Here is a 51,685-nt window from a genome sequence, read left to right on the forward strand (position 1 = left end):
ATTTCCTTGGGGGTGTAATCCAGCAGAAACAGGATGTCGCACGTCACCATGGTCGAAGCCGTATCCAGCGGAATCAACAACGGACGATGCTCCACGCCAGGGGCAAACGCCAGGCCGCAACCCCGCAAGACTTTCTTGTTCGGCACATGCGTCTGCGCCTGCACCACGAAGACGGGGGGAAGCGCCGCCGGCAGCGCCAGCGTGAAGCCACCGGACGACTGGGTGAAGACCCAGGCCGTCAGCAGATTGCCTTCCAGGTCGAGCGCCCGGACCAGGGTTTGTTCCGGCCACAGCATTTCCGTGACGCCGCCAGCCGTGTCTCGCTGCAGCGGCACCGCCGGCAACTCGCTCAGCAGGCCAAACTTGGCCAGTCCGACCATCTGCGCGGGGAAGTAGGGATAACCGGCCATGGCGGCCATGCCGGACGTCCCCGGCCGCAGCGTGGCACCATCCTGCCCGATCAAGGTCGAAGCGTCCTGCCCGATCAGGGTGGCGACATCCAGGCCGATCAGCCCGCTGCCTTGCGGGCCGATCAAGGTCGCGCCATCCAGGCCGATCAGCCCGTTGCGGCGATCGCCCACCAGGGTCGAGCCATCCAACCCGATCAGCCCGTTGCCACGATCGGCGATCATGGTGGCCCCATCCAAGCCCACCAGCCCCCCGGCAGCCGAGGCCTTCAGGGTCGCCCCGTCCATACCGATCATCCCCGCCGCCGACCCGGTCACACTCGGGCCGGCCACCAGCCCGCTCGCCTTCACCGTGCCAAATAAGCTGGTGGCCAGGCCAGGCCCCCCCTGCGCGGCAGCGCCCGATTGAGCCCCAGGACCCGCTGGTGCCAACGGCCCCGCCGCGACGATCGCGCCGCGCGCCGTGTCGTATCGGAGCGAGCCCGGCGCCGTCAGGAGGTCGCTCAGCGGGCGGGTGCCGCCGGGTTCCCCGGCCAGCTGAAGCGAGAGGCCCTGGTCGCCCTGAGCCACCTGAGCGGCGAGGCGGGTCAGGCCATCGCCCGCCTTCAAATGGCCCCCGGCCGTGAGGCGGAGATCGGCCAAGCGCAGGGCATCCGGCGCCGGCAGCTGCGAGCCCAGCTGAGGCGAGACGGAACCAGGGCGTGACATCGTCGCCTGTTGAGCTATGCCAGGCTGGGAAGGCTTGCTCACCAGGCGCAGGCGTCCGACGCTGGGATTGGCCAGGTCCACCTCGAGCGGCTCGAAGCCCTCCACGGCGACCAGATGCCGCGCGCGAGCCGCCAGCTGCTTGCCGGTCAGGCTCAAGGCCCCGTCGCGAATGACCATGTCGACATCATCGAAGCGCACCCGGGTGCCATCGGGAAGAGGGCCTTCCGCACTTTCAAGAACCAGCCGCCGACCCGCCTCCAGGCCCACCGGTGCTCCAGCCGCCGTTGTCCCGGCCCGCAAACGAAGCGTTTCCTGCTCGTTGTAAGTCGTGGGGACAAGCTGACACGCTGAGACGGCAGTGGCCAGCACCCACCCGCACATCCGACGGGAAACCCGGCGAGCGCCTGGATTCCAATCAGGCATTTACGCGCCCCTCCATCCCCACAGTTCCCGGAGAACTTCTAGCAACATACCCCGAAGTTCAAGTGTGCGAGGGCACGCCAGCAAAACCCGCAAGCGCAGCCGCTGGAGCCGTCGGAGCAGACAGCCGGCAGTCGGCGACGATTGACGCCAGCCCCGCCGGGGTGGTTCAAGTGAAAGGCAGGCCCGCATGCTCGGCTTGCCACCAGCAAAGGAGTGAAATCGAGATGAGCGCCACGACCGACACCACGCGTCCCGGCACCGGCCCCCTGAACGACCAGGTCATGCCGTTGCTGCACGACATCTACAAGGCCGAGATGGCCGGCATCAACCGCTACCTGCACTACTCGTTCATGATCATGGGGCACAATCGCATCCCGATCCAGGCCTGGTTCCGCTCGCAGGCCACCGAGAGCATGGACCACGCCACCATCATCGGCGAGAAGATCACCTCGTACGGTGGTCATCCCCCCATGGTGGCGGCCGTCGCGGAGGAAACCAACCTCCACACGGTCGATGCGATCCTGCGCGAAAGCCTGCAACATGAGGAGGCCACGCTGGCCATGTACCGCCGTCTGGTGGCGGTGGCGGGCGACGACATCGCCCTGGAAGAGCTGGCGCGCGGCTTCGTGCGGACCGAGACCGAGCACATCGACGAGGTCAAGAAGATGCTGCGGAGCCCGCACTAGCCAGCCTCTGGCAGGCCTGGCGGCGAATCGCCCCAAGACCCGAAAGCCCCTCGCTTGCGCGAGGGGCTTTCTCGATTTCAGGGCCAAGCCCACCGCGACGCTCCAAGGAGCCTGTTGCGATTGGCGCCAGCGTCCCGCGTGAGTTTCCGCGGGAACGTCTGGCGGCGCGCTATTGAATCGCCAGCAACTCCACGTCGAACTCCAAGGTGGCGTTGGGCGGAATCACCCCGCCAGCCCCACGCGCGCCATAGCCGAGCTCCGGCGGAATGGTCAGCTTGCGCGTCTCGCCCACTTTCATGCCGGCCACCCCCTCATCCCAGCCCCGGATCACGTCGCCGCGACCGAGGTCGAAGCGGAAGGGCTGGTTGCGCGAATGCGACGAATCGAAGACCTTGCCATCCATCAGCCGACCGGTGTAATGCACCGACACAACCTGACCGGGGGCGGCCACGGCGGCATCCTCCGCGCCGGGGGTGAGAATCTCGTAAGACAGGCCACTGGGCAATTCGGGCACGGGAACTTCCTTTCTGAAAGGGGAGCCGACGCACGACCGTCAGCGGGCGTAAGCGAGGGGTCATGGTAGCAGATCCCTACACTTAGACAGGCACGCGCAGCCGGATGGCGGAGGTCCCGGCAGGACCCTGCCCAATATCCTTGACTTAAGATAAAATTGAACTGAAATTAACTTTATGAGCGGGCCCCATGGGCCTGTCAGGAGCTTTCCTATGCGCCGCTTCCCGACCCCTGCCCTGCTCGGGCTGGCGATCGCCCTCTCCCTGCCGGCCTGCGGGCAGCGGCCCACGCCGCTGGCCCAGGCCGCCGCGACCGGCGCCACCGTGGCGCAGCGCGCCGATGGACGCAGCGAATGGCTGGTGAAAGTGGCGCCCCAGGCAGACCTGGCCGGCCTGGACGTGCTCGACCGCGACCTGGCCGCGCTGGGCTGGCTGACGGTGGCGCAGCCCGCCGGGATCTCCGCCAGTGAAGCCCGGCGGCGTCTGACGCGCCTGCCGGGGGTGCTGGATGCGCAGCCCAACCACGTCTACGGGCTGGACACGCCCGTCTCCGTGACGGCTCAGGCCCCGCGCTTGCCGGGCCTGTTGCAGGGCGACCCGGAGCTGGGACGCCAGTATCACCTGAACCTGATTCACGCCCCACAGGCCTGGGCCGTCACGCGTGGCAGCCGCCAGGTGCGCCTGGCCCTGCTCGACACGGGCGTCGACCCGGCCCACCCGGAACTGCGCGACCGGCTCGACCCGGAGGTGGGGCTTTACAACGCGGTGATGCGAAACAAGGACGTCCGGGACGGTCACGGCCACGGCACCCACACCGCCGGCATCGCGCTGGCCTCGCTGGACAACGGTGCCGGTGGCGCCGGAGTCGCCCCAGGCGTCAGCCTGATGGGCATCCAGGTGCTGTCATCGAACGGCAACGGCACCACCAAGAGCATCGCGACAGGGTTTCTCTATGCCGCCAACAACGGCGCCCGCGTGATCAACGCCAGCCTGGCGGTCTACCGGCGCGACAAGGTGCTCGAAGCCGCCATCCAGCAGGCCCTGGACCGGGATGTCTGCATCGTGGCGAGCGCCGGGAACGTGGGCAAGGAGAATGATCCCGAAACCGCCCCACACCTGCCGTCGACCTATCCGGGCGTGATCGAGGTGGCCGCCACCGATGCGCAGGACCGCGTGGCGAGCTTCAGCAACTTCGGCAAGACCGTCAGCGTGGCTGCCCCCGGGGTGGATGTCTGGTCGACCTTTCCAACCAAGAACGGGATACCTGGCTACGGGCTGGCCTCCGGCACCAGCATGGCCGCGCCTTGCGCGGCCGGCGTGGTGGCGCTGATTCGCAGCCAGCATCCGGACTGGAAGCGGGCCCAGGTCAAGGCCCACCTGGAGGCGCGCGCGCAGGATCTGGGGCTGGCCGGCTTCGATCCGCGCTTCGGCCACGGGCGCATCGACGCGGGCCGGGCCGTCGCCCTCTGAGGCGAACGCCGACAGGAACGCCTGGCCGGAGGCTTGCCCCCCGGCCAGCGGGCTCCCAGCACACGCGAGCTTCCGCGCCGGAGAGGGCCAGGGCCCCGACCGGCGCGAACGCGCGGCTCAGTTGAGCGAAAGGGCCTTGCCCGCGTCGATCAGGCCGTGGCCGTGGTAGGGGTCGAAGCCAGCATCGCCGAGATCCCGCGCGCCGGCTTCAATCCGACGACGCACCTCGTCCCGCTTGAGCCCGGGGTTCTCGCCCCGGATCAGGGCCGCGACCCCGGCCACGAAGGGCGCCGCCATGCTGGTGCCGCTGGCCGTGGTGTAACTCTTGGGCGCGGTGGGACCCAACCCGGCCCGCGGCCAGGTCGAGAGGATTGTCTCCCCCGGGGCGATCACCGAGACCGTCTTGCCGAAGTTGGAATACTTCGAGCGCACGTTGTCGGAATTCGAGGACGCCACCTCGATCACGCCCGGATAGGTCGACGGCAGGTGCGGGGCGTACTGCGGATCATTCTCCTTGTTCGAGTTGCCCGCCGAGGCCACCAGCACGCAGTCGCGATCCAGTGCATATTGCAGCGCCTCTTCCAGCACGGGCGAGTACTGGTACAAACCGATGCTCATCGACATGACCTTGGGCTGGTAGGTCATCGCGTTGACGATGCCCTTGGACACGCCTGAGGCTGTTCCCTGGCCCCGGCTGTTGAAGATCTTGACGGGCAGGAACTGGACCCCGGGCGCCACGCCCGCGATGCCCTCGCCGTTGTCGGCGGTCGCGCCGATGATACCGGCACAGTGGGTGCCGTGGCCGTGGTCATCCTGTGGGAACTTGAGCGGATCAATGACGTTGACGCCGGTCTTGTTGACCCGCCCTTCGAACTCGGGATGACCGAGGTCGATGCCCGAGTCGATCAGAGCCACCAGCACACCCTTGCCGCGCTTGGGCGCCCGACTCCAGGCCTCGGCCACGTTGCCGGCGCGCAGGGAATACTGCTGACCGACCATGGGATCGTTGCTGATGGCCTCCAACGACACCGGCCAATCGGGGGTCACGGAAGCCACGCCGGGATCGGCCGCCAGGGCGAGCAGGGCCTGACGCCCCGCGCCGTTGCTGGCCTGCACCACCAGCGCGCGCAGTTCCGGCAGGCGATCGACCACCGTCAGACCGGCCCGGTTGGGGGCCGCCAGCACACCGGGCAGCGCCTCGCCGCGCAGCATCACCACGGCGCGTTGCCCGCTCACGGCGAGCCCCGCCACCAGTCCTGCCCCACGCGTCTGGGGCGCGGCCGGCGCCTGCCGGCCGCAGCCGGCCGCGACCAGCGCGGCCAGGATCAAACCAGAAACCAAACGAGCTTGGCGCACGATTCGAACCTCCCGCCTCGCCTAGCGCACCGAGCGCTTGATGAAGACGTAGCCGCCCTTCTCGGCGCCCCAGACCTGCTCCCCGTTGGCGTCGTAGCCGCGGTCCCAGCTCTTGAGGGTGCTGCCCGAGACGACCACCTCACTGGTGGCATAGGCCGCGCCATACAGTTCGGACGGGCACTCCCGTCCGACCGTGCCGCCGGCCCAGATGCCGGGCGAGGTCTGGCGCAGGACCACCGCGCAGCCCGTGCGGGGCGTGAGGTCGGCTGGCTTGAGGTCACCCAGCGGGTTGGCCTGACGCCAGGCCCCCGCATACTTCAGGACGGGTTCCGGCAGCGTGTACACCTCGGAGGCCACCCGGCCGTCCGTGCGGGGCAACAGCCGGTAAACGCGCTGGCGATAAGGCAGCTGCACCTGCTTCGACAGGGCCTGCTCGATGTACAGCCAGGGGCCATCCTTGCGCTCAGGCCACACGCGCACCATGTGCAGGGTGACGTCACGGTAGTTTTCGGGATCGGCCAGGGCCTGATCCTTGCTGTCATAGACGCCGATCATCTTGTTGGCCAGCGCGTTGAGGGTGGCCTGGGTGGCCATGCCCTGCGCCTGCACCGTGGCTTGCCCCTTGAGCGAGGCGGTCGGGGTCGTGCCGCAGGCCGAAAGCGCGGTCAGCAGCGCAAAGAGGGGCAGGCTGCGGGTCATCGGATGGGAGAAGGTGAACATGGAATCAGGTTCCTCGGATGATCAGCGCTTGGTCCGCTTGGCGGCGGGGGTGCGCAGGGTAAAGACGTGAATCTGGTGCTTGTCGTAAGCGGGCGCAAAGATCTCCGGCGCGCCGTCCGCATCGAGGTCGGCCACGGCCAGCTGCCCCACCGTGCAACCGAGGTTGGCCAGGTCGATCAGCTGGTAATTCCAGTCGCTGCGGTCGGTGCTGCGCGGCGCCAGCAGGTGGACCCGCTGCGAACCGTCACCGGCCAGCAGGATCAGGGCCTTGCCGTTGGGTGCGGCCCCCGGCACCACCACTGGGGCCCCGGGAGAGGCCTGGTTGGGACCGCCGTTGCGGGTTTCGATGCCCTTGGCGATCACGTGCTTGGGCCACAGCGTGTTCTTCCAGTCCTGAGGAATTTCATAGGCAAAGGCGCCGGCCTCGAGGTTGGCCTCGTGGTTGGTCAGCACGACATCACGACGGCCGTCGCCATTGAGGTCCGCCACTTCGAGGTCGAAGGCCGAGCCGCACTTGGTATCGATCACGCGGTTGCGCCAGGTGTCGCCTTCCTGCCAGAGCACCGTGAAGCGCTTGGAGAAGAACTCGGAGGCCAGCACCTCCTCGCGGCCGTCGCCATCCAGGTCGGCCAGGCGGAAGTGAACATCCGGGCCCTGCGCGATCACGTGTTCTTCCCAGAAACCCGCGCGGTTGCGGCCTTCGCTGAACCAGACCAGCTCACCCAGCGCAGGGCCCATCATGGGCTTCTTGGCCCGCGCCGTCAGGATGTCCAGGCGCCCATCGCCGTTCATGTCACGCCACACGGCGCGGTGGTAGAACCAGCCGGGCTTCTTCTCGGTGACCACGCCCGGATCCGTCAGCACGCGGCTCGCCCCGCCCGCGTTCACCAGGGTCAGGGCGCCGGTCTTGCCAGGCACCAGGAAGCCGCCGGCCACCAGATAGCCACCCGGCATGACCGAACTCGGTACCGCCTTGACCTCGTTGGGCCAGACCGCATCCTTGGTGATCAGCTCGGGCGTCAGGCTCCGGCCGGCCAGCACCGCGTCGATCCCGCGAATGCGACGCACCGCATCGCCGCCGAAAACGCCAAAGGAGCTCACGATCAGGGTGGGCTGATTGCGCTCTTCACCTTCGATGTGCAGGAAAGCGGGGTGATCGATGGCGATCGTCGCCCGCGGTTCAGCCCGGTAGCCACGCGCCAGGGCCGACAGGTCCGAGGCGGCCGCCCGTGGGGTCGCCACCCCGGGCAAGCGCCCGCAAGCCGACGAGGCGGCCACCAGGGAGCCCAGCAAGAGCGAGGCCAGGATGGGTTTTTGCACGGTCAGGAACCTCCTAGGGACAATCCGGCAGGGGCCGGCCAATCACGGCGAAACGAGAGGGAGAACGGAACCCGCCGCGGCGGGACGAGACGATTGAGGGGGCAGGCTCAGGGGCACGCGGCCCTGGAAGGCCAGGCTGGTGAGCACGTACTGTGCCTCCGGCCAGCCCAGCGGAAACGCACTGGTGAAGCGGCCCGTGCGCTCGTCGAAGACCTCGCCGAGCTGCAAGGAACCGGTGGTATGGGCCTTGTCGGTGTTGCTGGCGTGCAGGCGCTTGGCCAGGGCCGTGTCGCCGGCCTGATGGGCCACCAGCGCCAGCCAGTCGGTCAGCTCGCACCAGCCCTGCGCGCCGTACCAGTCATCGCCCTCCCAGCGGCGCACGCCGCCACCGGGTTGCAGCAGGCGTTGCTGGATGCGGGCCATGGTGGCGCGGGTGATCGGGTCCTGCGGACTGACCACGCCATAGGGCCAGGTGGCGCCCAGCACCGAGGCGTCGATGATCGGGTCGGGGCGCGTCGCGCCAGGGCGCACGCCCTTGCCCCAGTAACCCTCGGGCGCCACCACCGCCTGCACGCGCAGCGCTTCCCGCAGGCCTTGCGCGGCCCTGCGCCATTCGCCGGCCTGGGCCGAGCGACCGGTGCGATCGGCCATGCGCGCCGCCGCTTCCAGCCCGCCCACGAACGAGGCGTTGGTCAGCGTCCAGCTCTTGTCCTTGAAGGTTTCCCAGAGGTCCATGTTGGGGCCGATCAGGCCCGAGGGCGTGATCTGGGCCTGCATGAAGCGACAGGCCCGCTCGATCTGTGGCCACCACGCAGCGATCGCCGCCTGATCCCGGCTGGCCGCCACGTAGGCATCCACGGCCGAAACCCAGTAGCCGCCCATCCACTCGGAGCCGTGCTCCCAGGCCAGGAAAGGTTTCCCGTCGCCCCGGTGGGTCACCCACCAGTCGCCGTCGGCCTTCTGGGTGCGGGCCATGAAGTCGAGGGCCGCACGCGCTTCCACGTGGTAGCCGCACAGGGCCAGGGCGCGCACGTCCACGACGAGGTCCTGGATCCAGACGTACTTGTAGGCCGGGCTGATGGTCGAGGCAGCCGCCAGAATGCCGCCCGTGTCGGCCTGCAGCTGCTTGATCACGATCAGGGCACGCCGGAAGACGGCTTCTTCCCGGGCGTCCCCGCCCGAGCGTGGGGCCCTCGCGAGGTGATCACGCCAGAAACCGGCATCGGCCTCAGCCAGCCGCGTGAAGCCCTGCCGCCGGGCGTGGGCGATCGCCGCCAGCGCGGCCTCCGGCTGGGCGCCCACGCTCAGGTAAAGGTCCTGGCTATGGCGTGCGCCCGGCGCCAGGGCCGGCACGTCGAAACTGAGCGCGCCTTCGGTACCGGCCACGCCCTGGGCGCTGCGATGGCCGCTCAAACGCCCGTCCCGCGCGTCGATCCCGGCGGCCACGGCCGGCCCCAGGGCCAACCCGGCCGCACCGCACTGATAGCCGCTCGGCTCGTCGTCGCCGGCCATGGCGGTGGCACAGCCGGCTTCGGGGTTCTGCACCAGCAGGGCCTGTTCGGCCGGGCGCCAGCTCAGGCGATCGTCGCGGCCTGTCAGGGTCAGGGCGAAATCGGCCAGCGCCATGAAGGAGCCGCCGTTCAAGGCCTCCACCCCCGTGTTTTCCAGGGTCACGCGCCGGGCGATCACGTCGACGTCGCGCACGGCCAGATCCTCGATCACCAACCGATAGCGCCCCTTGGGCTCCGCAAAGGTGGAGATGACCCGCCCCGTATCCGGCACGACGCGCTGGGACACCAGGCGCAGCTCATCGGCCCAGCGCAGGCTCCGGCCGTCGTGGAAGCCCACCGTGGCGACGCGCAAACGATTCTCAGCGTAGCTGGGCCAGAGCATGTTGATCAGCGCGCCCGGCCGCGCGAGGCGACCGAATTCGCGCGAGACTGCGCTCATGACCCGACCATTGGAGACCTGGGAAAAGTTGGGGCACACGCCGAAAAGCCAGGAGCCAGGCCCTGACATATCGAGCCCGCTGGCGCTCATGCCCAGGCGATCGACCGGCGTGGCCTGCGCGGGGCGCAGGGGAGACAGCCCGCAAGCGCTCACCAGACTGGCGGCCAAGCCGATCCCGATCAGCCCACGGATCCATCCGAGACGGCGAGACCGGCGCCCCAGCAGGGCACCTGGTAGCTGGTTCCAAGTGGAGCGACGGTGATCCACGCGAGCTTGCTTTCCATGGTCTGAACGGGCGCGACGACGTGATCCCAGTATGCAGCCCAGGGGTTTCCCGGGGGTTCCAAAAGACCAAGGTTAGGTTAAGGATGAATTAAAGATCGTTGAACCCCATCTCAAATAATTACCAAAGCTTAAGCTCTGGTTCCAGGCGTGGAACCGGGACGGAACCGGGCCGTCAGACAACCCCTCCAGAGAGCAGCGCCCGAGAGACGCGCTGAAGAGAGAGGAACACCCGATGCCCACCGCCCCCTTGCCCGAGGTCACCTTGCCTGCCCGGCGTCGCCCCGTCGAACGCCTGCGCGTGGGTCCGCCATCGAGTCCGCCCAAGGTGCCCGTCTACTACGATCACCAGCAAGGCACCCTGGTCCGCCAGGGCAGCGGCCTGCCCGTCACCTGGGAAGAATGGAACAATCTGGACCGCCACCAGCGGCAAGAAGCGCTGCGCCTGGTGCCGGCCGCCAAGCGCGCCAGCATCGATGCGGCCATCACCATGCGGGCCCGGGCTCGCGCCTGGGTCGGTGAAGGGCTCGAACCCGAAGCACGCGACCGTTCTTTCCGTCTGCGCTTGCGCCATGCGGCCCGCCTGGCCCGCAAGACGTTGGGCGGCAGTCACGCCACGGCCGCCACGCTGGCGGAGCTGGCCGGTGGCATCGACCCCCAGCAAGCCCCGCGGGACACCCGCGCCAAGGGGCTGACCATCGCCCGCCTCGGCGAGGCGATCCGGCGCGGCTTGCTGCGCCCCGGCATGGTGGTCCACGCCTCGCAAAATCCCCGGGCCATTGCCGCGGGCGAATCGGCCCAGCCGGTCTGGCTGACCTATCTGGGTCCCGACCGCCAGCACGGGCCGCGGTTTGCCGATACGCAGAACGATGCCTGGACGATCGAAGCCCTGGCCCGGGCCTATGAGAGCCACCAGATCGACTGGATCGCAGACCCTTATGCACCGGTGTCTGCCGGCTGAACGTTTCGGGTTCAACCTGGGGAGAGGGTCTCTCTCTCTCTCTTCCTCTCCCCACACCAGCGCCCCTGGACCTGCCGTCCGGGGGCGTTTGGTTGCTCGCATCAGGAAAGCGCGCCCTGCACAGGAAGGGACGGGCGTGCGCGGGTATAACCGGGGCGTGACCCTTGATGCCTGGATCATCCCGAGCAAGCTCAGCCCGCCCGCCTTGCCGCCGGACATCCTCCCGCGCGAGGACCTCTGCGCGACGGCGCGTGAGCCTGCGGTGACGATCCTGCAAGCCGGCCCCGGTGGCGGCAAGACCCTGACCATGGCCCTGCTGGCCCAGCGCATCGGGGGTGAGCTGGCCTGGGTGTCGCTGGACCAGGACGACTGCGACCCGACCACCTTGTTTGCTTATCTGGTGGCTGCCATTCGCGCCCACGTGCCCCCCTTCGGAGACGAGGTGCGGGCCATGGCGGGGCAGGGCGCGCCCGCCAAGGCAGTCTGGTCGCGGCTGTTCCAATCATTGGGGGCGTATGATCCGCCGGCCCTGACGATCGCCCTGGATGATGTGCATGGGCTGATCCAGCAGACGCCGGAGGTGATCAGTGGCCTGACCTACTTCCTCGACAAGCTGCCGCGCGGCGTGCGCCTGCTCCTGAGCACGCGCAAACGTTACCCGGGCGCCCTCGGCCGCCTGTCCGCCGCCGGCACCGTGCGCGTGATCGATGAGGCGCGCCTGCGCTTCAACCCGGCCGAAGTGGACGCCTACATGCGGGCCCGGGTGCCCGGCCTGGCCGATGACCCGGCCTTTCGCGAGCGGGCGCACGCGCTGGAGGGGTGGCCGCTGGGCCTGGATCTGCTGACGGCGGACCCGGGCCGGGCGATCGCCCTGGGCGGCAGCGGTGGCAGCGACCCGGAAATCGAGGCCTACATCGCGGAGGAACTCTATCAAGGCCAGCCGGCCCTGCGCCGCAGTTTCATGCTGCGCGCGGCCATTCTGGAGGAACCGACGGCCGAGGCCTGCCGCGAGGTGCTGCAGCTGGCGGACACGGACACCACGCTGGCCGCGCTGGAGGCCGACCACCTGGTCACGCGGCGCGGCGAGGCCTACGTCTTTCCGAACCACTTGCGTCAGTTCCTGCGCACCGAGGCCGAGCGCGTCGTGCCGGCGGAGGAACGCCGCGGCTGGCATCGCTGGGCGGCCGAACATTACCGCGAACAGGGGCGGGACGAGCTGGCCATCCCGCACCTGATTGCCTGTGGCGACTGGCGCGCCGCCGGCCAGGCTTGCCGGGAAAGCTTTCCACGCATGCGTCACGATGGTCGCCTGGCCCTGATCGGTCGCTGGCTGGACGCCTTTCCCGAGGCGGCCTTCGACCAAGACCCCTACCTGCTGGTCTGGCACGGCTCGGCCCTGGCCCGCGACGGCCGTCTGCCAGAGGGCCTGGCCGCCTTCGATCGCGCCCTGACGAGCTTCACCGCCCGAGAGGACCGGGCTGGCCAGTTCAAGGTGCGGGTGCGTCAGGCCAACATCGCGCTGGCACGTCAGGAGGCGCGCGACTACGCCAACTACCTGCTGGCGGCCCAGGCGCTGGCGACGGACGGCGAGCCCGAAGACCTGGCCGACCTGGCCTTGATTCGCGGGCATGCGGCCGAGCAAAAGGGCGATCTCGAGGGCTTCCGCAACTTCAACGAGCAGGTGCTGGCCCAGCGGGACGACGGCGGACTCGAACTCGCCGCCAGCCGCTACATCGCGCATGTGAACCTGTACACCTACCAGCTGCATCGCGGCGCCTATCGCGAGGCCCACGGGCATCTGGAACGGGCGATCGCGATCGCCGATGAACGCAATTTCTACCCCTACATGCTGGCCGCCAAGCTGCAGCGCATCCACCTGTGGGCCTGCGAGGGCAAGGTGGATGAGGCCGAATCGGCCCTGAAAGCCCTGCCGGCTGGCTGGCGCGAGGTGCTCGACTGGCACGACCTGGCCTGTGCCCACGCCGTGGCGGGCAACATCGCGATGCTGAGGGGACAGTGGCGAGAAGCCGATGATCGACTCAAGGCCTCCCTGAACCTGTTCGATCGGATCGGCCTGCAGGAAGGCAAGAAGATCCCGCTGGAACTGCAACTGTGGGTATGCGTTCGGCGCCACACGCCGCAACGCATGTCGGCGCTGCTGGCCGAGGCCAACGTGCCGGCCGGCAAGACGATCTACGACCTGGCCCTGCTGCTGCCGCGGGCGCGGGCCGCGCTGCAGCTGGACGATGCGGCCGGAGCCCTGGCGCTGGCGGGCGAGGCCGTCACAGGCCTGACGCCTCTGAATGCGGCCCGGCACCTGGCCCATGCGCACGCCATCATCGCGGCCGCCCGGCTGCGCCTGGGGGAACGGGGGGCCGCGCGGGCGGCCTTCGAGCAGGCCGAACAGCTCTTGCAATCCCGGCAGATCGCCTTCCTGCGCAACATGGATGCCGAACTGTGGAACGAGCTCTCCACCCTGGGCGCCGCCGCGCCGGTGGCCAGTGCGGCGGCCGCCGTGGCGCAGCAGGTGCGCACCGCCCCCTCGCTCGCCGAGACGGAACAGCAAGCCGGCGGCACGGCCCCCTTGGGCCTGACGCTGCGCATGCTCGGTGGCTTCGAAGCCCGCGTGGACGGCAGCGCGATCGACCGCTGGCCACGCCAGAGCGCCAAGCTGATCCTGGCCTCGCTGGCGATCTACCCGCGCGGCCTCACGCTGGTGGAACTGGCCGAACACGTGGGAGGAGGGGAAGCCTCCAACCTGACGCGCTTCAAGGTGGCCGTCTCGACCCTGCGTCGCATCCTGGAACCGGAGGTGGAACACGGCCGCGAATCCCGCTTCGTGCAGTTCGCCGACGAGCGTTACTTGCTGGCCCCGGACGCGCTGGCCAGCGTCGACGTGCGGGCCTTCGAGAACGGGCTGACCACCGCCGAGCGCCTGTGGGCCGAGGACCCCAACGCCGCGGCCGGGCGGCTGGCCGAAACGCTGGCGCTCTACCGGGGCAATCTGCTCGATTGCGCGCCCTTCAACGACCGCTTCCTGCCGGAACGCGAGGCCCTGCGCTTCAAGGCCTTGCAGGGCTTCCTCAGGCTGGCGGCCTGGCAGAAAGCCTCGCCAAACGCCGCGGAGCAAACGCTGACGCGCCTGCTCGGGCTCATGCCGTGGGAAGAGGAAGCGGCCCTCGCCCTCATGCGGCACCACGCGGCGATCGACCGACCGGATCGGGTCCGACAGGTCTATTGGGACTGCCGCAAGGCCCTCAAGGCGGCCTTCGGCGGCACACCCTCCGAGGAGTTCGAGCAGGCCTATCAGGCCCTGCTCAAGGCCTGAGATCGGGTTCCATCGGGGCAGTCGGCGGTTCCGGTGCGGCGAGGACGTCTCCGCGCTCTTGAACGGGACAGAACCCAGCGGTCTTCAAGCAACCTTGGTTTTCATTAACAAGCACTTAACGATCAGACTTCCCGCTGGAACCGGGACGGAACCGGGGGGCGGCATAACCTCCTTACGCGATGCAGGTTCGCGCCCCAGAGAGGATCCGCCATGACCACCGTCCCGACTCGCCCCACCGCCCCAACACCGGCACCGGTCCGCACGGGCGCCATGCTGCTCCACGGCAGCCGTGGCGAGGGTGTGCGCGAACTGCAAGCGGCGCTCAAGGCCCTGGGCTTCAACGCGGGGGACGTCGATGGCGTGTTCGGCGAACGGACCGGCATGGCGCTGCGCGACTTCCAGGTGTCCCACGCCCTCCCGGCGGATGGCGTGGCCGGTCCCCAGACGCTCAAACTCCTGAACGCCAAGCTGGCCGCCCGTCAGAAGGAAGAGACCAGCATCGACACGCGTTCCACCTGGAGCGGTGTCACGGGCAACGTCTACATGAACTTCGGCCACCGCCTGGTGGACGATTCCTTCGTGCATCTCTCGCGGGACAAGCGGCTGGTCTGGAGTGACACCGGCACGCTCGTCAGCCCCCACCAGTGGGCGGCCATCGGTAATTTCCAGCGCGAACATTTCCTGAAACAGGTTCCCGTGGCCGAGCGTGAAGCCGTGATCAAGAGCCTGATGGGCGGCAGCGCGGCCAAGATCAAGCGCGAGGCCCCGCCCACCCCGGCGGTGGGTCGCAACCAGCCCCCCATGCCCGGCAGTTCGGCCGACCAGCAAATGAAGAACATGCTGGAGGTGGCCAAGCGCCACTCCGTCGGCAAGCGCCCGGATGGCTGGTGCTACATGCACGTCTGGAACTACATCGAGCGCTCGGGCTACGGCAACATGCCGGGTGAGGGCATCCCGGACTCGCATGCCACTTATGCCAAGCAGTTCGCCGAGTATGCGGATGCCAACCTGGCGCGGCTGGGGCTGCGCAAGCTGGCCCTCGATAATCCCTACAAGGCGCCCCCGGGTGCGATCGTGGTCGTGCGTCCCGGCACGCCTGGCACGGCTCACCCGATCGCGGGTGACATCGCCATCGCCACCGGCCAGGGCTGGTTCGCCAACGGCGGCGAGATGGGCTACGGTGGGCCCGGCAACTTCCCGCCCGGCAACAAGCTGGTGCTCGGCATCTACGTGCCGGCCTGATTCCTTTTCTTCTTCCTCTCCACTCCTCTCTCTTCACACACCGCCGAGCCCTGGACCCGCCCCAAGCGGAACCGGGGTTTGGTGGTGTTTTTGGGGGGCATGAAGCCACTGACGCGTGGCGCTACCAGCTTCCGTAAGGCTGATTGAGCGCGCTCAGGCGATAGCCACCGGGCGTGGCCGTCAAGGTCGAGAGCGAGAGCGGCTCCACGTCGAGGAAGGCGGCCCTGCGCGTGCGCACGCCCAGCGCCGAGGCGACCAGGCAGCGAATCGGGCCGGCATGGCAGACCACCACCAGGTCTTCAGCCGGAAAGGCCGCGGTGGCCCGGGCGATCGCCCGCGTGACGCGGCGTCGCACATCCCCGAGGTGTTCCCCACCGGGCGGACGTCGGCGATCGAAGGCTTCCAGATAGGCCGCCGCCTCAGGGTCAGAAGCCAGCACGTCCGCCCAGGTGCGGCCCTCCCAATCGCCGTGGCTCTGCTCCCAAAGATCTGCCTCCTCGACCCACCGGGTCGCCCCGAGCCAGCCTGCCGTCTCGCGCGCGCGTCGGGCCGGGGAGACCAGCCAGCGGGCCTCAGGCCCCCAGGGCATCGCTCCGACGGCCGCGGCGGCCGGCAGCTCGGCCGCCACATCGAGGCGCCCCACGATCCGGCCGCGGTACGCCGCCTCGATCGGCGCATGGCGAATCAGAAACAGGCGCATCAGGGCCGCCAGACAGGGGCACCCAGGACCACCGCGGGTTCGATCGCCAGCCAGGCCCCGAGGGCGAGCAGGGCGACCAGCTCGCCGACCTGCTGGGAGGCCCCGAGCACGTCCCCGGTCACGCCCCCGACCTGCTCCCGCGCGTAACGATCCATGCCCAGCGCGCTCAGCAGGCACAGTGCCAGCACGCCCAGGGCCGCGGGCAGGGGCAGGCAGAGCAGTCCCAAGAGCAAGGCGGTCGCCAGCGCCACGAGGGGTTCCCGCCAGGAGAGCCCGACCGTGTCGGCCCCCAACCCCTCCGTGCGGGCCCGCGGTGAGCGCCAGAGCATGCCGACGATGCCGGCGCGGCTGGCGGCATGCACCGCGACCAGCGCCGGGAGGGCCACCGCGAGCGGCAACCCGGCGATCGCCTGAATGCGCAGCAACAGGGCCCCGACCAGTGCCAGCACGCCATACGTCCCGAGCCGCGAATCCTTCATGATCTCCAGCTTGCGGGCCACGCTCATGCCGCCGCCAAAGGCGTCGGCCACATCCCCCAGGGCATCCTCATGAAAAGCGCCCGTCAGCACGGCGGCACCCAAGGCGGCCAGCGTCGCGGCCAGCAGGGGAGGATAGTAGCCGCCCGCCAGGACGAACATGCCCCCGACGGCAGCCCCGACCAGGCCCCCGACCAGCGGGTAATAGCGGCTGGCCGCGGCGATGTCGGCCGGCGTGACGTCGCCGGCCAGACGCAGCGGCACGCGCGTCAGGAAGATCACGGCGATCGCCATGCGACGCGGCTCCTCCTGCCAGAAGGGGCGCTGGATCGGTGCCACGGGCACGACCACGGCCGCATCGGTCGGCGCAGGTTCCGGGTTCACGTCTGGCCTCCGGCCGCAAGCGGCTCTTCGAGGTTGGCTTCCTCGTAAGTCGATACCTCGGCCGAGACCCGCACGGCGGCCTTCAACAAGCCGAAGGCCAGGGCCGCGCCGCTGGCCTCGCCCAGACGCAGGCCCCAATCGAGCATGGGCACCAGTTCCAGGGCCGCGAGCACGCGGTCATGCGCGGGCTCCGCGGAGCGCGTGGCGGCAATCAGGGCCGTACGGCAGGCCGGTGTGCGCGCCGCCGCGATCAGCGCGGCCGCCCCGACAATGAAGCCGTCCAGCAAGACCGGCACCCCACGCGCCGCCGCCGCCTCGATCGCCCCGACCATGCCGGCGATCTCATAGCCACCCAGACAGCGCAGGGCCTCGCTGGGATCGAGCCGGGCGGCCGCCCCGTGCAGGGCCAGCGCGCGGGTCAGCACCTCCTGCTTGCGGGCCAGGCCCCGCGGCCCCAGCCCGGCGCCGGGCCCCAGCACCTCGGTCGGCGTCAGCCCCAACTGCACCGCCACCAGCGCCGAGGCGGCGGTGGTGTTGCCGATGCCCATCTCGCCCAGCACCAGCAGATCCAGCTCGGGCAAGCGCGTGACCGTTTCAGCCCCGGCGGCGATCGCCTGGGCCAGCTCGGCCGGGGTCATGGCCGCTTCCTGGCAGAAATTGCGGGTGCCGCGCCGCACCTTGGCATCCAGCAGCGCATCGGCCGCGCCGAAATCATGGTCGACGCCGAGATCGGCCACCAGCAGACCGGCGCCGGTTTCGCGGGCCAGCGCGTTGACCACGCCGCCGCCACTGAGAAAGCGATAGACCATCATGGCAGTGGCCTCGGGCTTGTAGGCACTGACGCCCTCCTCGCGCGCCACGCCGTGATCGCCGGCCATCACCACGATCCAGGGCGCCCGCAGGGTCGGCCGCATGCGCCGCTGCACCTCGGCCAGCTGCAGCGCCAGCGCTTCCAGCCGCCCGAGTGCGCCGCGCGGGGTGGGCAGGCGGCGAAAGCGGCGACGCAACAGGTCAGCCCCCAGCACGCCCTCGGCCGGATCGTCCGGCGGATGCCAGGAGCAGGGGGCCGGGGCCAGCACGACCGGCAGGTCCGGTGCGGGCAGGCCGGTCGGAGGGGGGGGCGCCCCGGCCGGCGCCTCGGCGAAGGGTCGCGCCACGCCCCAGCGATCCGCAAACACCAGCGAATCCAGCGGCAGGCTCTCGCGCCAGCCGACCCGCCCCAGCAGCGGACTGGTCGGCAGCTCGACCGGATGGCCCAGGCACAGGTAGGCCACCGGCACCACCCCATCGGGCAGACCGAGCAGGGCCGCGATGTGCGCAGGTTCCATCAGGCTCATCCAGCCAACCCCCAGGCCCTCGGCCCGTGCCGCCAGCCAGAGGTTCTGCACGGCCAGGCAGGTGCTGTAGAGGTCCATCTCACGCATGGTCGCGCGCCCGAGCACATGCTCGCCGCCGCGGCCGCGATCGCACGTGACCAGCAGATTCACCGGCGCATCCAGGATGCCCTGCAGCTTCAGCGCCTGGTAGGCGGCCTGGCGATCGCCGGCATGCAGCTGCGAGGCGCGGGCGTTGACGGCGCGAAAGTGGTCATAGACCTCCTGACGCAGGGTCGGGTCTTGCACCAGGATGAAGTTCCAGGGCTGCATGCGCCCGACCGAAGGGGCCTGGTGGGCGGCCTCCAAGATGCGCCAGAGCGTGGCCTCCGGCACCGGGTCGGGCCGATAGGCGCGCACGTCGCGACGCTCGCGGATGGCGCGATAGACCGCCTCGCGTTCGGCGGACGAGAAGTGAGGGTCGTGCATGAAAACCTAGAAGGTGGGCAACTTGTCGCCGAGCCCCTTGACCCAGCGGCGCACGCTGTTGGGGTCGGTTTTGACGGCATCATACGCCTGGCTCATCCGCTGCACCAGGGCCAGTCGGTCGAAGACCGGCCGGAACGGCACGAACTGATAGACGAAGTCCGCCGTCTGCAAAACCACGTGGGCCGGGCCATCCAGCGCCCTGGCCGTGCGGCCGAGGTCGCGGCTGGCGGCGCGCACCAGCGGTCCATTGGAGAACTGTTCCAGATTCTTGCGGGCCGCCACCACGCCCTGGTTGTGGCGCACCACGCCGGCCCGCCCCTCACGGGCCATCCAGGTGCGGGCGCGGGAGAGCCCGAGGCGATCGCCAGCGCCATCCATCGAAGGGCTCATGCGACGCATCAGGCGCTCCTGGCGCTGCCAGCCGGCTTCCACCCAGCCCACCTTGCGACCGATCTCGCGCACGCTGGCGGCAGGAGGCAGCAGGGCGATCGGCTTGACGGCCTGCTCGGCCGCCCGAGCGGCCACGGGCGCCAGTTCCTCGCCGACCTCCCGGCTCGTGCGCACCGCGGCCTGGCGAGCAGTCGGCATCGCGTGCTTGACCGTGCTGGCGACTGCTTTCGAAAGGATCGACATGGCAGGGATTCCTCACACACCACCCCGGGCGCCACCCGACCAGGGCTCACATGAAAGGAGATGGTCAGCCCGGGTTTCACCCCAGTTCCAGCAGGAACATCTCCTCATTAACATCGGATTAATTTCCGGAAGTCGATCTGGATGCGCCGTTAGCGGCCAGGGATCCGTGCTGACGGGCCCAGTTCAGATTTGGGCCTTCAAAATCCCAGCATCAGTGACCGAAAATCAGTCCCCAGCTTGAATTGAGACCCTATCGCCGCGTCTGAAAATCAATTTAAACAAAACACAAAGTCGGACGGGCGAGTTCGGAACCGACCCGGAACCAGGGCGATGGAAACAGAAGGTGGTTGGTCGTTCACCGACCGTGTGTGTGAGAACCAGCTTCGCCCCCGCGCCGGTGGCGCCCGCGAAGCGGATGTGAGAGAAGGAATCCGACCCATGCCCATCACCAGCCAGGTTGTCCGCCAGCTCGCCGCCAAGCCAACCGCCCAGGCTGCCCGCCAGGCGGCCAAGCGCACCAGCCAGGCGGCCACCCGCGTCGCCGGGGATGAGTTGGCCACCCGCAGCGCCACCAAGGTGGGTCGCACGGTCGCGGCCAAGGCGGCGGCCCAGGCCGTCATGGCGCCGCCGGTGCTGACCAAGAAGGCCACCCAGCTGCTGACCGGCGCGGGCGTCACCAAGCTGGTCGCCAGCGAAGCGCTGACGGCCGGCGATCTGGTCTTCCAGCAAGCCATCAAGCAGGGCCTCAAGCAAACGGACGCGCTGGCCCTGGCCAGCCAGCGCATCGCGGAAAAGCTCGGCACCGCCGGCGTGAACACGGAGCTGGTCACGGCGCTCACCAACGGCCTGCGGCCGGCCACGCGCGCCCAGCTGGGCAAGTCGGCGGCAGCCGGACGCGTCACGCGCAGCGTCAAGAAGGCCGCCGGCAAGACCAAGCCGGTGGTGAATCCCGTCCCCGGCAAGCCGGTCCCCGTGGCCCCGCAACCGCCTGTGGCCACCAAGCCGGCTCCCAAGGCACCGCCCGCGGCCAAACCGATCGCCAAGACGCCCCCCCGGCCCACCGGCACCCCCGCCCCGATCCGGCGGGCCGCCGAAGACCTGGCCCTGCTCGGCACCGCCGCCTACGAGGCCGGTCGGCTCACCCGGCGGGCGGCCGATGCCACCTACCGCGCTGGGCAGGCCACCCGCGCCTACGTCGCGGAGGGCGGCATCACCCGGAGCTGGCAAGGCGCCTGGGCCCGCCACGACCAGGCCTATCAGACCATGCAGCGCGAACTCACGGAAACGACGCAGGCCGCCGGCCAGTGGGTGAAGCAGCTGGCCACGCGGGTGATCAGCGGCTAAACCCGATCCACTGCTCGAAGCTCGAGGCCAGGGGAGCAAGTCCCCTGGCCTCTGGTCTTGCCTGACCCTGGAAACGCCTATCGAGGGGCGTTTCACAGGCGGGCAAGCTGGAATCCCTGACGGCAGCCCATAGGGACTGCGGAGACAAGATACGCACGCGCCTCCCGTCTTGTTCATCGCACAGGTGGACTACCAATGAAGCCATCCCACGAAGCCAAATGGCTTCATGGGGACCGTTTGAAGCCGGGTATAAGGGCAGCGGTTCAACGCCATACGATGCTTGAAAGGGACGCTTACCGTGAAACGCCTGGCGCTTGCTCTCTCTGTCGCCCTGCTCTGTAGCCAGCCCGCATCCGCCTCGGCACAGACGAACGCGGTCCCGGGAACCGCCGTGGAACGCCAAGGGCTGGGGATGTCCGTCAGCTGGATTGCCGGCTCAGGCCTGACTTACTTCCGCACCTTCCCGAACGGCTTCGGCTACCACGTGGCAGGTGTGGGTTGGGGGCAGGGCGCCAGTGGCTTCTGGAACGTCGGCGGCGCCCTCACCAAGGAACTGGCCCGCCATTCTTCAGGCTCGCTCTACGGCCTGCTCGCCAGCGGTGCGGGCATCTCGCTTTTCTCGGGCATGGGCGGGTTGTCAGGCGGCACCAGTCCGCAGATCAACGTCGCGCCAGGAGCCGGTTTCACCTGGGGCAATTTCTTTTTCGAGGGCGGCATGTCCTTCTTTTACAACGACCAGGGTTTTGGCTACACGCCAGCCTTCGGCGGCGGGTTGCTGTGGTGGTTCTGATGACACACCTCATTCGTCGCGCGGCCTGGATCGTGGTCACCGGAGCCCTGCTCGCAAGTTCGGGATGCGTTCCGTTCGGCAGTTCCGCCCGTACGATGCGGCCTGAAATCACCTCGATGATGAAGTTTGCCGCGTATCCCGGCGCCACGACCCTGTCGACGGAACCTTTCGGGGCCAATGATCCGCTGGGCTTGCCCAGTTCCGGTGCCATGCGGACCTTGCAGACCAAAGACACCCCCTCCCGCGTGTTCGCGCATTACCAGAAATTGCACGCCCGCTACGAAAAAGAGGGCTGGACCCTGGAGAGCGGTACCTGGGCTGATGAGGGCGGGGACCAGATTCCGGAAAACTACGAACGGGCCATTCGCATCACCCTGGCCTTGAAACAAAAAATGCGCATTGAAATCAACGTGGCACCCGAATTTGAAGTCAATGACAGCGTCTCTGCTTCCCCTGCGCCGTCGCCGACTCCATCCGCGCCATCAGCGGACGTGCCCACTCCCAGCCCGAGCCCATCAAGCTCTCCGGGCGTCAAGAAGACCTGGAAGGTGACCCAATCATTCTGGGTTTACTGACGTGGCAGGTTCGTGTGGCCAGCTCGTATAAAGACGGCCACACGAACCCCGTCTGAATCGTTCAGGCCGGCACGTAGATGCCGAGCACGTGACCATTGCCGGGCGGGAAGTTCTGCGGGCCGCCGTAGCCCATCTCGCCGCCGTTGGCGAACCAGCCCTGGCCCGTGGCGATCGCGATGTCACCGGCCACCGGGTGGGACGTCCCGGGCGTGTTGGGCTTCACCACCACGATCGCGCCGGGAGGGGCCTGATAGGGGTTGTCGAGGGCCAATTTCTTGAGGCCGTAACGTGCGGGGTCGGCATCGACCAGCTCAGCGAAGTTCTTGGCGTAAGCGCCCGACAGCGCGGGCGCGTTGGCACCGAAGGCGCCATATTTCACACCGAACTTCTCCAGGTAGTCGGCCACATGTGAATAGCACATGCCGTCCGGCCGCTTGCCCTGGGACTTCTGGATGGCCAGCTGCGCCAGATTGGCCATCTCGCCTTTGGCATCACCGGACAGCGGCAGATTGGGGTCAACCCCGGCCAGCGGCGCCGGCTTGGTTCGAAAGGCGCGCGAGGCCACGCCGGTTGCCATCTCCGCGAGAAAACCCGCGCGCTGCGCTTCCGGCACCTGGGCGGCGATCGCCTCCTGCTGGAACTTGGGCATGTTGGCCCACTGGTCGGCCGTGATTGCCTTGCCGTTGGCCGCCCAGACCGGCACCCCGGAGGGGTCCAGCTTGTACAGGCGCCCCTGGGCATCGGGCCGATGACCGAAATTCAGTTCCACCTTGGAGTCCGGGCCGCCCCAGGTCTTGCCGGTGTCCGGGGCAGGACGCGCAGCACTCGTCGCAGGCAGGGTGAGCTGACTCACCGGCCCGGGCGCGGTCGTCCGGTTGCCGTCGGCCGCGATGGCGGGACTTCCGGGCAGGGCTGGCGCAGCCGGCACCTGAGGAGCTGCAGCCGTGGGAAGCGTGGGCGCAGCCGCCGGCAGAGAACCTGCCAGAGGTGAAGTGGACGCACGCAGTGGCCCCGAATTCGACATGAACATTCTCCTCAGCGAGCGGCCTTGCTGCCGCACCAACACCCTCATGCATGTATCACCCGGGACACGTCCGGCGTGACGTCAAATGCCTGTTAAGTCAATTAAATCTATTTAATAAACTCACCTGACAGAAGGGCCCGCCGCGATCGCCATGATCGCAGCGGGCCCTCTCCCTGAAAGGGATCAGCGTGGGCGACGGGAGTGGTAGGTTCCGCCACGACGACCATCGAAGTTGCGCGGGTCGCGTGCGCGACCACCGCCCCAACGCCCGATCTCACCAGGGCGCGGACCCGTGGCGCCGCGCGGCTCGATCACGATGCGACGGTTGGGCTCCTCGCCGGTCGAATAGGTTTGCAGGTCAGGATATTGCTCGGAGACCAGGTGGTGCACCGTGCGACGATCGGCCGGGTTCATCGGCTCGAGTGCGAAGCGCTTGCCGCTCTCCTGCACCCGACTGGCCGCATGATGCGCATCTTCCAGCAACTTCTCCTCGTGGCGGGCGCGGTAATCTCCCACGTCCACGCTGATGCGACGATCCAGACGCGTACCATAGAGCACGTTCAACAGATATTGAATGGCCTGCAGCGTCTGTCCCTTGCGACCAATCAACACGCCTGCATCCTCATCCGAATCGATGCGGATCGTGATTTGCTCCTCGGTTTCGCTGGTGATGGCGATATCCGCCGCCAGGTCCATGGCCCCCACCAGCGCAGCCAGAAAGTCGAGCGCCGTGTCGAGAATTGCGTCCTGTGATTCCACAACGACGTCTTCGGTGAACTCCATCCCCTATCTCCTCTTCTTGGATGCCGACTTCCCATCGTTGGCTGTCACGGGAACCGCCGACACTTCGATGGTTGAATTCGCCGCACTGGCGGCTGCAGGCTTGGCCACGCCGTACATGTTTTTCAACACCAGATACTGACCCATGGTGAAGAAATTCGAGAATACCGTGTAAAGCAGCACACCCGCCGGCAGCGGAATGAGCAGGAACATCACGGTGATCATGATGGGCATGGTGTGCAGCATCTGACGCTGCATCGGGTCGTTCGGATCCGTCATCATCATGAGCTGGGTGATGTAGGTGGTGACACCGAAAACCACGATCATGGCGATGTTGTCCCAGAACAAGCCCCCGGTCGTCAGGTAGTGGAAGAATCCGACAAACGGATCGAGCGGGGCATGCCAGGTGGGATAGAAGCCCACGCGGGTCAGGTCTTGAATGAACAGCCAGCCCTGATGGTTCAGGCGTTGGGTGAACTCGGTGGAAATCAGCAGCGTGTAGAGGGCGATCAGGAAGGGCATCTGGATCAGCAAGGGCAAGCACCCACCAAAGGGATTGACCTTGTGTTCCTGATAGAAGGCCATCATGGCCTGATTGAGTTCCTGCGGGTTGTCCTTGTACTTGGCCTGCAATTCCTTCAAGCGCGGCTGGAGCTCCTGCATTTCCTTCATGCTGCGGTACTGCTTCGCAGACAGCGGGAAAATTGCCACGCGCACCACCACCGTGATCATGATGATGGCAAAGCCATAACTACCGGAGACGCGGTGGAACATCTCCAGAATCGGCATCATCATGCCATTGACCAGATAATCGAACATGAGTGTTTAAAACCTCGTCAGCTCCGGGCTTGTCGAACAAGGCGCCCTCGAACCGACGTCTCAAGGAACCGGATCGATTCCTCCGGGGTGAAAGGGGTGACAGCGTCCGATGCGGCGAACGGCTAGCGCGCCCCCTCGAAGCAGTCCGTGCCGGTCGAACGCCATGACCGCATAGTGCGAACACGTCGGATGAAACCGGCACACCCTGGGCCAGAAGCGGCTGACCGCCTGATAGATTCGGATCAGCGAAATCACCAAATCAACAAGACGAAACCGCGTCATGAGCCCGACATTATACATCATTCTGGGGAAGGACTGGTTCGGTCGCCACCGGCTGCATCAGCCCCGCGCGCTGGCACTGTACCATCATGGCCTGACGGAGCTCGGCATAGGAAGCCTCGGCCGCCTGCGGCTTGACCTGGCAAACAAGCTGGAAACCGAAGCCCAGCTGTGGTCCGAGGCGTCTCAGGATGTCTCGCAGCTGTCGCTTGAGCCGGTTGCGCAAGACGGCCTTGCCGACCTTGCGCGACAACGAAAATCCGAACGCCCGGCTTGTCGGTACCTCGGGGGTCTGCCTGACGCGCAAGGAAAAAAAAGGCCCACCGAAGGAACGTCCCTGGGCAAACACGACACGAAAATCGTGATTTTTGCGCAGGCGCTCTGCGGCGGGCAGCATCGACCGGTGAGGAATCAGGCGGACAGGCGCTTGCGCCCCTTGGCGCGACGACGCCGCAGCACGTTCCGACCACCTGAGGAGGCCATGCGCTGGAGGAAACCGTGCACCTTCTTGCGCTGACGCTTTTTCGGCTGGAAGGTCATCTTCATGGGATTTCACCTGCCTTTCAGGGCGAGCGGTCATCGGACGACCTGCCGCGCCGGAGATTATGTTGATATCAAGATCTGCGCGCTGGATCGACCCGGTGCAAGCTGTTACGATGAGCAAGCAGACGCGCCGAACGGCCATGAGCCGTTTAAGATCCGGCTAAGAATTCGAATAATAACACATCGAGCAAGCCCCGATCAAGCATTTCAGGTGCGTCCGAGTTGACCATCCCCGCCGCTGGATCTGGTTATCGACCTGATGCCCGACCCGCTGGCCCAGCAATGAAATGATTCCCCGCCCCCCATGTCGGTCGACGAAGTCTGGCAAAAAAGCCTGGCCCAGATTCAAGCCAAGCTTGGCAGTACGCCCAGTTACAAGACGATTTTCGAACCGTCACGCCTGGTGACGCTCGAGAGCGGGCAAGCGGTCGTGGAAGTCCCCAATCGCTTCGTCCGCGACCAGATGCGCAAGCACCAGCACGATCTCTTGCTCCGCTCCGTGCTTCAGGACGTGTCGGGCGAGTCACTCGAGATCGAACTGATCGTGCCGATTGCCGACACCAGACCGGAGGCATTCGACCCCCCCATCGTGGTCGAAAAGAGCCCGGCGCCGCTCGGACGACCTGGCGGGGGCAGTCCCGTCGTGGGGATCCTCAACCCCAAATATACCTTCGCGACCTTCGTGATCGGCAGCCACAGCCATTTTGCCCATGCGGCGGCCGTGGCGGTGGCCGAGAGCCCCGCCAGAGCTTACAACCCTCTGTTCATCTACGGGGATGTCGGCCTGGGAAAAACCCATCTGATGCACGCGATCGCCCACCATTTGCTCGGTCGCCATCCGGAAATGAAGGTGGCCTATCTGTCGAGTGAAAAATTCACCAATGAGCTGATCAACGCGATCAAGGAAGACCGCATGATGGACTTCAAGAATCGCTACCGACAGATCGATCTGCTGCTGGTCGATGACATCCAGTTCATGGAAGGCAAAGAAGCCACCCAGGAAGAGTTTTTCCACACCTTCAACGCCCTGCACGAAGCGGGCAAACAAATCGTGATCAGTTCGGACCGGCCGCCCAAAGAAATCGCTGCCCTGACGGACCGCCTGCGCAACCGCTTCGAATGGGGCTTGATCGCGGACATCCAAACGCCGGATCTCGAAACCCGCATCGCCATTCTGAAAAAGAAAGCCGACGTGGATGCGATCCACGCGCCGGACGATGTGCTGCAATACATTGCCAGTGCCTATCCCAACAACGTGAGGGAACTGGAGGGGGCCTTCATTCGCGCGATGGCCTATGCCAGCCTGTCGAATGAACCCTTGACCGTGGGCCTGGCCGAGAAGGCTCTGGGCACCATCAGCCCCTCCAAGCCCATCACGATCGCCCTGATCAACGACATGGTGGCCGAACACTATCACCTGGACGTCACGGATCTGGTGGGTTCACGGCGAACCAAGGAAATTTCGCAGGCCCGTCAGGTCGCGATGTACCTGGCCCGGGAGCTGACCGACATGAGTTTGAACATCATCGGCAGCAAGTATGGCGGGCGTGACCACACCACGGTCATGCACGCCATCGAGAAGATCAAGGGCCAGATCGGACGCGACACCCAGCTGACGGCCGATATCCAGCGCTTCACGGCCCGCCTGAAGAGCTGAGGGCGTCGCGAGAGGGGACGCCCTCACGACCTTCCCCAGACCCCTGGGCCTGCCGGCTGAGGTCTGGTGGATGCCGTCGGCCGGACCGGGGCTGCGTGTCCCTCGACTGATTGGGGATAACTTGGGGAAAGCTGGCGCCTGACCTGTGGATAACTTGGTGGAAAACGCATCAAGTTTTCTAGGCCTTGCGACATCTGAACAAAGATGTTAACGCCCCAAAGGCTTGATCTGACGATCGTTTCAGCCCTTGACAAGGCCTGAAGAAGCATTTGCCCCCCCTGGCGGCTCGGTGGAAAACTTGGGGAAAGTGAGGGGAAAAGCAGGGGGAAAAGCGGTGGATAAATCCCCCAAAATCCAGACAGGATGCTGAACCGTTGTAACCCTGATCACTTTTCCACCACTAGAAATGCCGCTCAGAGGGAATCGATGAAAACAAAAAACCTTTACTGAAGCGGGTTTTGAGGTTTTCCACCGTTCCCTCCATCGGGCCAGTCTGAGGGCATGGTGGAAAACTAGGTGGATAAATTCCTCCCAACCGCCGCCTCGTCGGTGGAAAAGTGGCTGGATTTTGCACCGCCTGAACGAGCCCGTGGACAAGTGCCGAACTTCTCCTGATCTTTTCAACCGGGTCCGAAGCAGGTCAGACTTGAAAAATCCCCTACTTATCCACCATTTCCACAGCCCCTATTACTACTGGTAAGAAAAATAAATAAAAGCAGGATTCTCTTTAAGAGCGCGTAAAAAAAAATAGGTGTCGCCGCGATCGGGGAGACAAACGACCGAACGGACAAAACGGTGGAGAATTCGGTGGATAACCTGCCGTTTTTGGTGGATAACCAGGCGGAAAAGTGGGGGATGGGTTCTGAAAGACGAGCCTGCAACACCTCTTGCTGACGCTCAACCGCCTGCATTTACCGGTTTTCTCAGCGGGTGGTATGATGCCAACCCCGTCAGGAATCGTCGAAAGTACCTCGCCATGCACGTCCTCGTTTCTCGTGAACAACTCGCCCGCGGCATTCAGGCCGTGACCCGTGCCGTTTCGATTCGCGGTCCTTTGCCCATCCTGTCCCACATCAAGCTGGTGGCCGATCCCGACGCGCCGGTGACGGACCCGCACGGGGGAACCAGCAAGGGGGCCTTGATTCTGACGGCAACCGACCTGGAAATCGGTCTGGAAGCCAGAGTGATGGCGGATGTGCGGGTACCGGGCGCGATCGCCTTGGCTGCCAAAACGCTGGGCGATATCGTGACCAAATTGCCTGCGGCCGAGGTCGAGATCAAGAAGCCGGACGGCAGCAACGAGATCACCTTGCGTTGCCAGCGGGCCAAATTCACTTTGCGCGGACTGTCGGCTCAGGAATTTCCCGAACTTCCGATGCCCAGCGAGGATGCCACGCCGGTGGCGCTGGAAACGGCGGAACTTTCTCGCAGCATCCGCCAAACCCTTTATGCGGCGGCCGGTGAAGACAAGGCGGTCATCTCGGGCATTCTGACCGAACTGGCGGAAGGCAAGCTCGAACTGGCGGCCACCGATGGATTCCGTCTGGCCTGGCGGCAGGCGACCAGCCAGGGGGCTGATGCCAAGATGTCGCTGGTGGTGCCGCGTCGCACCATGGACGAACTCTCGCGGCAACTTACCGCCAGCGGTGCGGGACAGGTGCAGATCCGCTCGGCGCAGAACCAGGTCGTGTTTCAGATGCCTGACCGCTACATGACCAGTCGCCTGGTGGATGGTACCTATCCCAATTACCGACAGATCATTCCTCAGGCTTTCGAGCGTGAGGCCAAACTCGACCGAGCCAGTTTCCTGGCGGCTGTCGAACGGGTGAGCATCATGGCGCTCGATCGCGAAGCCCACACCATCAAGCTGGAATTCAAGTCCGGCGAGTTGCTGCTGATGGCGCAATCATCCGAGGTGGGTGATTCCGACGAGGTGTTGCCGATCGAATTCTCCGGCGAGCCCATCACCATCTCGTTCAACGCCACCTTCGTGATCGATGCCCTGAAAAACGTGGACGCGGAGACGGTCCGCTTCAGCATGAACGCTCCTTTGCTGCCCGCCTTGTTGCGTCCGGAGCATTCGGATGATCAGATCTGTTTGTTGATGCCGGTGAATCGCGGTTGAGCCGGTTTCGGGCGCGCTGAACAAAGCCAGCTCCCTGGGGCGTTGCGCGTCTTGGCCATCCGAGGAACGGCACCGAAACGATGTTTCTTCACCGTCTCGAACTCACGGATTACCGCAGTTATCAGCAGCTTGCCGTCGAGTTTGAGCGTCGCAAGGTGATCCTGCTCGGGGACAACGCCCAGGGCAAGACCAACGTGCTCGAGTCCATCGGCATGATGGCCACCTTCAAAAGTCCGACGGCCCGCAAAGATGCCGACATCGTGCACTGGGGGCGCGAACAAGCCATCATCCGGGTGCGCGCGCGCCGCGAACTGAGTGAACTGGCGCTCGACATGCTGTTGCGCACCCAGGGCAGGCGGGCCTTTCGCTTGAATGGGCTCTCTCAGAAGCGCCTGCTGGATGTGCTGGGTAAGCTTTTGGTCGTCTGGTTTCGCAGCGAAGACATGATGCTCGTCAAAGGGGGCCCGGGTGAGCGACGCGACTTTCTCGACACCATGCTGGTTCAGCTCCAGGTCATGCACCATCAGCAACTTCAGGATTACCAGCGGGTGCTGGCGCAGCGAAATCAGATTTTACGAACCTGGCGCGAGCGACCGTCAGTGGGCTTGCTCGAGGCCTGGAATGAGCAGTTGCTGGGGTTGGCGCTGGCGATCTGGCGCCGGCGTCAGGCACTCGTGAACGCGCTTTCAGACCGGGTTTCTGCCCATCACGCCGCGATCGCCGAGGGACGTGAAGCGGTGGTGCTGCGCTACTTGCCTGCGGTGAATTTCGAAGGACCGGACGATGATTGGGAACCTCAGTTGCGAGAGGCGCTGGCGCGTGGGTTCCGTCAGGAAGTTCAGCGGGGCCAATCGCTGGTGGGCCCACATCGCGATGATCTGGCGTTTGAACTGGACGGGCGAGGGGCCAAGTTTTTCGGTTCTCAGGGGCAGCAGCGGACGCTGGTGCTGGCCCTCAAGCTGGCCGAACTGGAACACCTGCATCGCTGCAGTGGGGAAATGCCGTTGCTTCTGCTCGACGATGTGCTCGCCGAACTCGATATCAAACGCCAGAACGCCCTGCTTGCGGCGATTGGGGACGATGTTCAGACCTTTGTCACCAGCACCCACCTCAACGATTTCTCGGCGGCCTGGGTCGATTCGGCAGAAATTTTCGATGTGACCAGGGGTGCTTTGACCCGGCGCCACACGTCCTGATACGCGGAAAGACGGGCCCTGTTATAATGAGTGACTCATGAGCGCCATCGATCCTGCCCGCATCCGCAATTTTTCCATCATCGCCCACATCGACCACGGCAAGTCGACCCTGGCCGATCGCTTGCTGGAGTACACGGGCACCGTGTCCGCGCGCGAGATGGAGGCCCAGATCCTCGACTCCATGGACATTGAAAAGGAGCGAGGCATCACCATCAAGGCTCAGGCCGTGCGGCTCGATTACCGGGCCGAAGATGGGGAAATGTACATCCTCAACCTGATCGACACGCCGGGCCACGTCGACTTCAACTACGAGGTGTCCCGCAGCCTGGCGGCCTGCGAGGGGGCCTTGCTGGTGGTGGACGCCACGCAAGGCGTCGAGGCCCAGACCCTGGCCAACGTCTATCTGGCGGTCGACAACAACCTGGAAATCGTCCCGGTCATCAACAAGATCGACTTGCCTTCGGCCGAGCCTGAGCGGGTCAAGCAGGAGATCGCCGACGTGATCGGGCTGGACCCTGATCTGGCCGTGCTGGCCTCCGCCAAGGAAGGCATCGGCATCCACGAGATTTGTGAGGCGGTGGTGCGAACGGTGCCGCCCCCCAAGGGGGAGGCGGATGCGCCGCTGCAAGCGCTGATCTTCGACTCGTTTTACGACAGCTATCGGGGCGTGGTGATTTTCTTCCGGGTCATGAATGGCACCTTGCGGGTCGGCGACAAGGTTCGCTTCATGGCCACAGGCAAGGAATACGACGTGACCGAACTGGGGGTCATGCGCCCCAAGCAAACCCAGGTCAACGCCCTGTCCGTGGGCGAAGTCGGCTATCTGGCGGCCAGTATCAAGAGCGTCGGGGATGCCCGGGTGGGCGATACCATCACGCGGGTGGCGTCACCTGCCAGCGAGGCCTGGCCGGGTTACAAGCAGGCCATCCCGATGGTCTTCTGTGGCCTGTATCCCACTTCGGCCGATGACTATCCGGACATGCGCGAGGCGCTCGAAAAACTGTCGCTCAACGATGCCAGCTTGCATTGGGAGCCTGAAACTTCCGTGGCACTTGGTTTTGGTTTCCGCTGCGGGTTTCTGGGCCTGCTTCATATGGAAATCATTCAGGAACGCCTGGAGCGCGAGTACAACCTGACGCTCATCACAACGGCCCCTTCGGTGGAATATCGCGTGACCAAGACCAACGGCGAAGTCGTGATGGTCGATAACCCGAACAACTGGCCCAATCCGGGGCAGATTCAGACGACGGAAGAACCGTATGTGAAGCTGTCCGTGATTACCCCGGCTGATTACGTCGGGGCCATCATGGAACTCACCCAGAGTCGGCGCGGTATCTTCAAGAACATGGAATACATTGACAAGACCCGCTCCTTGCTCACGTACGAGTTGCCGCTGGCCGAACTGATCACCGATTACTTCGACCAGCTCAAGAGCCGCACGCGCGGCTACGCCAGCTTGGATTACGAACTGATCGGGATGCAACCGAGTCAGCTGGTCAAACTCGACGTCTTGCTGGCCGGGGAAGCGGTGGATGCCCTTTCCACCATTGTGCATCGCGACAAGTCTGCCTATGTGGGACGTCAGCTGGCGGAGAAACTGCGCGAACTGATTCCTCGTCAGCAATTTGAGGTGCCCATTCAAGCCGCCATCGGTTCGAAGATCATCGCCCGCGAGACCATCAGCGCCATGCGCAAGAATGTGCTGGCCAAATGTTATGGCGGCGACATCTCGCGGAAGCGCAAGTTGCTCGAAAAACAGAAAGAGGGTAAAAAGAGGATGAAACAGGTGGGCCGCGTCGAGGTGCCCCAAGAGGCCTTCATGGCGGTTTTGCGCATCGGGGAAGACTGATCGGCATCACATAACGTTTCCCCTCGCGGGCGTATCATGCGGGCGTCGGCGTGCCGGATGCGCGGCGCCAAGACGCTGATACAGCGTGGATAGCGGAGGCAGGTTTGGATTTCCCGTTCGAACAGACGCCGGGGTCGGGTTCCGGAGCGCCCACAGACGCCGCCTGGGGCGCGGGTTCAGCGCCTCCGTTGGGCGCACCGGGTACTGACGCAAGTCTGGATGATCTGCTGGCTCTGTATCAGGCGCCGCCCGATGGGGCTGCGACGCCATTCGCTTCCTTGGGAGAACCGGAGGCCTATCCGGCCTTTCCCGATTTTTCCTCGCCTGGGCCGACCTTTGGCGACGCCTCCTCGTCGTTTGCCAACTTCGATGCCCCTGGCGCCGACCAGGGCTTCCCCGACTTTTCCGCGGGCGTCCCGGATTTCCTGTCTCCGCCCCCGGATGGTTTCGCCGGATTTGGTGGCGACCCAGCCGCCTTCGGATTTCCTGCCGCAGATGCTGGAATGACCGATTCTTTTGCGGTGGGGGCGCCGGTGGAAGACGATCCGTTCGCCATGCCGGGCGCACCGGTATTTCCGGCCATGGACGCTGCCGAGGCCTCGCCGCCCGCTGATCCCTTTGCCATGGGGGCGCCGGCAGAAGACGATCCGTTTGCCATGCCGGGCGCGCCGGTATTTCCGGCCATGGACGCTGCGGAGACGCCTTCGCCCGCTGATCCCTTTGCCTTTGGGGCGCCGGTGGAAGACGATCCGTTCGCCATGCCGGGCGCGCCGGTGTTTCCGGCCATGGACGCTGCTGAGACGCCTTCGCCCGCTGATCCCTTTGCCTTTGGAGCGCCGGTGGAAGACGATCCGTTCGCCATGCCGGGCGCGCCGGTATTCCCGGCCATGGACGCTGCGGAGACGGCCTCGTCCGCTGATCCCTTCGCCATGGGAGCATCCACGGAGGAAGACGACCCGTTCGCGATGCCGGGGGCGCCCGTATTCCCGGCCATGGACGCTGCGGAGACGGCCTCGCCCGCCGATCCCTTCGCCATGGGAGCACCTGCGGAGGAAGACGACCCGTTCGCGATGCCGGGGGCGCCGGTATTTCCGGCCATGGACGCTGCTGAGGCGGCTTCGCCCGCTGTTCCCTTCGCCATGGGGGCACCCACGGAGGAAGATGATCCGTTCGCGATGCCGGGGGCGCCCGTGTTCGCCGCCATCGATGACACCATCGAAGAGGCGCCGGCAGCTGCTGGCATGGCTGAAACGGTCGTGGCGGCGGCGCCGGTAGCGGCGGCTCTGGCGGTTGCGGCTGCCCAGCCCACCTCACCACCCCTGGCAGGTCCAGAGGCAGTAGTGGCGCGTGAGGCCATGGCCCGGCAAGAGGTCGTGCTGAAGTCGGCTGAGGAACGCAGACACCTTCACGCCCAGCTAGATTCCATCGTCACCACGATCAACACCCAGCTCGATCACGTGCAGACGGACCTGTCGAATCTCTACACGGAACTTCAGCATGCCGCCATCCACCGTGCCCCGGTGGCCACGATTGTCGGCATCACCGAGCGAATCTCGTCGGCCCGGCAACGGGTGGGGGAGAACTCCGAACCTTACATGCAGGCGCTCTATCTGAGGCAGGTCGCTGACGCCTACATCAACCTCATGCAGGAACTCTGAGCTCAGCCCACAGGGCCTTCGGCCTCTCATGCACGGTGCGTGGGAGGCCGCTGCTTGATCCGGCTCACGGTCTGCCCCGGTCGCCAACGCGGTTGGCGGCCTTTTTCATTTCTATGGCGCTTGACAAGCGATCGCCGGGCTCGGTATATAACCAGTGTTAGCACTCGTCTAACATGAGTGCTAACAGGTTGAACGTGTTGGCCTGCCGCAAGTGCTGCTTGATGCAGGCGTCGTGCACCCCACAGGAGGAATGCAGACATGCCCGCTACCGCCACGAAGATCCGCCCCCTTGGCGATCGCGTCGTCGTGAAGGTCGTGAAGGAAGAGAAGACCGCTGGTGGTCTCGTCCTGCCCGACACCGCTCAGGAAAAGCCCCAGACGGGTGAAGTGCTCGCCGTGGGTCCTGGAAAGACCCTCGACAACGGCTCCCGCCAAACCGTGGATGTGGCCATCGGCGACAAGGTCCTCTTTGCCAAGTATTCCGGCACGGAGGTCAAACTCGATGGTGAGACCTACCTGCTGATTGCTGAGAAGGACATTCTCGGCGTCATCTCCTAGGCCCCGTTTCATCCAGCGAATCAGAAGAGGAAATCATCCATGCCCAAACAGATTTTGTTCGATGAGCAAGCCCGCCGCGCCCTCGAGCGGGGTGTCAATGCCGTGGCCGACGCCGTCAAGGTGACGCTTGGCCCCAAGGGTCGCAACGTGGTGCTCGAGAAGAAGTTCGGCGCCCCTCAGATCGTCAATGACGGTGTGACCATCGCCAAGGAAATCGAGCTCGAGGATCCGATCGAGAACACCGGCGCCCAGCTGGTCAAGGAAGTCGCCACCAAGACCAACGACGTCGCGGGCGACGGTACCACCACCGCCACCGTGCTGGCCCAGGCGATGACCCGCGAAGGCCTCAAGAACGTGGCTGCCGGTGCCAACCCGATGATCATCCGTCATGGCATCGACAAGGCCGTGACCAAGGCCGTGTCCGAGATCAAGAAGCTGGCCAAGCCGGTCGAGAACCGCCAGGCGATCGCCCAGGTGGCCACCATCTCGGCGGGCAACGACGAGTACATCGGCGGCCTGATCGCCGACGCGATGGAGAAAGTCGGCAAGGACGGCGTCATCACCGTCGAAGAGTCCAAGACCATGGGCACCACGCTCGAGGTGGTCGAGGGCATGCAGTTCGACAAGGGCTACATCAGCCCCTACATGGTGACCGACTCCGACCGCATGGAAGCCGTCTACGACGAGCCTTACATCCTGCTGACGGACCGCAAGATCACCTCCGTGGCCGACCTGATCCCCATCCTCGAGAAGGTCGCCCGCAGCGGCCGTGGTCTGATGATCATCGCCGAGGACGTGGAAGGCGAAGCGCTGGCGACCCTGGTCGTCAACAAGCTGCGTGGCATCCTGACGGCCGTTGCCGTCAAGGCGCCTGGCTTCGGCGATCGCCGCAAGGCCATGCTGGAAGACATCGCCATCCTGACCGGTGGTGAGGTCGTCTCGGAAGACAAGGGCCTCAAGCTCGAGAACGTCACCGAACAGTACCTCGGCAAGGCGCGCCAGGTGCGCGTGGGCCGTGAGAAGACCACGATCGTGGCGGGCACCGAGAACAAGGCCAAGGTTGAAGCGCGCATCGCTCAGATCCGCAAGCAGATCGAGGAGACCGATTCGGAGTTCGACCGCGAGAAGCTGCAAGAGCGTCTGGCCAAGCTGGCGGGCGGCGTGGCCGTCATCCAGGTGGGTGCCGCGACCGAGACCGAACTGAAGGACCGCAAGCTGCGCATCGAAGACGCCCTCTCGGCCACCAAGGCGGCCGTCGAGGAAGGCATCGTGGCGGGCGGCGGCACCACCCTGGTCAACCTGATCAAGGGCCTCGATACCCTGCGTCACGAGGTCAAGGGCGATGAGCGCACCGGCGTCGAGATCGTCATGCGTGCTCTGGAAGCTCCCCTCCGCCAGATCGCCGAGAATGCCGGCATCGAAGGCGCGGTCATCCTCGAACAGGTCAAGGGCAAGGAAGCCGGCATCGGCTACAACGCGCTGACCAACGAGTTCGTGAACATGATCGAAGCGGGCATCGTGGACCCGGCCAAGGTGACCCGTTCGGCGCTGCAGAACGCGGCCTCGATCGCCAGCATGCTGCTGACGACCGAAGCCCTGGTGGTCGACAAGCCCGAGAAGAAGTCGGCGGCGCCTGCGGGTGGCCCCGGCGGCATGGGCGGCATGGATATGATGTAAGCCTCCGGCTTGCATCTTCCCGAATCAACACCAGCAGGAGGCCTCCGGTTTTACCGGGGGCCTCTTCCGTGTTCGCCTGCGGCTGGCTCAAGCGAGGCCTTTCGCTCGGTAGACAGCCGGCCTGGCGTGGTATGACTCAGACAGGGGCGTGCGGGAGGTCCAGATGGCAGCAGGGGAAGAGCCACCACGGCCAAAACTACCGGGCGGGCTGGAAATCAATCCGGAGCTGTTCAACAAGCCGTTGAACAAGCTGAGCGGTGTGTTGCGCGATCTGGTTGTCAAACCCGCGGCCGATGCCTTGGCTGATGCCGCTCAAAGGATGGCCGATGCGGCCGGTTCCGTCTCCAAGGGGCTCGAAACCAAAGCCGATCCAGCGTCTCCGGCGGAACCAGCGGCTGCTGGCACCGATCCCTCAACCGCGCGTCCACAAGCGCCCCAGCGGCCCGCTCAGGCGCGCCCCGGCACTGACGTTCTGGTTCGTAGTCAGGCCGTCACAGGGCCCTTGCGCGGCACGACCGATCCGCTCGCCAGTCGTTCCTCGCCCTCAGGAAGCCTTGAGCTGTCGCACGCCCACCCGGAGGCTGCCCAAGCCAAGCCCGCTCACTCCGCGCCTGCGAGCGACATTCCCCAGGATCCGGCCGCCTTGGAGGTCTGGTTGAAAGAGCAGGCGGCGCTCTCGGATCGGCGGATGAACTTCATCGTGCAGTACCTCAAGGATCCCAGCAGCAGCCCGGATTTCTCCAACAAGCCCTTGGTGTACCGGATCGTCACGCAGGAGCGTTCCTACCAGCAGGCCCTGGTCGGACGCCTCCAGCAGCAACTGGAGTCCGCGCCCTCGGCGCAGCGGGGCTCACTCCAGGAGACCCTGCTGGAGGCTCAGCGGCGGCAAAGTCAGCTGTTCATCGTGTTGAAGAAGATCACTGGACGCAGTGGTCACACGGGGGGCACAGGTTACCTGGGGTCGGGCCCCGCCAAGCCCGCTCAAGGACCTGGCGCTGGCTCGGAAGGGTGATTGCGGGGCTTCTGGACGGGGGCTGATGGCCCGCAGGCCGGGGCGCTCACCGCGAGACCATATATCCCTTTGTTGTTGGCGGAGCATCGACCCTCGGCGTCAGTGGCTTGGCTTAGCGGACGGCCGTCGCAGGCTCGCTTCTCGTCCTTACCCTGTGTGGGTTGACTGGCGTTTGGTTGGCTCCTGAGGCTGTGTGGTACAGGGATAGTGGTGATGGCTGGCACGCCGTCGAATTTGTGGACGGTCTGACCGATTCGACCGCTCGACCCATTCAAAGGAGTTGGCGTATGTCTCGTGGAGTCTCCGGCATTCCCCCCAAGGCCCAGATGATAGCCTTGTTGGTCGCTTCCGGCGCTCGGACCGAGCGGGAATTGCAGGGCAAGACCCCAGCCCAGATTTTCCACCAGGATTATCGGCCCACCTTTTCCAAGGACAAGGTGCTGACCACGGATCAGGTCCGGCGCATCGGCGACGGGTTGGGATGGGACCAGGGCAAGCTCGATGCTGCCATTGTTCGGGCCAATGGCGGTCGTCGGGCGGATTCTGAGATCACGAATCAGGAATTCAATCGTCTGGTGGCCGATATGGGGGGGAAAACGCCTGCGGTGATGCTTCAGACCCTGCTGACCGACCACGTCACCTTCAAGACCTGGCCGGTCGATCGGAAGGCCTTCAAGGATGTTCAGGCTGAAGCGGAAAGCCAAGTCAATGCCTTTCTTGCGGTGGCCAAGGATGATACCCGGCCCGCTGCCGAACGCCATCAAGCCGCGGATGAGGCCATCAAACTCGCCCGGGGGTACGATGCGGCCGTCACCGCCACGGGCATGTTTCCAAATTTCACGTTCGGAAAGTACACCAACCGACCCCCCGCCTACCGCTCATTGGCCAAAATGGCCAAGACGGCGAAGGAACTCAAAACGACGATCGACCAGGCATCCGCTGCAGCAGCAAGCCAGCCAAAAACGGCAGGGGTGGCGTCGACCCTTCCACAGCGGCAACCTCTCGATCTGGGTGCGCTTCAGGCCGAGGTGACTCAGGCCACCACGCCGGCCGTTCGCAGGGCCCTGAAGGCGGTTTCAGACGGCAAAGTCGAAAGCCAGAAGGACTTCGTGACGGCCATGTTGGGGGCCAAGGACCCCGCCTCGATCGATGCCCTGCGGGAATTGGCCAAGGAACGTGCCGCCGCCACGGGTGACGCGCTCTGGAAGGACTTGCATGCGGCTCTCGACACGACGGCGAGCCAGACTTTCGTGGCGTTGACGCCCGATTTCAAGCGCACCAAGCTGCGCCAGACGATCGATCAGCAGGATTGGAACAAGCTGGGCATCCAGGAACCACCCAAACCCAAGCCGGCTCAAACCACATCAGCGCGGCAACCCGTCAACAACCAAGCTGCAACGGCCCGCCAGGCGGCCAATTCGGGCGGTCTGGCGGGTGCCATCCGGCAAAACCGCCCCATTGCGTTCACGGGCGTTGTGGGAATCCCGGGCATGGCGTTGGCGTTTTCCAGATAGCTTTGCCAGGCGTCCGGACTTTGCTAGCAACCCGTGGGTTGGTGTGCTGCCTTTGCGCGAGGTGTTCGGGGGAGACTGCTGGTCTTGTTTCCCGCCTGTTAACCCGTGTCCGGTGCGTTTAGCGGGCATGGGTTCGGGTATGTCAAGCATGGACCGAGGCGCCATTCTGAAAAGGCGCGCTGGAGGTTTCCCGTCAGGCGACCGTCAACGTGGAGGTTGTTTTGGCGGAGACCACCGAACAAATGGGTGATAAGCGAGGAGGATGACCAGGCGATGACCGTATCGAACAATTCCAGCCTTCCCACCAAAGGTCAGATGGTGCGTTTGCTCGAGAACGCGGGGAAGGGCACTGCCGCAGAACTGAACAAACTCAGCGAGGCAGAAGTCAAGAAAAAGTACAACGCCACCTTCAAGTCCGATGACGTCATGACCAGCGACCAGGTGAAGGCCTTGGGGGCCAAGGCAGGCTGGGACCAGGGCAAGATCGACGCGGCACTGGCCAAGGTGGACACGAAGGACAAGGGGAAAATCAACAAGGCGGAGTTTGATGCACTGGTCCAGGAGGTGGGTGCCTCGCAGGGCAAGAGCCTGTTGCAGGCCCTGATCGCCGATCCGGAGACCTTTGAGAAGTGGAATCCGAGCCTGTCTGAGCTGACGGCCCTGGAAACCGAGGCCAAGACCGCTCTGGCGGACAAGCTCAACGAGGCCAAGGACACTTCCAAACCCGCGGCCGACCGCCTCAAGGCAGCGCAGGAAGCCGAGCATTTGGCCCGCCTGGTCAACTCGGCCGTCGCGGGTTCTGGTCACACCATGATCAACATGAACGCCCAGCGGGATGAGGCCATAACGCTGGTCAGCGATATGAAACTGGCCACGGGCGACGATGCGGAACTGGAGAAGCGACTTGGAGCCGCTGGCGCTGATGCCACCAAGATCGGCGCCATTGCGGCCGCATTGCCCGCTGGCGATGTGCGCCGGGAGGTGCTGGAGGCTCTGGTCGCTGATGGCAAGGTCGACTCAACCTTCGATAAGAGCATTCTGGCCGCACTCACCGAGAAGCGGAATGGCAAGCTTGGCGTGGCGGAGATGGAAAAGTCGCTCAAGGCGGCTCTCGCCGCGGTTTCGGGGGGTGATGCGGCCCAGATCGAGCTGGCCGCCAAGGCTTACTCCGCTGCGGCCAGTGGTGAAAACCAGAAACTGGTAGGCGACTTCAAGGACCGGGCCACGGCCCTCAGCCAGATTGCCAAGGCGACGACGCCCAAGGTGCGTGAGGAACTGCTCAAGGGCATGGATGGGGTGGATAACGACAAGAAGCAATCGGATGACCAGGTGGCCTTCGCGAACGCGGCGAAGGCAGCGAGCACGAAAGAAGACCTGGCAGCTCTCAAGGCCTTTGGCAACATGCAGACGCAAGAGAAGGACCCCTATTTCGACGCGACCTTCATGAACAAGCTGGACCTGATCGAGAAGAACTTCGATGGTTTGAAGGCAGAGCCGGATGTCTGGTCGAACATGATGAAACTGTTGGCTGACAAGGTCGACAATAAAAAGGATTTTGGGGCTGCCCTGATGGCGGCCAAGACCCCTGCAGCCGTCGACGCCCTGCTGGCCTACTCGGCCGATCGAGGGACCCACTTCAAGGGCGTGGACGTCTGGGACAAGATGTTGGTTGCCTTTGCCGGGAAGGACAAGGCGGCCTTTATCGGGTTGACCTCAGACGCCAAAAAGGCCTGGCTGCAGCCCAGTTTCACGGATAAGGAACAAACCGAGCTGGGCATCAAGTAAGGCGTTCGAGACTTGGTGGGCCAGCGAACCCTCTACCGGGGGTAAAACTCGGTGGCAAAGGGCCCCTGCGGGGGCCCTTTTTTAAGGTCTATATCCAGTCGACAGGATGCGCACGATGCTGGTTTTTTTCGGTCGGACTGTCACCACCCCGGGTGAATGGCCGCGCCTGGATGCTGCGATCTGATTTCAGTTGGGCGGCCTTTCACTGCGGATCTGCTGCGTCAGGTGTTCGAAAATGAAGCGCACGAGGGCCTCGCGATCCGCCTCGGAGACCTGGGTGAATTGAAAGCCGCTGGTGAAATAGCGCGTGGCCACGCCCTGAGGGAACGGGTTGGCGCGCACCACCTTGCCGTGCAGTTCCAGGGGGCCGGCGGGCAGCGACAACTGCAGGCGCAGGAGGCTGTTGGGAATGAAGGGGCGATCGCCGGCCAGCTGGCAGCCTGCGCCGCTCAGGTCGAGAATGCGCAGGGTGCTCGGCTGAAAATACCGCCCGGCCATGAACAAGGCCGCCTGCACCTCCAGCGTCATGCTGGCGCGCACGTTGCCGCGGCGCTGCGCCTTCACGAACGCCTCCGCCGGGGGGCGCGTCAGCACCCAGGTGTCGCCCATGACGCCCTCGATGGTGGTCGTGCAGGCCCACACGAGCGTGTCCTGAGGCAGGTGACATGTGACCCGGCTGGGGTGCTCCTGCAGCACCAGCGACACGCCATCCAGGATTGGCGGGGCGATCAGGAGCACCTCATCCCGCACCGCGACGATTTTCGAAAAGTAGGTCGTTTCCTCGTCCGTGACCTGCCCCGTGGGGGGCAGCACGATCTCGAGGGGTTGATCCGCTTTCAGCGGGGGCAGCTGGTCTTCCGGCCCGGTCATACCAGCGTGCCGCTCACACGGGCGTCGCGCAGCAGGTCGCGATAGCTGCGGGTGATGCGCGGGTGCCCCGCCAGCCCGAGGCGTGCGATGGTGGCTTCCAGCCTCGCCAGGGTCGCGTCGCGTTCGTCCGCGACGGCCTCCACTTCACAGTAGCTGCCCAGCCCGCTGATCAGATCGATCACCACGTGGACGCCATTCGGCAACTCCCAGCTGTCGCGATGTTTTTCCACCACCTCGCCGGGCGGAAAACCCAGGCGCGTGAACACGGTCAGCCAGGTGTCCAGCTGCTCCGGTTCGATCGCCGGTTCCCACTCCTCGCGCACGCGAATGCCGGCCACCTTCTCGAAGCCGGCCTTGAGGGTCACGCAGGCCTTGTCGCCATCCTGACGGACGCGCAGGGCCACCGGCAGTCCGGCCGTGGCCAGGTAGACGTCCCGCTGGGGGCCGCTGCGCGTCGGCGCCCCGAGCAGGGCCCGCAAGCGGGCGGTCTCGGCGGCATCCAGGGCAAATTTGGCTTCGATTTCCAAGGCTTCCGTCTCCTTCGATCGGCCCGGCAAGCAGGTGCTTGAGGCGCTCGGGCCGTCATCGCCTCAGCCCGGGCGGCCTCGCCTCCGGGTGTGTTCGGCGGCTGTTCAGGCTGTCTGGCTGGCGCTTTCGGTCCGAGCAAACGCCAGGGCTGCTTCCATGGCGGCTCGGGCCACCTGTTCCGCCTCACAGTCTTGCAGCATTTCGTGGCCGCTGCGCTGGAACATCTCGATCCGCAGCGGGGCGCCAAGCTTGTTGCGCAGCAACTGGGGCACGATCCCGTGCACGATCGTGTCGCGCGTGGCGAACAGGCCGACCACGGGAACCTGAATCTGGGCCAGCCGTTTTTCCGTTTCCCAGGCGAAGTCGAGCAGCTGATGGAAGGCGGCGGTGGGAAACTTCTTGTAGTTGGTCGAGCGGGCGGCGCAGCTGGGATCCGCGAAGCCGTTGGGGCTGTCCCAGTAACGCACGATTCGCTTGATCAAAGGGGTGAGGGCCGCCAGCGGGTCGCGGAAACGCAGGGCCGGGGCGCACACCACCAGCCCGGCGATCGCCTGTGGGCGACGATGGCCCAGGGTCAGGGCCACCAGCCCGCCCATCGAGAGACCGACCACCACGACCTTCTCCACCTCGCCGAGCAGCTCGTCGAGCGCGGCCTCGGCGTCGGCCACCCAGTCGTCATAGCTCACGCCATCCATGTCCTGATAGCGGGTGCCGTGCCCGCGCAAGAGTGGCATGCGCCAGGGCCAGCCGTGTTTCTCGGCCTCCGGTACCATGCTGCGGACGGTGTCGAGGCTGCCGGTGAAGCCGTGGAGGATCAGCAGACCCGTGGGTTTCTTGTCGGGCATGGCGCAGGCACCTTTTTGGGCAAGGGGAAGCTGGATGGAGCGATTGTAGCAAGTTCACGGGCGTCTCCCAAGCCTCGTCGGTGCGACAATAGCCGGTGTCTTGGCCTTTCTGGCCGAAGAACTTCAAGTCGTTCAAGTTGGGGGAAAAGCAGGCGGCGTCTTTGGTCAGTCTGGGTGTTTCGGAGGATCCTCGCGATGCCTATGCTCGTGCCGGAATGCCAGACCCGAAGTGCGAAAGGGGTGCCCCCATGATCGAGGCCGAGGTCCATCGCAACGGACAGTTGTTGTTGCAACGCACCTACCATGAGCCGGCGTTGTCCCTCGAAACCGTGCTCAAGCAACTCGAGATGTACATCGTGAACGAACAGCTCAACACCGCGGGGGAGTGCCTCTTGCGCGTGCGTTTTGCCAGCGTATCCAAGGCGGGTGGCGCTTGACGGCGTGATCGCCGGGATGCCTGAAGTGCGCCCTGAGCGTGCCTCAGCCGGCTCAACCGCCACCTGGCCGCATCCCAACGGGATCAGGCGGGCGGGCGTGTCATCCTTCACCGAAGTGGCGATAGCCCATGGGCCCGTCGAGACGATGCAGAGCGCCATTCAGGCCTCTCAGCCAGGCCCCGCTGGTCACCCCCCTCTCTGGCGAGACGACCTCCCCGACCCAGAAGCTGGGCGTGCCGCTCTCCCTCAGGGCCGCCTCGATGCATGCGCGATCGTCGGGCGCGCAGCAGCCGACCAGGTGATAGTCCTCGCCGCCGTTCAACATCCCCTCCAGCGGGGCCACCCCCCTCGTTCGGGCCACCGCATCGCGGGCCGGGCAAGCGGGCAGCGCGGACTCCTCCAGGATGACGGCGACCTGGCTGGCCGCCGCCAGGTGCTGGAGGCTGCATGCCAGCCCGTCACTGTCATCCAGCAAGGCCACCCGCGCTCCCCCTGCTGCCAGGGCCAGGCCGGCCGCAATCTGAGGCACGGGCCGCAGGTGGGCCTGACGGAGACTGTCTTGCCAGGCGTCTGGCAGGGTCTGGTGGTCTTGGGGCCGCTCCAGGAGCTGAAATCCGGCCGCAGACCTGCCCGGCACCCCGGTCAGGAAGAGCTGATCACCCGGCTTGGCCTGGTCTCGTCGCAGCAGCTGGGCACCCGGCACGCCGAAGACCGTCACGCTGACCATGATCGGTCCCGGGCTGCCGGTGGTGTCGCCCCCGGCCAGCCAGACGCCGTGGGCCTGCGCCAGGGCCAGGAATCCACGATGAAAGTCGTTCACCCAGGCAGCGGGAAGCGCTGAGGGCAACGACAGCACCAGCAGCGCCGCCGTCGGGCGGGCCCCCATGGCCGCGAGATCGCTCAGGTTCACCGCCAGCGCTTTCCAGCCCAGATCCTCGGCCGAACAGGTGTTCCGTCTGAAGTGGACGTCCTCGACCAGGGCGTCGACCGAGGTCACCAGGCGGGCCTCCGGGAGAGGAATCAGCGCAGCATCGTCTCCGATGCCCAGCCCGCCAGACGGGGGTGGCTGAGCGTCAAGCAGGGTGGCAATCAGGCCCGCCTCCCCCAGTTGGGCCAGAGGGAGGCCGCTGGCGCGTGAAGGATGTGGGGCGCGGCTGTCACGCATGGGAGCGGGGAAGGTCAAAAGGTGTGAGCACGCGGGGCTGGGTCTCCGCAGAAACGGGGCCCCCTCATTTTAATGCAAACTTCACGCCGACTTGGGCAAGTGGCGCGCAAAAGCCACGACATGTGCCGCAGGAGGGCGTGATGAGTTCGCTCAATCATCGGCTTGAAAGCCAGTTGAAGTCTGTGGGGCAGGACCCGACCCTGCGCCCGGCCCTGGCCCAGGTGATCAAGGTCAAGCAGACCCCAGGCGTGACCAGTGTTCGCGTCTATGAGGCGGCACTGGACGCGGCCCGGGATACCTTCGCGGTCTCGACCCCGCATCCTGACCTGGTGCGCGAACGTGCCTTGCTGATTGCCAGCGCCGCTGCGGCGGAAACGTCCGTGTCCCTGGCCGACCTGCCTGCCGGAGCCGACAAGAGTCGTCACTGCTTTCTGAGCGCCTACATGAGCCTCAAGCTGGCGCGGATCGCCGATGGGGTGCTGCCGCGTGCGCTGGCCGAACGGGTCGGTGTCTGGGGCAGCATGGGCATCGGCCTGCTCAAGGAGCTCTATGACATGGTCTTCGCCACCGGCTTCAGCCGCGCAGACCTCGTGGCCGATCTGGCAGGGGCGCGTTTGCCCTTCCAGGCCCCCCGCTTGGGTTGAATCATTCACCCTGATTTCTACCTAAACTTAACGCATAATTTAGTCTCTACGGGGCAAGCCGGTTGCCGCATGGCCGGATAATCTCCCGGAAGGAGTGTGTTGTGCGCGGGATCAAAGGCCTTCTCGAATGCTGTGCCTGCCTGGTGGCGCTGAATGCCACGTGGTTGGTGACAGGTTGTGGAACGGCCCGCCTGGCATCGCTTCCCGTCGAACCCGCGAGCCTTCAGACCGCCCGCTTCGGTTTCGGGGCGGAAGGGGGGGCCCAGCCGGCTCTGTGTGTCCGGCAGGACGGCACTTTCGTGCTGGTATACGAGTCTACCCGGACGGGCGATCGCCACTTGCGCCTGGCGACCTCACGCGATGGACGTGTGTGGAGCACGCCCGAGTGGGTCGCACGAGGCGAGTTCACCGACAAGAGCCCAGCCCTGCTGGAAGATGCCGTCGGGGGGCTTCACCTGTATTTCATCTCGAATCGTGACGGCGCCCATCCGCAGGTGTATCACAGCCTGTATGAAGGCACCTCCTTTTCGGCAGCGGATCCTCTGACCGGTCTGGACGGCGCCCAGGACTTGGCCGTGACCCGCGTGGGCGATCAAGCGGTGCTGGTCGCGGAGGTGATGGGCGCCGGTGTGGTGGCCTTTGCCGGAGCCCCTGGACGCGCCCTCAAGGCGTTGCCTGCGCCTGCCACGGCCGGCGCAGAGCCTGCCGTGTGTGCGGCGTCTGATGGGCGGGTGGTCGTGGCCTTCCAGCGCGAGGGCAAGATCGTGGTGCGCGAGGGACGCCCTGGTGAGTGGGGCCCCGAGGTGGTGGCTGCTTCGGCGGCTTCCCGCCTGCGCGATCCGGCACTGCTCTGGCGCGAGGCCGGCGGCATGCTGACCTTTGCGGAGCGTGGCGAAGCCGGCCTGGCCCTGCGCCATAAAGCCTTCGATGCACAGCTTGCCTTTGTCGATACCGATGCCCCCGCCCTGGGGGAGGGAGAGGCAAGAGGCGCAGCCTGGGCGACTTCCGGAAGGAAGACGTTGCTGGCTTGGGGTATGAAATTAAGGAATGGCCAACAGGGCGTGATGGTCACGACCCGCTGACGACCTGCTAGCCGACACCGGAGGAAACGATGGCGACCAGCCTGCCGACTCGGAACATCCCCACCCAGCAGATGATGGGTGAAATTCTTGTTTCCCAGCAATGGGTGACGCCCTCTCAGCTGGGCGATGCCATTGCGGAGCATCAGCGCACCAATGAACGCTTGGGTGAGGTGCTCGTGCGCCAGGGGCACCTGACGCACATGGAACTGGAGTTCATCCTGGCCCAGCAGAAGGGCAACACCATCACGGGGGATGCCGACAACGTCAAACTGCGGCTTGGCGATATTCTGCGCAAGTCGCAACGCCTCAGTTCCCGGGCGCTCGGTTCCGCGGTCGCGGAACAGCGGCGTACCAATGAAAAGCTGGGCGAGGTGTTGCTGCGTCTGGGCCTGCTTGATCCACTCGAACTCGATGCGGTGCTGTCGCTTCAAAGTGATTTCAATCAGGGCGACCCGATGGCTGTGCGCCTGTTGTTGGGCGAGATTCTGATCGCCTCCAAGCGCCTGTCGCGCAAGCAACTGGCGGATGCCCTGGAAAATCAGCGTCTCAGCAAGAAGCAGATCGGTCAGGTGCTGGTCGATCTTGGCTTCGTGAACAAGCTGGACATTCGCAACGCCCTGAAGATCCAGGCCAAGATGGTGGCCGCCGGTCTGGTGGCCATGATGAGCGTGGCCTCCATGACGGGCTGTGCCGCCCCCAACGTGCCCACCACCTCGTTGGCCTTGCAGAACGTCAAGTACGAGCAGGTCAACAAGCGGGTGAGGCAGGCGGGCTTCGACTCCACCAAGGGCACCTACAAGGTCGCCAGCTTGCCCGGTGGTCGCCAGTTGCTCAGCTTCTCCGACGGCAGTCGGCTGGTCAAGGACGTGCCATTTTTCAAGCAGGGCCGAGACAACACCTGCGCCCAGGCCGCACAGACCGTCGTGCTCAACTACTGGGGCATCAAGCAGGACTACCAGGCCCTTGTGCGCCAGCAAAACCGCATGAACACAGCGACTCACTACGACAAGATCGTGGAAAATCTCAAATCAAACGGCTTGCAGGTCAAGGCCATGCGGGGCGGTAACCTGGGCTACCTCAAGTCCCTGATCGACCAGGGCAAGCCGCCGATCGTGCTGCTCGAATTCAACAACGACCTCTTCCAGAACCACTACATCACCGTCGTGGGCTACAACAACATGACAGGCAAGATCATCTTCCACGACTCGATCGACGGCCCCTTCCAGCAACTCGACGAAGAAGAGTTCGAGTTGATGTGGCAGAGCAAGAAACTCGCCAACCTGCCGGTTTTCGGTGGGGGCAATTTCCAGGGTCTGATCATCGAGGCTGAGAAACCCGGCACCTGAGCGGTCGCCTGGCGTCGCCTTGACACCCGGGCGCCCCGTCGCCGATAATCAAGGGCCCCGGGCGGTTGGCTCAGTGGTAGAGCACTTCGTTCACACCGAAGGGGTCACGTGTTCGAATCACGTACCGCCCACTTGTCATTGTTCACGGCCTCCAGTTGCTGCTGGAGGCCGTTTTTTTGGCGATGGTGCCACTGGGGCCCCGGCGTCATGGCTCGGACTCTGTCGGCCGATTGATTGGCTGGGCCGTGGGAGCGATGGGCTTCGACCCATCAGCGGGGGCTGACCATTCAATCCGCACCGGTTGTCTCAGGTGCAGATCGTGCTGAGAGTGGGGCATGGTCAGGCCACGGGCCACGCATTCGCGATGAATCTGGTAGTTCAGCGCACTGCGAATCGGAGCGGCGTCCTGGGGTTCCTCGATCCAGACCAGCAGTTCAAGCTGGATGGCATCCGTGCCGAAGTCCACCAGCCAGACGCAGGGGGCCGGTTCCGACAGCACCCGCGGGTGTTGAGTGGCCGCCGTGAGCAGGGCTTCCTGCGCCACATCGAGGTCCTGACCATAGGCCAGGCGCACGGGCAGATGCAGCCGGATCCGGGCATCGCCGAAAGAGCGGTTGATCACGTGTTTCGAGATGAATTCCGAATTGGGCACGATGATTTTCACGTTGTCCAGCGTCACGATCGTGGTCGCGCGCAGGCGAATCTCGCGCACCACGCCCACGAACTCCCCCACCGTCACGAAGTCTCCCGGCTTGATCGGGCGCTCCAACACGACGATCAGGCCGGAGACGAAGTTGCTGGTCACGTTTTGCAGGCCAAAGCCGATACCGATCGTGAGAAAGCTGAACATCCAGCCGAGGGCCCCCAGCTGCAGATGCGCCAGCTGAACGCCCAGGATAAAGACCAGCAGCGCCACCATATAATGCGCCACCCGGGCCACCGTGAAGGAGCGCCCGGTTTCCAGGCCCGTGCGCTGGAGCACCGGGACGGCCAGGCCCTGTTCGAACCAGTGGGAGAGACGCAGGGCCAGCCAGACGATCCCTCCCAGGGCCAGCACCTGCACCAGGGTCAGTGGCGTGCCGGCCGGAACCCGGGCTCAGGGGCAGGCTGATCAGGTCGCGCAGGGCGCCCCACAATGCGAAATCCATGCTGGGATTCTACCGCTCATGCCGTCTGCTTGGTGCCGTCCGACTCGCCGCGACACCAAGCAGAGGGAGGAGACAGGGCGAGTGCGCCGGCTTTGGCTGCGTGATGCTGGGCCTCAGCCTCGCTCGGCGAAGGCCGCTCTACGGCTTCGTCGGTGCCTGTTCACCGGGGGCGACGGGAGGTGTCGGCGGTTGAATCGGTCTTGCCGCGTTTGATGGGGCCTCGGTCTGCGTTTGCAGGACCAAATCATCCAGCTTCCACGGGGACACAGGGGCCTCGCTCATCGACTTGAGCGATCGTTCGAGATTCACTAACCTCTTGAAGGCCGGATCTTTCAACACCGGCTTGCCTTTGCCACTTGCCAGTTCCCCGGTGGCTTCGAAGGCGGTTTGCATCAAGGCGTCGAGCTTGAACAGTTCCTCCGGCATCACGGCAGCCTGCAAGGCCGCATCCAGTTTGGCCAGCACGGCCTCGGCGCGTTTTCTGGCAGGCCCCTCCAACGATTCGATCTGGGCTGCGAGCTGGTCTCGGCGTCGCGTCAGGGTTCCATGCATCTTCTCTCCCTGGGCCCACTTTGCGGACAAGGCTTCCGCCTCTGCACTCGCACCGGCCACGTCGCTCAAGGCGGCCCGTTTCAACAACGTGTTGATCTGCTCCCGCAAAGCCTCCTGGGCCTTCGGCCCTTGCGGCTTGGCTGCCTGCAGCAAGCCTGCCATCGCCTGGTCGAATTTATCCAAGGTCTTCTCGGCCACGGCATCGCGCGCCTTGCTCCGCAGTTGCTGAATGGAGTCCCGCACGCGCTGGCCCGTTTCCTGGCTCCAAGCGACGCCATCTCGCCCCATGCGGCTTTCGGGGAGTGGTGCGGTCTTGACGATGTCGTTGGTCGCGCCCCCAATCTTGCCCATCAGGGCTGCGTGCTGCGGGCTGGAAGGGTCCAGGTGTTGAACACTTTGAAACAGGCCCAAGGCTTGTTCGACGGTACCCGCCAACGCTTCGAGCTCACCGAGCGAGTTGGCGCCTTTCAGCGCTGCGCGGGCCGCGTCTGCAAAGGCGCCAGCTGCGCCACCAGCCCCGCCGGCCAGGCCCGTCATGCTGGCAATTTTGTTGATGTTCGCGCGGGTGCGATGGAGCAACTCGGCGCATTTTTCTGCCAGGGGAACCAGGGCGTTGGCGATTTCCATGGCCCCGCTCAGGTCGCCGGCCCGGGCCTTGGCCAACGCCTGCCCCATCAGTTCACTCAACATCCCTGCGATTCCGCTGTTGCCCATGCTGTTGCTGATGGACGCAACCCGACTCAAGGCCTGCAGGATCTCGGAGAGCCGCTCTTGGTCTTTTTTGCTCCCGGCTCTCAAGGTTGCCCGAGCGCTGCTGATCATCGCGGACATGGAGGCCGGAGCGGGTTCGGGTGGCCCGTAGACGGGCACGTACCGGATTCTGTATTCGATTTTCACGCTGGCTGTCTCCTCGCCCGAAGGTTCTCTCTTCCCGATGTTTTCTCTTGGTCCTTGTATGCCACCAACTGACGCAATTTAACGAACTCTTATTGCCTTTGTTGTCCCGTGAGGGGGCGATTGGTGTCGGCTCAGGTCCACCAGGGTGGGGAGGGGGGCGATTGCCCGGATTTTGAAGGCGGCCTCGAGAAGCGGCGAAACTTCCCCAAGCAAAAGGCCACGGCAGCCTGCGCCGCCGTGGCCCGAAGATGAACGTGGCGCTGGTGCTAATGCACCATCAGCACGCCTTCGGCGACTTCCCAGCTGCCGTCCTTGAACTTGGTCGAGAAGCGCAGCCAGTAGCTACCGGCTTGGAGGCCCGACGGGTCGATGGTGACCTGGCCATTCTCGCCATCGGCCTGATAGGCCCCGTTTTCTGCGCCACCCACCGGGTTGCCGGTCTGACCGTTCTTGTAGCCGGCGTCGAACAGGTTGACGAAGGTGCAGTTGCCCTGACCCAGGTGCGTGCCCGTGCCCTTGAACGCCACGGTTACCTTCGCGCCGCCGGCGATCACGCCCAGGTCATTGGTCACCTGGATGTTGAGCACGTTGCTGACGGCGGCGTTGCCGGCCATGCCGATTTTCGTGTCTTCCGGTGAGCATTGCACGATGCCCACATTCGGCAAGTTGCCCGGCTTGAGGTCACCGGGTTTGAGGCCGGGTTTGTCATCGGCTGGTTTCTCTTCCCCGGGCTTGACGCCAGGCTTGAGGCTGCCCGGCTTCAGCAGTTCTCCCCACTTCTTGGGCTTGCCGTTGTTCGGCTTGAAACCATTGAGGCTGAAGGGGAGTTGCTTGCCGTTGGGCAGGAAGATGAAGCCTTGGCCCGTGACTTTCCCATCAGAACCAACCTCCTTGCTCCATTCCACCTTCACGTCACCGTAGCCCTGCATCTTGAGCAGGCCCTTGAAGGTGATCTGGTGGCTGCCGTCTGGCTTGAATTTCTTGGTGCGTGCTCCCTCCGCTGCCCGTCCATCCGGGCTCTTGCCCTTCACGGTCTGCGTGACATCGGCGAGGTTGCCATCGGCGTCATACGAGCGCTCGAGCAGATTTTCCCGCTCTCCTTCGCCGTCTCCCGCCATGGCGATCTTGAGGGTGGCCTTGCGCTTGCTGGCGTCGACCTGGACCCCCGCCTTCTTGATGGTCTCCTTGAGCTGGGAGGCCATGCCGCCGGGGCCGCCGTTCATACCGCCGGGGCCGCCGTTCATGCCGCCAGGGCCGCCGTTCATACCGCCGGGGCCGCCTTGTGGTTTACCCCAGGTCCAGTTGGCGCCTGGGGGCGTCATGCCGGGCTGACCGGGCTGACCGGGTCCCCATCCGCCGGGCTGACCAGGCTGACCAGGCTGTCCGGGTCCCCATCCGCCGGGCTGGCCGGGCTGGCCAGGCTGACCGGGCTGACCAGGCTGTCCGGGTCCCCATCCGCCAGGTTGACCGGGCTGGCCAGGCTGACCGGGTTGACCGGGCTGTCCGGGTCCCCATCCGCCAGGTTGACCGGGCTGGCCAGGCTGACCGGGCTGACCAGGCTGTCCGGGTCCCCATCCGCCGGGCTGACCAGGCTGTCCGGGTCCCCATCCGCCGGGCTGACCAGGC

Annotated in this window: 46 protein-coding genes and 1 tRNA gene; 23 read left to right on the plus strand and 24 right to left on the minus strand. The window is 65.5% G+C overall.

Features of this window, described 5'->3' with window-relative positions; genetic code table 11:
- The coding region (locus VKP62_15320) for a hypothetical protein (GenBank protein MEB3198566.1) at nt 1–1,538 on the minus strand (1,538 nt) is incomplete at its 3' end.
- Between the two features lie 224 nt (nt 1,539–1,762).
- Here VKP62_15320 and VKP62_15325 point away from each other — a divergent pair.
- Complete coding sequence (locus tag VKP62_15325) at nt 1,763–2,224, plus strand: ferritin-like domain-containing protein (GenBank protein MEB3198567.1); 462 nt, start codon at nt 1,763–1,765, stop codon at nt 2,222–2,224.
- Between the two features lie 169 nt (nt 2,225–2,393).
- Here the strand turns inward: VKP62_15325 and VKP62_15330 are convergent, their stop codons facing one another.
- The gene (locus VKP62_15330) at nt 2,394–2,738 is read right to left on the minus strand and encodes an FKBP-type peptidyl-prolyl cis-trans isomerase (GenBank protein ID MEB3198568.1); all 345 of its coding nucleotides are present in this window, start codon (nt 2,736–2,738) and stop codon (nt 2,394–2,396) included.
- Between the two features lie 211 nt (nt 2,739–2,949).
- Here VKP62_15330 and VKP62_15335 point away from each other — a divergent pair, with 211 nt between their 5' ends.
- Nucleotides 2,950–4,206, plus strand: coding sequence for a S8 family serine peptidase (locus VKP62_15335; GenBank protein MEB3198569.1), 1,257 nt, complete (start codon nt 2,950–2,952; stop codon nt 4,204–4,206).
- 117 nt (nt 4,207–4,323) lie between these two features.
- Here VKP62_15335 and VKP62_15340 read toward each other — a convergent pair whose 3' ends face one another.
- Genes VKP62_15340 through VKP62_15355 form a run of 4 tightly spaced genes read right to left on the minus strand, consistent with a single transcriptional unit; the run spans nt 4,324 to nt 9,819 of the window.
- On the minus strand, nt 4,324–5,562 hold the full coding sequence (locus VKP62_15340; GenBank protein ID MEB3198570.1) for a S8 family serine peptidase: 1,239 nt from the start codon (nt 5,560–5,562) through the stop codon (nt 4,324–4,326).
- A 21-nt stretch (nt 5,563–5,583) separates the two neighbouring features.
- Nucleotides 5,584–6,282, minus strand: a complete 699-nt coding sequence (locus VKP62_15345) for a chromophore lyase CpcT/CpeT (GenBank protein MEB3198571.1) — start codon at nt 6,280–6,282, stop codon at nt 5,584–5,586.
- 21 nt (nt 6,283–6,303) lie between these two features.
- Nucleotides 6,304–7,602, minus strand: a complete 1,299-nt coding sequence (locus VKP62_15350; protein ID MEB3198572.1) for a VCBS repeat-containing protein — start codon at nt 7,600–7,602, stop codon at nt 6,304–6,306.
- A gap of 42 nt (nt 7,603–7,644) precedes the next feature.
- Nucleotides 7,645–9,819, minus strand: a complete 2,175-nt coding sequence (locus tag VKP62_15355; GenBank protein MEB3198573.1) for a glycoside hydrolase family 15 protein — start codon at nt 9,817–9,819, stop codon at nt 7,645–7,647.
- A gap of 250 nt (nt 9,820–10,069) precedes the next feature.
- On the opposite strand from VKP62_15355, the gene VKP62_15360 reads away from it, so the two are divergent.
- From VKP62_15360 to VKP62_15370, 3 genes are all read left to right on the plus strand, one after another.
- The gene (locus tag VKP62_15360; GenBank protein ID MEB3198574.1) at nt 10,070–10,795 is read left to right on the plus strand and encodes a hypothetical protein; all 726 of its coding nucleotides are present in this window, start codon (nt 10,070–10,072) and stop codon (nt 10,793–10,795) included.
- A gap of 136 nt (nt 10,796–10,931) precedes the next feature.
- Nucleotides 10,932–14,123: a BTAD domain-containing putative transcriptional regulator gene (locus tag VKP62_15365; GenBank protein ID MEB3198575.1), complete on the plus strand. Its 3,192-nt coding sequence runs from the start codon at nt 10,932–10,934 to the stop codon at nt 14,121–14,123.
- A 210-nt stretch (nt 14,124–14,333) separates the two neighbouring features.
- The gene (locus VKP62_15370) at nt 14,334–15,365 is read left to right on the plus strand and encodes a peptidoglycan-binding protein (protein MEB3198576.1); all 1,032 of its coding nucleotides are present in this window, start codon (nt 14,334–14,336) and stop codon (nt 15,363–15,365) included.
- A 121-nt stretch (nt 15,366–15,486) separates the two neighbouring features.
- Here the strand turns inward: VKP62_15370 and VKP62_15375 are convergent, their stop codons facing one another.
- Genes VKP62_15375 through VKP62_15390 form a run of 4 tightly spaced genes read right to left on the minus strand, consistent with a single transcriptional unit; the run spans nt 15,487 to nt 19,360 of the window.
- Nucleotides 15,487–16,065 carry a histidine phosphatase family protein gene (locus VKP62_15375; GenBank protein MEB3198577.1) on the minus strand — a complete coding sequence of 193 codons (579 nt, stop codon included), beginning with the start codon at nt 16,063–16,065 and terminating at the stop codon, nt 15,487–15,489.
- The gene (gene cobS / locus VKP62_15380; protein MEB3198578.1) at nt 16,065–16,925 is read right to left on the minus strand and encodes an adenosylcobinamide-GDP ribazoletransferase; all 861 of its coding nucleotides are present in this window, start codon (nt 16,923–16,925) and stop codon (nt 16,065–16,067) included. The genes VKP62_15375 and cobS overlap by 1 nt, the downstream gene beginning before the upstream one ends.
- A complete protein-coding gene (gene cobT, locus VKP62_15385) occupies nt 16,922–18,727 on the minus strand; it encodes a nicotinate-nucleotide--dimethylbenzimidazole phosphoribosyltransferase (GenBank protein ID MEB3198579.1) in 1,806 nt (601 codons plus the stop codon). Before cobT ends, cobS begins: the two co-directional genes overlap by 4 nt.
- Before the next feature lie 6 nt (nt 18,728–18,733).
- Nucleotides 18,734–19,360, minus strand: a complete 627-nt coding sequence (locus VKP62_15390) for a hypothetical protein (protein MEB3198580.1) — start codon at nt 19,358–19,360, stop codon at nt 18,734–18,736.
- 438 nt (nt 19,361–19,798) lie between these two features.
- Between VKP62_15390 and VKP62_15395 the strand changes: the two genes are divergently transcribed.
- From VKP62_15395 to VKP62_15405, 3 genes are all read left to right on the plus strand, one after another.
- A complete protein-coding gene (locus VKP62_15395; GenBank protein MEB3198581.1) occupies nt 19,799–20,704 on the plus strand; it encodes a hypothetical protein in 906 nt (301 codons plus the stop codon).
- 391 nt (nt 20,705–21,095) lie between these two features.
- Complete coding sequence (locus VKP62_15400; GenBank protein ID MEB3198582.1) at nt 21,096–21,494, plus strand: hypothetical protein; 399 nt, start codon at nt 21,096–21,098, stop codon at nt 21,492–21,494.
- Nucleotides 21,494–22,069, plus strand: coding sequence for a hypothetical protein (locus VKP62_15405; protein MEB3198583.1), 576 nt, complete (start codon nt 21,494–21,496; stop codon nt 22,067–22,069). Before VKP62_15400 ends, VKP62_15405 begins: the two co-directional genes overlap by 1 nt.
- A 61-nt stretch (nt 22,070–22,130) precedes the next feature.
- On the opposite strand, the gene VKP62_15410 is transcribed toward VKP62_15405, so the two are convergent.
- From VKP62_15410 to rpmH, 6 genes are all read right to left on the minus strand, one after another.
- Nucleotides 22,131–23,093 (minus strand): hypothetical protein, encoded by a 963-nt coding sequence (locus VKP62_15410; GenBank protein MEB3198584.1) that lies wholly within the window; start codon nt 23,091–23,093, stop codon nt 22,131–22,133.
- Nucleotides 23,094–23,276: 183 nt separating this feature from the next.
- Nucleotides 23,277–23,876: a R3H domain-containing nucleic acid-binding protein gene (locus VKP62_15415; protein MEB3198585.1), complete on the minus strand. Its 600-nt coding sequence runs from the start codon at nt 23,874–23,876 to the stop codon at nt 23,277–23,279.
- Nucleotides 23,877–23,879: 3 nt separating this feature from the next.
- Nucleotides 23,880–24,692, minus strand: a complete 813-nt coding sequence (gene yidC / locus VKP62_15420; GenBank protein ID MEB3198586.1) for a membrane protein insertase YidC — start codon at nt 24,690–24,692, stop codon at nt 23,880–23,882.
- A 60-nt stretch (nt 24,693–24,752) separates the two neighbouring features.
- Entirely contained in the window at nt 24,753–24,974 is a 222-nt protein-coding gene (gene yidD, locus VKP62_15425; GenBank protein ID MEB3198587.1) for a membrane protein insertion efficiency factor YidD, read from the minus strand.
- Between the two features lie 10 nt (nt 24,975–24,984).
- Nucleotides 24,985–25,368 (minus strand): ribonuclease P protein component, encoded by a 384-nt coding sequence (gene rnpA / locus VKP62_15430; GenBank protein ID MEB3198588.1) that lies wholly within the window; start codon nt 25,366–25,368, stop codon nt 24,985–24,987.
- Between the two features lie 14 nt (nt 25,369–25,382).
- Nucleotides 25,383–25,517, minus strand: a complete 135-nt coding sequence (gene rpmH / locus VKP62_15435) for a 50S ribosomal protein L34 (GenBank protein ID MEB3198589.1) — start codon at nt 25,515–25,517, stop codon at nt 25,383–25,385.
- A gap of 301 nt (nt 25,518–25,818) precedes the next feature.
- Here rpmH and dnaA point away from each other — a divergent pair, with 301 nt between their 5' ends.
- The 10 genes from dnaA (at nt 25,819) to VKP62_15485 (ending at nt 40,545) form a co-directional block, all read left to right on the plus strand.
- On the plus strand, nt 25,819–27,171 hold the full coding sequence (dnaA, locus tag VKP62_15440) for a chromosomal replication initiator protein DnaA (protein ID MEB3198590.1): 1,353 nt from the start codon (nt 25,819–25,821) through the stop codon (nt 27,169–27,171).
- 976 nt (nt 27,172–28,147) lie between these two features.
- On the plus strand, nt 28,148–29,296 hold the full coding sequence (gene dnaN, locus VKP62_15445; protein MEB3198591.1) for a DNA polymerase III subunit beta: 1,149 nt from the start codon (nt 28,148–28,150) through the stop codon (nt 29,294–29,296).
- Nucleotides 29,297–29,376: 80 nt separating this feature from the next.
- Nucleotides 29,377–30,492 carry a DNA replication/repair protein RecF gene (recF, locus tag VKP62_15450; protein ID MEB3198592.1) on the plus strand — a complete coding sequence of 372 codons (1,116 nt, stop codon included), beginning with the start codon at nt 29,377–29,379 and terminating at the stop codon, nt 30,490–30,492.
- Nucleotides 30,493–30,529: 37 nt separating this feature from the next.
- Complete coding sequence (gene lepA / locus VKP62_15455) at nt 30,530–32,341, plus strand: translation elongation factor 4 (protein ID MEB3198593.1); 1,812 nt, start codon at nt 30,530–30,532, stop codon at nt 32,339–32,341.
- Nucleotides 32,342–32,445: 104 nt separating this feature from the next.
- On the plus strand, nt 32,446–33,999 hold the full coding sequence (locus VKP62_15460) for a hypothetical protein (protein ID MEB3198594.1): 1,554 nt from the start codon (nt 32,446–32,448) through the stop codon (nt 33,997–33,999).
- Between the two features lie 258 nt (nt 34,000–34,257).
- Nucleotides 34,258–34,557 (plus strand): co-chaperone GroES, encoded by a 300-nt coding sequence (gene groES / locus VKP62_15465; GenBank protein MEB3198595.1) that lies wholly within the window; start codon nt 34,258–34,260, stop codon nt 34,555–34,557.
- Between the two features lie 39 nt (nt 34,558–34,596).
- Complete coding sequence (groL, locus tag VKP62_15470) at nt 34,597–36,234, plus strand: chaperonin GroEL (GenBank protein ID MEB3198596.1); 1,638 nt, start codon at nt 34,597–34,599, stop codon at nt 36,232–36,234.
- Between the two features lie 163 nt (nt 36,235–36,397).
- Entirely contained in the window at nt 36,398–37,246 is an 849-nt protein-coding gene (locus VKP62_15475) for a hypothetical protein (GenBank protein ID MEB3198597.1), read from the plus strand.
- A gap of 287 nt (nt 37,247–37,533) precedes the next feature.
- A complete protein-coding gene (locus tag VKP62_15480; protein ID MEB3198598.1) occupies nt 37,534–38,760 on the plus strand; it encodes a hypothetical protein in 1,227 nt (408 codons plus the stop codon).
- Nucleotides 38,761–39,033: 273 nt separating this feature from the next.
- Nucleotides 39,034–40,545 carry a hypothetical protein gene (locus VKP62_15485; GenBank protein MEB3198599.1) on the plus strand — a complete coding sequence of 504 codons (1,512 nt, stop codon included), beginning with the start codon at nt 39,034–39,036 and terminating at the stop codon, nt 40,543–40,545.
- Between the two features lie 186 nt (nt 40,546–40,731).
- Here the strand turns inward: VKP62_15485 and VKP62_15490 are convergent, their stop codons facing one another.
- From VKP62_15490 to VKP62_15500, 3 genes are all read right to left on the minus strand, one after another.
- Nucleotides 40,732–41,415 (minus strand): PilZ domain-containing protein, encoded by a 684-nt coding sequence (locus VKP62_15490; GenBank protein MEB3198600.1) that lies wholly within the window; start codon nt 41,413–41,415, stop codon nt 40,732–40,734.
- Complete coding sequence (locus VKP62_15495; GenBank protein MEB3198601.1) at nt 41,412–41,942, minus strand: class IV adenylate cyclase; 531 nt, start codon at nt 41,940–41,942, stop codon at nt 41,412–41,414. The genes VKP62_15490 and VKP62_15495 overlap by 4 nt, the downstream gene beginning before the upstream one ends.
- Nucleotides 41,943–42,047: 105 nt before the next feature.
- Nucleotides 42,048–42,788, minus strand: a complete 741-nt coding sequence (locus VKP62_15500) for an alpha/beta fold hydrolase (GenBank protein MEB3198602.1) — start codon at nt 42,786–42,788, stop codon at nt 42,048–42,050.
- Between the two features lie 248 nt (nt 42,789–43,036).
- On the opposite strand from VKP62_15500, the gene VKP62_15505 reads away from it, so the two are divergent.
- Nucleotides 43,037–43,225, plus strand: coding sequence for a hypothetical protein (locus VKP62_15505; protein ID MEB3198603.1), 189 nt, complete (start codon nt 43,037–43,039; stop codon nt 43,223–43,225).
- Nucleotides 43,226–43,325: 100 nt separating this feature from the next.
- Here the strand turns inward: VKP62_15505 and thiL are convergent, their stop codons facing one another.
- The gene (gene thiL, locus VKP62_15510) at nt 43,326–44,390 is read right to left on the minus strand and encodes a thiamine-phosphate kinase (GenBank protein MEB3198604.1); all 1,065 of its coding nucleotides are present in this window, start codon (nt 44,388–44,390) and stop codon (nt 43,326–43,328) included.
- Nucleotides 44,391–44,530: 140 nt separating this feature from the next.
- Between thiL and VKP62_15515 the strand changes: the two genes are divergently transcribed.
- From VKP62_15515 to VKP62_15530, 4 genes are all read left to right on the plus strand, one after another.
- Nucleotides 44,531–45,034 carry a hypothetical protein gene (locus VKP62_15515; protein MEB3198605.1) on the plus strand — a complete coding sequence of 168 codons (504 nt, stop codon included), beginning with the start codon at nt 44,531–44,533 and terminating at the stop codon, nt 45,032–45,034.
- A 101-nt stretch (nt 45,035–45,135) separates the two neighbouring features.
- The gene (locus VKP62_15520; protein ID MEB3198606.1) at nt 45,136–46,116 is read left to right on the plus strand and encodes a hypothetical protein; all 981 of its coding nucleotides are present in this window, start codon (nt 45,136–45,138) and stop codon (nt 46,114–46,116) included.
- Nucleotides 46,117–46,145: 29 nt separating this feature from the next.
- Nucleotides 46,146–47,462, plus strand: a complete 1,317-nt coding sequence (locus tag VKP62_15525) for a C39 family peptidase (protein ID MEB3198607.1) — start codon at nt 46,146–46,148, stop codon at nt 47,460–47,462.
- A 59-nt stretch (nt 47,463–47,521) separates the two neighbouring features.
- Nucleotides 47,522–47,593, plus strand: a tRNA-Val gene (locus VKP62_15530).
- A 74-nt stretch (nt 47,594–47,667) separates the two neighbouring features.
- Here the strand turns inward: VKP62_15530 and VKP62_15535 are convergent.
- The 4 genes from VKP62_15535 to VKP62_15550 form a co-directional block, all read right to left on the minus strand.
- Nucleotides 47,668–48,519, minus strand: a complete 852-nt coding sequence (locus VKP62_15535; protein ID MEB3198608.1) for a mechanosensitive ion channel domain-containing protein — start codon at nt 48,517–48,519, stop codon at nt 47,668–47,670.
- A gap of 229 nt (nt 48,520–48,748) precedes the next feature.
- Nucleotides 48,749–50,059 (minus strand): hypothetical protein, encoded by a 1,311-nt coding sequence (locus VKP62_15540; GenBank protein ID MEB3198609.1) that lies wholly within the window; start codon nt 50,057–50,059, stop codon nt 48,749–48,751.
- Between the two features lie 266 nt (nt 50,060–50,325).
- On the minus strand, nt 50,326–51,324 hold the full coding sequence (locus VKP62_15545; protein MEB3198610.1) for a hypothetical protein: 999 nt from the start codon (nt 51,322–51,324) through the stop codon (nt 50,326–50,328).
- A 53-nt stretch (nt 51,325–51,377) separates the two neighbouring features.
- Nucleotides 51,378–51,685 (minus strand): hypothetical protein (locus VKP62_15550; protein MEB3198611.1); only part of this gene is annotated, 308 nt, incomplete at its 5' end.

Source organism: Candidatus Sericytochromatia bacterium (assembly GCA_035285325.1).
Lineage (GTDB): Bacteria > Cyanobacteriota > Sericytochromatia > S15B-MN24 > JAQBPE01 > JAYKJB01.

Excerpts from the sequence above, each read along its gene's own strand:
- groES (MEB3198595.1), top strand. The coding sequence starts at position 34,258 with ATGCCCGCTACCGCCACGAAGATCCGCCCCCTTGGCGATCGCGTCGTC.
- cobT (MEB3198579.1), bottom strand. The coding sequence starts at position 18,727 with ATGCACGACCCTCACTTCTCGTCCGCCGAACGCGAGGCGGTCTATCGC.
- dnaA (MEB3198590.1), top strand. The coding sequence starts at position 25,819 with ATGTCGGTCGACGAAGTCTGGCAAAAAAGCCTGGCCCAGATTCAAGCC.
- VKP62_15490 (MEB3198600.1), bottom strand. The coding sequence starts at position 41,415 with ATGACCGGGCCGGAAGACCAGCTGCCCCCGCTGAAAGCGGATCAACCC.
- lepA (MEB3198593.1), top strand. The coding sequence starts at position 30,530 with ATGAGCGCCATCGATCCTGCCCGCATCCGCAATTTTTCCATCATCGCC.
- dnaN (MEB3198591.1), top strand. The coding sequence starts at position 28,148 with ATGCACGTCCTCGTTTCTCGTGAACAACTCGCCCGCGGCATTCAGGCC.
- VKP62_15500 (MEB3198602.1), bottom strand. The coding sequence starts at position 42,788 with ATGCCCGACAAGAAACCCACGGGTCTGCTGATCCTCCACGGCTTCACC.
- recF (MEB3198592.1), top strand. The coding sequence starts at position 29,377 with ATGTTTCTTCACCGTCTCGAACTCACGGATTACCGCAGTTATCAGCAG.
- VKP62_15360 (MEB3198574.1), top strand. The coding sequence starts at position 10,070 with ATGCCCACCGCCCCCTTGCCCGAGGTCACCTTGCCTGCCCGGCGTCGC.
- VKP62_15405 (MEB3198583.1), top strand. The coding sequence starts at position 21,494 with ATGACACACCTCATTCGTCGCGCGGCCTGGATCGTGGTCACCGGAGCC.
- groL (MEB3198596.1), top strand. The coding sequence starts at position 34,597 with ATGCCCAAACAGATTTTGTTCGATGAGCAAGCCCGCCGCGCCCTCGAG.
- VKP62_15345 (MEB3198571.1), bottom strand. The coding sequence starts at position 6,282 with ATGTTCACCTTCTCCCATCCGATGACCCGCAGCCTGCCCCTCTTTGCG.
- VKP62_15395 (MEB3198581.1), top strand. The coding sequence starts at position 19,799 with ATGCCCATCACCAGCCAGGTTGTCCGCCAGCTCGCCGCCAAGCCAACC.
- VKP62_15485 (MEB3198599.1), top strand. The coding sequence starts at position 39,034 with ATGACCGTATCGAACAATTCCAGCCTTCCCACCAAAGGTCAGATGGTG.
- rpmH (MEB3198589.1), bottom strand. The coding sequence starts at position 25,517 with ATGAAGATGACCTTCCAGCCGAAAAAGCGTCAGCGCAAGAAGGTGCAC.
- VKP62_15480 (MEB3198598.1), top strand. The coding sequence starts at position 37,534 with ATGTCTCGTGGAGTCTCCGGCATTCCCCCCAAGGCCCAGATGATAGCC.
- thiL (MEB3198604.1), bottom strand. The coding sequence starts at position 44,390 with ATGCGTGACAGCCGCGCCCCACATCCTTCACGCGCCAGCGGCCTCCCT.
- yidD (MEB3198587.1), bottom strand. The coding sequence starts at position 24,974 with ATGACGCGGTTTCGTCTTGTTGATTTGGTGATTTCGCTGATCCGAATC.
- VKP62_15375 (MEB3198577.1), bottom strand. The coding sequence starts at position 16,065 with ATGCGCCTGTTTCTGATTCGCCATGCGCCGATCGAGGCGGCGTACCGC.
- VKP62_15525 (MEB3198607.1), top strand. The coding sequence starts at position 46,146 with ATGGCGACCAGCCTGCCGACTCGGAACATCCCCACCCAGCAGATGATG.
- VKP62_15545 (MEB3198610.1), bottom strand. The coding sequence starts at position 51,324 with ATGAACGGCGGCCCTGGCGGCATGAACGGCGGCCCCGGCGGTATGAAC.
- rnpA (MEB3198588.1), bottom strand. The coding sequence starts at position 25,368 with ATGCTGCCCGCCGCAGAGCGCCTGCGCAAAAATCACGATTTTCGTGTC.
- VKP62_15410 (MEB3198584.1), bottom strand. The coding sequence starts at position 23,093 with ATGTCGAATTCGGGGCCACTGCGTGCGTCCACTTCACCTCTGGCAGGT.
- VKP62_15475 (MEB3198597.1), top strand. The coding sequence starts at position 36,398 with ATGGCAGCAGGGGAAGAGCCACCACGGCCAAAACTACCGGGCGGGCTG.
- yidC (MEB3198586.1), bottom strand. The coding sequence starts at position 24,692 with ATGTTCGATTATCTGGTCAATGGCATGATGATGCCGATTCTGGAGATG.
- VKP62_15370 (MEB3198576.1), top strand. The coding sequence starts at position 14,334 with ATGACCACCGTCCCGACTCGCCCCACCGCCCCAACACCGGCACCGGTC.
- VKP62_15415 (MEB3198585.1), bottom strand. The coding sequence starts at position 23,876 with ATGGAGTTCACCGAAGACGTCGTTGTGGAATCACAGGACGCAATTCTC.
- VKP62_15390 (MEB3198580.1), bottom strand. The coding sequence starts at position 19,360 with ATGTCGATCCTTTCGAAAGCAGTCGCCAGCACGGTCAAGCACGCGATG.
- VKP62_15505 (MEB3198603.1), top strand. The coding sequence starts at position 43,037 with ATGATCGAGGCCGAGGTCCATCGCAACGGACAGTTGTTGTTGCAACGC.
- VKP62_15515 (MEB3198605.1), top strand. The coding sequence starts at position 44,531 with ATGAGTTCGCTCAATCATCGGCTTGAAAGCCAGTTGAAGTCTGTGGGG.
- VKP62_15335 (MEB3198569.1), top strand. The coding sequence starts at position 2,950 with ATGCGCCGCTTCCCGACCCCTGCCCTGCTCGGGCTGGCGATCGCCCTC.
- VKP62_15325 (MEB3198567.1), top strand. The coding sequence starts at position 1,763 with ATGAGCGCCACGACCGACACCACGCGTCCCGGCACCGGCCCCCTGAAC.